The following is a 56652-nucleotide window of genomic DNA, read 5'->3' on the forward strand; positions in this document are numbered from 1 at the left end:
GGCGGCTATTTCAAGCGCGAAGGCCGTCCGACCGAGAAGGAGACGCTGGTCTCCCGCCTGATCGACCGCCCGATCCGTCCGCTGTTCGTCGACGGCTGGCGCAACGAGACCCAGGTGATCGTCACCGTCCTGTCGCACGACATGGAGAACGATCCGGACATCGTGTCGCTGGTCGCCGCCTCCGCCGCCCTGACGCTGTCGGGCGCGCCGTTCAAGGGCCCGATCGGCGCCGCGCGCGTCGGCTTCGCCAATGACGAGTTCATCCTCAACCCGACGCTCGACGAGATGGCCGAAACCCAGCTCGATCTGGTCGTCGCCGGTACCGCCGACGCCGTGCTGATGGTCGAATCGGAAGCCAAGGAGCTCAACGAAGACGTGATGCTCGGCGCGGTCATGTTCGGCCACCGCCACTTCCAGCCGGTCATCAACGCGATCATTGAGCTCGCCGAGAAGGCCGCCAAGGAGCCGCGCGAAGTCACCACGATCGACAATTCGGAGATCGAGAAGGAGATGCTCGGCATTGCCGAGCAGGAGCTGCGCAAGGCCTACGCGATCCCGGTCAAGCAGGAACGCTATGCCGCGGTCGGCGCCGTCAAGGAGAAGGTGCTGGCGCACTTCTTCCCGGAAGGCCAGGAGCCGAAATACGACAAGCTCCGCGTCGCCGGCGTGTTCAAGGAACTGGAAGCCAAGATCGTTCGCTGGAACATCCTCGACACCGGCAAGCGCATCGACGGCCGTGACGCCAAGACCGTGCGCAACATCATCGCCGAAGCCGGCGTGCTGCCGCGCGCCCACGGCTCGGCGCTGTTCACCCGCGGTGAGACCCAGGCGATGGTGGTGACCACGCTCGGCACCGGCGAGGACGAGCAGTACATCGACGCGCTGTCGGGGACGTACAAGGAAACGTTCCTGCTGCACTACAACTTCCCGCCCTACTCGGTCGGCGAAACCGGCCGCCTCGGCGGCACCAAGCGCCGCGAGATCGGCCACGGCAAGCTCGCCTGGCGCGCGATCCACCCGGTGCTGCCGCCGCACCACGAGTTCCCGTACACGATCCGCGTGGTCTCCGAGATCACCGAGTCGAACGGCTCGTCCTCGATGGCCTCGGTCTGCGGCGCCTCGCTGTCGCTGATGGATGCCGGCGTGCCGCTGAAGCGGCCGACGGCCGGTATCGCCATGGGCCTGATCCTCGAAGGTCAGCGCTTCGCGGTGCTGTCGGACATCCTCGGTGACGAGGATCATCTCGGCGACATGGACTTCAAGGTCGCCGGCACCGACCAGGGCATCACCTCGCTCCAGATGGACATCAAGATCGAGGGCATCACCGAAGAGATCATGAAGGTGGCGCTCGGCCAGGCCAAGGAAGGACGCATCCACATCCTGGGTGAGATGTCCAAGGCCCTGACCGCGGCGCGTGCCGAGCTCGGCGAATACGCGCCGCGCATCGAGACCTTCAAGATCGCCACCGACAAGATCCGCGAAGTGATCGGCACCGGCGGCAAGGTGATCCGCGAGATCGTCGAGAAGACCGGCGCCAAGGTCAACATCGAGGACGACGGCACCGTGAAGGTCGCCTCCAACGACGGCGAGGCCATGAAGGCCGCAATCAAGTGGATCAAGTCGATCGCCTCCGATCCGGAGATCGGCCAGATCTACGAGGGCACCGTCGTCAAGGTGATGGAGTTCGGTGCGTTCGTGAACTTCTTCGGCGCCAAGGACGGCCTCGTCCACATCAGCCAGCTCGCAGCGAGCCGCGTGCAGAAGACCTCCGACGTCGTCAAGGAAGGCGACAAGGTCAAGGTCAAGCTGCTCGGCTTCGACGATCGCGGCAAGACCCGGCTGTCGATGAAGGCGGTCGACCAGGAGACCGGCGAGGACCTCGAGGCCAAGCAGAAGACCGACGCACCGGCCCCGCGCGAAGCGGCCGGCGAGTAAGCCTGTTTGGAATGAAACAACGAAGGGCGGCCGAAAGGCCGCCCTTTTTGTTTGGTGCGATGCTTGAACGCGCTCGGTACCCTGCCGAGGCAATGCGGGATTGCGACGCAGCGTCACAATGACCGTGTTCGAAACGGCATAGGGTGGCTTGCACGTATCTCGCTATGCTCTGTCGAAAGCGACACCAGAGCTTCAGGTCAGGAGGAAACCGATGTCACCCATATCCCGACGCCATCTCGTGCTTGCGGCAACCACGGCTGCCGCGGTCGCGGCGGCGCCACGATTTGTGCTCGCCCAGGCCGCGGCGCAGGCCCCAGCCGGACCGTTCAAGATCGATCCGCTGACCTATCCCACCAATGCGCTGGAGCCGCATATCGACGCCAAGACGATGGAGATCCATCACGACCGGCATCACCAGGCCTATGTCACCAACCTCAACAATTTCGCCAAGGACAATCCGCAGATCGCGGAGAAGCCGGTCACCGAGGTGCTCGCCAATCTCGGCAACGTGCCGGACGCGATCCGCACCGGCGTGCGCAACAACATGGGCGGCCACGCCAACCACACGATGTTCTGGCAGATCATGGGACCGAACGGCGGCAAGCCCGATGGCGAAGTGCTCGCCGCGATCGACCGCGACCTCGGCGGCCTGGAGAAATTGCAGACCGATTTCAACGCCGCCGGCGGACGCGTGTTCGGCTCCGGCTGGGTGTTCGTCACCGTGACCAAGGACGGCAAGCTCGCGATCGAGACGCGGCCGAACCAGGACAATCCGATCATGGACGGCAAGCGCGCGCTGCTCGGCAACGACGTCTGGGAGCACGCCTATTACCTGACGTATCAGAACCGACGGCCGGACTATCTCAAGGCGTGGTGGAGTACGGTGAACTGGAAGGCCGTGGCCGAGCGTTATGCCGCCGCCAAGGCCGGTACGCTCGGCGTGTGAGCCGGGCAAGGCTCGCTGACCGGGAGCGGTTGCGCTAGATTTGAATGCCCCGCGGGACGCTCGCGGGGCTTTCTCTTGTCTGGACATCTTTGGCCGTGCGGCCGGAGCAACCATGATGACGCAGCCGACAATCCGCCCTGGCCGACCCGAAGAATATGATGCGATCGCGCACCTCTGGATGGACAGCTGGACCTCGACTGGACTCACGCCGCGGAGCGACGCCCTGTTGAGCGACCTGCGCGCGCGGCTGCGCCGCGAGATCGACAATGGTTGGCGTCTGTTCGTCGCCGACGACCACGGCACCCTCGCTGCGATGCTGGCGCTGCACCCGCCGACCCTGGTGCTCGACCAGTTGATGGTTGCGCCCAGCCATCAGGGCAAGAGCCTCGGGCGCGAGTTGCTCGCCTTCACCCGCACGCAATTGCCCGACGAGTTTCAGCTGAGATGCGTCCGCGAGAACGAGAAGGCCTGGCGCTGGTACGAGCGCGAAGGCTTTGTTTTCGAGAAGGAAGAGATCAGTCCGATGGGCTTCATGATGAAGCACTACCGGTGGACGAAACGATGAGCGCGATCATCCGCCTTGCGGAGACCGCCTGCACGTTCTAGTTATGCTGATCTGCTGCATAAATCTTTCGTTGGTCGATCATGATCCGTCGTTTCGCGGTCGCTGCCGTCCTCATGTCATGCTTGGGCGCGGCGGGATGGGCCCAGTCCCCCTCGACATCGCCGGCAACGGCCGCCCCCGTCAAGCCGGCCGCGAAGAAGACCGCGCCGAAGGCCAAGCGGGCCATGAAGCCGTCCATTGCTGCGGAGACCGGGCCGTGCCGGCTCGGCGTCATCTCGGTGCTCGGAAATCAATTCGCCGTACAGAAATTCGGCGTGACCCCGTTCGAGTACGAAGGCACCGATGTTCAGGTCGACTGGGCGCTGGACGATCTTGTCTTCGCGCGGGTTCGCGCGGCAACCGGCAATGACCCCGCGGTGCGCAGGATCGGCTATCCTAGAAACGCGTTCGAGCCATTCTACCATCCGAAGCCACATCTGCTGCCGGATCCGAGCGAGGACCTGCCCGCGATCGTTCAAGGCTTCACGTCGAATGCCACCTGCGAACGCTACCTCGTCGTGACCAAGTTCAGATTGCGCCCGCAGAATACCAACCTCGATCTGCACGGCATCGGCACCTACAATCAGGGCCTCGGCTCGATGCTCAGGCACTCACATGTGTTCGCCAACGTCGCGCTGACGCTGCTCGACGGCAGGAGCTACGCGAGGATCGACCGCACTTTGGTGGATATGCGCAACAGATTTTCCGAAAGCATGAAAATGACGGAAAATCCGCTGAAGCATCTCGACAATTCAGACTTTCCCACCCCTCCCGAGGCCGCTGCCTCCAGCGCGACGCTTCGCGAGAAGACCCGCGGGCTCGTTGCGGAACAGCTGGACCAGGCGCTGCCGGACTATCTGAAGGACCAATAGATCGGCTCGCGGACGAGGCCAACGAGCCGAACCACCCTTCGCAGGTGAGTTTGCCGCAGCCATGGTACGTTGCCACCACGATGCAGACGCGCGATGTAACAGGCGCTGTTCGCACGCCCCGAAGAAAGGGACCGCACCATGATCAAGCTGTACTGGTCGCCGCGCTCGCGCTCGTTCTCCGCCATCTGGCTGCTGGAAGAATCCGGCCTGCCCTACGAGCGGGTGCTGACCGACATCAGCACCGGCGCGCAGAAGTCGCCGGAGTTCCTCAAGATCAACCCGATGGGCAAGGTGCCGGCGTTGACCGACGGCGATGCCCGGCTCGCCGAGGCCGCCGCGATCTGCGCCTATATCGCCGACCGCTATCCCGAGAACAAGCTCGCGCCAGCCACCAACGATCCGCAGCGCGCACGCTATCTGCAATGGCTGTTCTTCTCGCCGAGCTGCATCGAGCCCGCGCTGATCCAGCTCTTCACCAAGCTCGAGGTGCCGACCAGCACCGCGGCGTGGGGTAGCGCGGCACAGGTGTTCGACGTGCTCGATGCCGAGTTGCAGAAGGGGCCGTGGATCCTCGGCGATCAGTTCTCCGCCGCCGACATCGCGATCGGCGCGGGACTTAATTTCGCAGTGCGCGTGTTCAAGATGGTGCCGCCGCGGCCGTCATTCGAGGCCTATATCGACTGCTGCGTGGCGCGGCCCGCATTCCAGCGCGCGGAGAAGATCGCGGCGGGGTAGTGCGATGTAGCCCGGATGCAGCCAACGGGTCGCGCGAACGCGCGCCCGATGACAGGCTCCGCGCAATCCGGGAAAGTCCTTCAGCGGAAGAAGACCCCGGATTTCGCTTCGCTTCATCCGGGCTACGAAGTAACGAACTTCGAACGGCCTAACCTGGGACGACGCGGGGATCGACGTCCTGCGTATAGTCGACGCCATCGATGCCGAAGCCGAACAGGCGGAGGAACTGGCTCTTGTATTCGCCGAGGTCCGCCAGCTCGCCGAGCGTCTCGGTGGTGAGTAGCGGCCAGCGCCGCGACACTTCCGTCTGCACGTCGGGCGACAGCTCCCAGTCGTCGACCCGGATGCGCTGCACATCATCGAGCGCGACATCCTTGCCGAGCTTCGTCCGGAACAGGCGGTCGATCTGCTCGATGCAGCCCTCATGGAGCCCGAGCTGCTTCATCACCTTGAACAGCACCGTGCCATAGAGCGGCACCACCGGAATGGCCGAGCTCGCCTGGGTGACCACGGCCTTCAGCGCGACGACGCGGGCGGCCTCCGTACCGAGCCGGCCGCGGATCGCTTCCGCCTTGCTGTCGAGATCGACCTTGGCGCGGCCGAGCGTGCCGTTCCAGTAGATCGGCCAGGTCAGTTCGCTGCCGATATAGGTGTAGTTGAGGGTCCGGAAGCCCGGCGCCAGCACGCCGGCGTCAGCCAACTGGTCGATCCAGCGCTTCCAGTCGTCACCACCCATCACCGCGACGGTGGCCGCGGTTTGCTCCTCGTTCGCAGGCTCGAGGGTGGTCTGGAACACCTCGCCGGTCTCGGTGTCGAGCGTCTTGATCTCGACCGGGGCGCCGAGCGGCTTGATGACCGAGCGATAGGTCTTGCCAGTGTCCGGGTCGGTGCGGACCGGCGCCGCCATGCTGTAGACCAGCAGGTCGAGCTGTCCGAATTTTTCGCGCACGCGCTCGATGAAGTCTTTCTTCATCTCGTCGGAGAAGGCGTCGCCCTCCAGCGTGAGCGGCGAGCGTCCGATCTTCTCGGCCTCGATCTCGAAGGCGCGGTTGTTGTACCAGCCGGCGCTGGCGCTTCTTTTCTCCGAAGGCTCGCGCTCCAGCGACACGCCGATCGTATCCGCGCCGCCTGCGAAGGTCGCGACGATGCGGCTCGCGAGGCCGTAGCCCGTCGAGCAGCCCAGCACGGCAACGCGTTTCGGGCAGTCGGCGACCGGGCCCTGCTTGAGAACGTAAGCGATCTGTTCGCGGACATTCGTCGCGCAGCCGACGGGATGTGCCGTCGTGCAGATGAAGCCTCGCACGCGCGGTTCAATAATCATTCCCACCCCATCCCGGATCGTTGCAATATCCCCATTCGCTGCCTGCGGACCTCCCTCAGCAAGCGAGGAGAGGCGAAATCAGGCATCAAGCCGCCTGAACACCAGCGTGGCGTTGGTACCGCCGAAGCCGAACGAGTTCGACAGCACGGTCGTGAGCTTGGCGTTGTCGATGCGCTTGCGCACGATCGGCATGTCGGCGAACACCGGATCGAGCTCGGTGATATGCGCGCTTTCGCAGATGAAGCCGTTGTTCAGCATCAGCAGCGAGTAGATCGCTTCCTGCACGCCGGTGGCGCCGAGCGAGTGGCCGGTCAGCGCCTTGGTCGCCGAGATCGGCGGGCACTTGTCGCCGGTGCCGAACACCTTGCGGATCGCCTCGATCTCCGGCGGATCACCGGCCGGCGTCGAGGTGGCGTGCGGATTGATGTAATCGACCGGCGTGTCCACCGTCGACATCGCCATGCGCATGCAGCGCTCGGCGCCCTCGCCCGACGGCGCCACCATGTCGTATCCGTCCGAGGTCGCGCCGTAGCCGACGACCTCACCGTAGATCCGCGCGCCGCGTGCCTTGGCATGCTCGAGCTCTTCGAGCACCACGACACCCGCGCCGCCGGCGATCACGAAACCGTCGCGGCTGATGTCGTACGGACGCGAGGCGGTCGACGGCGTGTCGTTATACTTCGACGACATGGCGCCCATGGCGTCGAACAGTACCGACAGCGTCCAGTCGAGTTCCTCGCAGCCGCCGGCGAAGATGATGTCCTGCTTGCCGATCTGGATCGTCTCGTAGGCATTGCCGATGCAATGGTTCGACGTCGCGCAGGCCGACGAGATCGAGTAGTTCACGCCCTTGATCTTGAACCAGGTCGCGAGTGTCGCCGATGCGGTCGAGGACATCCCCTTCGGCACAGCGAACGGACCAACGCGCTTCGGGCCCTTGGCGCGCGCGATGTCGGCGGCCTCGACCAGCGTGCGCGTCGACGGTCCGCCGGATCCCATGATGATGCCGGTGCGGACGTTGGAGACTTCGTTCTCCTCGAGGCCGGAGTCGCGGATCGCCTGCTCCATGGCGACGTGATTCCAGGCAGCACCTTCGGCAAGGAACCGCATCGCGCGGCGATCGATCACCTCGGCGGGATTGAGCGTCGGCGCGCCGTGCACCTGCGAACGGAAGCCGAGCTCAGCAGCCTTCTCCGCACGCGAAATGCCCGACTTCGCCTCGTAGAGGCTCGCAAGCACTTCCTGGGTGTTGTTACCGATGGACGAGACAATTCCCATCCCCGTGATGACAACCCGCCTCATGTTCGCCTCGCCCTGCCTTTATGTTGCCGCATGATGATCCTGCTCAAGATGGCGACGTGCCCTGCTTGAACAATCCGACCTTCAAGTCCTTGGCGCGATAAATAATCTCGTCGTCCATGGAAAGCCACCCGTCGGCAATTCCAAGCACGAGCTTTGACCGCATCACACGCTTGATATCGATGTTGTACACAACCTTGCGCGCGTGCGGCAGCACCTGTCCGGAGAACTTCAGCTCGCCGAGGCCGAGTGCGCGGCCGCGACCTTCGCCGCCACTCCAGCCAAGGTAAAAGCCGACCATTTGCCACATGGCATCGAGGCCGAGGCAGCCCGGCATCACCGGATCGTTCTTGAAATGGCAGCCGAAGAACCAGAGATCCGGCTTCACGTCGAGCTCGGCGCGCACCAGCCCCTTGCCGTACTCGCCGCCGGTTTGCGAGATCTCACTGATGCGATCGAACATCAGCATCGGTGGCAGCGGCAACTGGGCGTTGCCGGGACCGAAAAGCTCGCCCCGTCCGCAAGCCAGCAAATCCTCGTATTCGTAACCGCCGCGCCGATCCAGCATCCTCTTTCCACCTCTGATGTCCCGATGAAGCGCTTTGCTTGGTCGGACCTTAATCTACCCACGGGAACCGGAATAACCCGTCCCGCATCTTGGCGCTACCTGGGTACGCTACCGGCCTGTTATCTCTGCCGAAAGCGCATATGTGGTCCGCGCGCTCTCTAACATAGGGCTAACTGGGCGGCAAAGCGGCATTCCGATGATAAATTACCGCTTCTCCTTAGGTTTCTACCGCAGCTTGGATTCGTTCTAGTTGCGAAAAACTTGCATCTGATGGGCATCCTTTTTATATTTAAGCGGAATATTGCCTGAGTTGGGTGCATAGAGTGGATATGAACGACGAAGTACCGGCCGTGAATGATGACGCCGTGCACCCGGCTGCGCGGGGCGCGGGGCATCACCCTGCCCTGACCGGCTGCCCGTGGCATGACGTCAACGAGATGCTGCAGTCTGCGGGCCTCCGGCCGACCCGCCAGCGCATGGCGCTGGGTTGGCTGCTGTTCGGCAAGGGTGCCCGCCACCTGACCGCTGAAATGCTGTACGAGGAAGCCACGCTGGCCAAGGTTCCGGTGTCGCTGGCGACCGTCTACAACACGCTCAACCAGCTGACCGATGCCGGCCTGCTGCGCCAGGTCAGCGTCGACGGCACCAAGACCTATTTCGACACCAACGTGTCGACGCATCACCACTTCTATCTCGAGCACAATCACGAGCTGGTCGACATTCCCGACCCGAACCTCGTGCTGTCGAAGATGCCCAATGTGCCTGATGGCTACGAGATTTCCCGCGTCGACATGGTCGTGCGGCTGCGCAAGAAGCGCTGAACCGGCCTTGATGTCGATTTGAGTTGTGATGGCCGGGCTCGTCCCGGCCATTGTCGTTTTGCCTAACGTCATTCCGGGGCGATGCGTCAGCATCGAACCCGGAATCTCGAGATTCCGGGTCTGGTGCCTCACGCACCATCCCGGAATGACGCTGCGCGTCAGTCCACCTTTTCGTCGGCGTAGACGCCCCACAGGCGTTGCTGCTCGATCCAGCCGTCGAACCCGTTACCGGTGACCCGGCACCAGTTATTGGCGCATTTCTTGACCTGTGCGACGACGCCGGCCTGCAGGCGCGCGGCGATGGCGCTGGTGGCGTCGGCACGATCGTACAGCGAGGCCAGATCGTCCTTGTTCTTCATCGTGACGACCGCGGTGCGGCGGCCGGACAGCAGGGAGTGATAGACCCAGCCTTCGGCGCCCTCGGAATCGCGCACCCGGCGCCAGTTCTCGAACTCGGCGGTGATCTCGACCGGCAGCCCCGACCGCGTGTAGACCCAGGCGACGTCATTGTCCTTGGTCGGGCCGCCCCGGACGTTCACGTGATCGGATTTCAGGCTGACATAGCGCGGAATCGGCAGGCCACTGGTGGTGGGGCTCAGATCCTTGGCGGTATGTCCGGGCATGACCGACGCACTCAGCATGCTCCCGACCAGAGCCACCAATGAACCCAAACGCCAGACCATCAACTCGTCTCCTGCCGAGATGCCCAACCCGCATTCGGCGAGCTGCAACCCAAACCCAAATTCAAACCCAAGCCTAAACCCATGCCCGAAGGCCCGGGCGCCGGCGCCATTCGCTCCCGGTACGCATCGATCCGAGGGGTTCTTGTCTTGGCCCGGCCTTCTGCTAGAGAGGACGGAACGCCTGAGAGCCAGAACACCCGAATTTCCCTGACGAAAGCCGGGGCAAGTATCGGGGAACCCTAGGAAACGCGAAGGAAACGCCGGGACAGCGCGGCTATCAGCAGTGTCGAACAACCGGGTTAATGAGGCCTCAACGGCTCGGTTTTTGACGGGCCGCGCGCCTCATGAAAGCAGGACATGTCGGTGAAGAAAAAGCCTCTCGTCGTCGTCACCCGCAAGCTGCCGGACTCGATCGAGACCCGGATGCGCGAGCTGTTCGATGCCAGACTGAATCTCGACGACACGCCGATGACGCCGGAACAGATCGCCGAGGCGGCGAGGACCGCCGACGTGCTGGTGCCGACCGTGACCGACATGATCCGCGAGGACGTGATCAATCAGCCCGACTGCAAGCTGAAGCTGATCGCCAATTTCGGCAACGGCGTCGACAATATCGACGTCACCGCCGCACATGCTCGCGGCATCACGGTGACCAATACGCCGAAGGTGCTGACCGAGGACACCGCCGACATGACCATGGCGCTGATCCTTGCCGTGCCGCGCCGGCTGATCGAGGGCGCCTCGATCCTGACCGAAGGCAAGCAGCACTGGGCCGGCTGGTCGCCGACCTGGATGCTGGGCCACCGCATCGGCGGAAAAAGGCTCGGCATCATCGGCATGGGCCGCATCGGCCAGGCCGTGGCGCGCCGCGCCCGCGCCTTCGGTCTCCAGATCCACTATCACAACCGCCGGCCGGTCGCGCCCATGATCGCCGATGAATTAGGCGCGACCTATTGGGAAAGCCTCGACCAGATGCTGGCGCGGATGGACATCATCTCGGTGAACTGCCCGCACACGCCGGCGACCTATCATCTGCTCTCGGCGCGGCGGCTCAAGCTGATCCGGAAAGAGGCCTATATCGTCAACACCGCGCGCGGCGAGGTGATCGACGAGGACACCCTGATCAAGCTGATCGAAGCCGGCGATGTCGGCGGCGCCGGCCTCGACGTCTACGAGCACGAGCCCGCGGTGAACCCGAAGCTGGTGCGCCTCGCCAGGGCCGGCAAGGTGACGCTGCTGCCGCACATGGGCTCGGCCACCATCGAAGGCCGCGTCGAGATGGGCGAGAAGGTCATCATCAACATCCGGACCTTCCTCGACGCCCACAAGCCGCCGGATCGCGTGCTGCCGAGCATGTTGTAGGAATTCCGTAGCCCGGATGGAGCCAACGGGTCGCGCGAACGCGATGAACTCCCATTGCAGGGGCGAGTTGCCAAAATATCGAAAACAACCCCATGAAAAGTAGCCGATGCGGCCGGCGCCCTACCCGCTAACTTGATACGTCGGGCAAATGTAGCCCGGATGGAGCCGACGGGGCTCTGAGACCAACATTCGGTGTCGTCCCGGCGAAGGCCGGGACCCATACGCCGTGGCGGTCGTTGTTGAAGGGATTCGCCGTTCCGACATCGCGCACAAATAGACATTTGTGGTTATGGGTCCCGGCCTTCGCCGGGACGACGATGCGGTGACAAGCCGGCTTATTTCGTCTTCCGCCGCGCCTGCTTGCGCCAGTCGGCGACGAACGACACGAACGCGGCGAGCGCCGGGGGCGGCTGGCGGCGGCTCGGATAGTACAGGAACGGCCCGTCGAACGGCGGACACCAGTCGTCGAGCACGCTGACCAGCGCGCCGGATTTGATGCCGTAGCGGACATAGCCCTCGAACGTCGCCCAGTAACCGACGCCGTCATGCACCGCGCGCAGCGCGAGGCCGAGATAGGTCGCAGTCAGCTTGGCCGGCGGCGAAATCTTCACCACGCGGCCGCTCTTCTCGAACTCCCAGTCGAACATCACGCCGTTGCTGAAGCGGCTGCGGATGCAGGCATGCGCCAGCAGATCCTTCGGATGCGTCGGCCGGCCATGCTTCGCGACATAGTCGCGTGACGCCACCACCGCGTAACGCTGCGGCGCACCGAGCTGGACGGCAATCATGTCCTGCGCCAGGTGCTCGCCATAGCGCACGCCGGCGTCGAAGCCCTGCGCGACGACGTCGACGAACGCACTCTCGGCGACCACGTCGAGCTCGACTTGCGGATATCGGGCGAGGAACGGTGCGATCATCGGCGCCAGCACCAGATCGACCGCGGGCGGCGGCGCGTTGATGCGCAGGCGCCCCGACGGCTCGGCGCGCAGGCCGCGCACCTCTGTGATCGCGTCGGCGACGTTGACCATTGCCGGCGCGACGCGGGCGAGCAGCAGTTCGCCTGCTTCGGTCAGCGCGACGCTGCGGGTGGTGCGATTCATCAGGCGGACGCCGAGCCGCTCCTCCATGTCGCGCAGGCGCTGGCTGAGGCTCGATACCGAGACGCGGCTCTCCAGCGCCGCCCGCCGGAAGTTGCGCGTGCGCGCCACCGCCACGAAGGCGTCGAGGTCGCGAAGGTCGAAATCCTGCATTGTTCGATATAGTGAACAACCCATTCGGGATTGTCCAGCTTATCCCAAAAGCCAAACCGGCCCATATCAGCTGCGTCATTCGGCGGCGGATCATCCGCCGCAACATCTTGGGAATACCACCATGGACGCACGCAAACTCGGTTCCACCGGCCCGACGGTTTCGCTGATCGGCCTCGGCTGCATGGGCATGTCCGACTTCTACGGCCCGACCGACCGCAGGGAGAGCATCGCCACCATCCATGCCGCGCTCGATGCCGGCGTCACGCTGCTCGACACCGGCGACTTCTACGGCATGGGCCACAACGAGATGCTGATCGGCGAGGCCCTGAAGAGCCGCCGCCGCGACAATCTCGTGATCGGCGTCAAGTTCGGCGCGCTGCGCGATCGCAACTACGGCTTCCTCGGCTATGACTGCCGGCCCAATGCCGTGAAGAATTTCGTCGCCTATTCGCTGCAGCGGCTCGGCGTCGATCACATCGATATCTATCGCCCGGCGCGGCTCGATCCCAACGTGCCGATCGAGGATACGGTCGGCGCGATGGCCGACATGATAAAGGCCGGCTGGATCAGGCATATCGGCTTGTCGGAGGTTGGTTCCGACACCATCCGCCGCGCCCACAAGGTGCATCCGATCGCCGATCTGCAGATCGAGTATTCGCTGATCTCGCGCGGCATCGAGACCGACATCCTGAAGACCTGCCGCGAGCTCGGCATCGGCATATCAGCCTACGGCGTGCTGGCGCGCGGGCTGATCAGCGGACACTGGTCGAAGAACCAGGCAGGCGAAAAAGATTTCCGCCTGATGAGCCCGCGCTTCCAGGCCGGCAACATCGACACCAACCTTGCGCTCGCCGATCGGCTGCGCGGCATCGCCGGCGAGATCGGCGCCTCTCCGGCGCAGGTCGCGATCGCCTGGGTCGCGGCGCAAGGCAAGGACATCGTGCCGCTGGTCGGCGCGCGGCGGCGCGAACGGCTCACTGAAGCGCTCGGCGCGCGCGATGTGAAGCTGACCGCGGCGCACCTTGCCGCACTCGCCGAAGCGTTTCCGCCTGGTGCTGCCGCCGGCGGACGCTATCCGGAGGAGCACCTTCGGCACATGGACAGCGAGAAGCCCGCGACCGCGTCCTGACGAACTACCGATGCCCGCTCAAGTCGGTGATGACAGGTGCATCACCATTGAGCGGGTTCTGCGGATCGCGCGCGTAGCGCAGGGTTTCGAACCGCATCGCGCGCGCATCCACCATCAGGAGACGGCCGACCAGGCCCTCGCCGAAGCCGACGATCTCGCGGATCGCCTCCAGCGCCATCATCGACCCCATGAGGCCGGCGAGCGCGCCCATCACGCCGGCCTCGGCGCAGGCCGGCACCGTGCCCGGCGGCGGCGCTTCCGGGAACAGGCAGCGATAGGTCGGGTTGAACACGCCATCCGCATTCCTCTCGTGCGCCCGGATCGTGGTCAGCGAACCGTCGAACTGCCCGAGCGCCGCGGTGATCAGCGGCCTTTCCGCGAGGAAGCAGGCATCGGCGACGAGGTATCGGGTTTCGAAATTATCGGAGCCGTCGAGCACGAGATCGTAATTTCCGATCAGCGCCATCGCATTGTCGGCCGTGAGCCGCATCGGATGCGCCTCGAACGCCACATGCGGGTTGAGCGCTTGGATCTGCGCTGCCGCGCTGTCCACCTTGCGCTTGCCGATGTCGGACGTCGTATGGATGATCTGGCGCTGCAAATTGGAGAGCGAGACGATATCGTCATCGATCACGCCGAGCCGGCCGACGCCGGCGGCGGCCAGATACATCAGTACCGGCGCGCCAAGACCGCCGGCGCCGATCACCAGCACCGACGCCTTTTTCAGCGCATTCTGGCCGGGGCCGCCCACCTCGCGCAGCACGATGTGGCGGGCATAGCGTTCGAGTTCGTCGGCACTCAGCATCTTGATGTCCTGCGCGCTGTTCCCTGAACCGGAGCGCGGTTGTTGCCGACCAAGCAGATGTGCTTAATTGCGTGGACGTCAATGGTATCAGTCATTTGCCCCGGATTTGTCATGAGATTGATGCTTTCGGCAACATTGATGGTCGCGGCCGTGATGGTCGGCGCTGCGCAGGCCCAATTGACGCCGCCGACGACGGCCGGGGCCAAGCCGAAGACGGTGACGACGGTGCCGGTTCGCCCCGCTTTGCAGAAGCCCGAGGATACCGCGAACGCGATGGCGCAGGCCGAGCGGCTGGCGCTGCAATCGGATCTCGCCTGGGTCGGCGAATACAACGGCGCGATTACCGGCGACGTCAGCGAGCGCATGGTCAATGCGATCAAGGAATTCCAGAAGAACCGCGGCGGCAAGCCGACCGGCGTGCTGAACCCGCAAGAGCGCGGCGTGCTCGCCGACACTGCGCGGCGGAAGCAGGAGAGCGTTGGCTGGAGAGTCGTCACCGAGCCTGCCACCGGCGCGCGGCTCGGCATTCCCACCAAGCTGGTGCCGCAGCTCGCCAGCGACGCGTCCGGCGCCAAATGGACCTCGCCGACCGGCACCGTCCAGGTGCTGCTGACCCGGCGCAAGGAAGCGAGCCCGACCACCGCGAAGCTTGCCGAGCAGGAGAAGAAGGAGCCGGCCGGCCGCACCATCGACTACACCGTGGTGAAGCCGGATTTCTTCGTGCTGTCGGGCATGCAGGGGCTGAAGAAATTCTATCTGCGCGGCACCCTGAAGGGCGACGAGGTCCGCATCCTCACCATTCTCTACGATCAGGCGATGCAGACCACCGTCGAGCCGGTGGTGATCGCGATGTCGAGCGCCTTCAACGCATTTCCGTCCGGCGTGCAGGCCGGGCCGCCGCCGCGCAAGACCGTCGAATATGCCACCGGCGTCGTGGTCAGCGACGATGGCGCTGTTATCACCGACCGCGTGGCGACTGACGACTGCATCGCGCTGACGATCCCGGGCTACGGCAGTGCCGATCGGGTCGCCGCCGACAAGGAGCACGATCTCGCTCTGCTGCGCATCTATGGCGCGCGCGGGCTGAAGCCGCTCAACATCGCAGACCAGGCGACGCAGACCGCGCTCGATATCACCGGCATCGCCGATCCGCAGAACCAGGGCGGCGGCGCGGCCGTGAGCAGCGTCAAGGCCTCGGTGGCGCAACTCGGCGGCGGCGATCAGGCGCTGTCACCGCCGCCCGCGATCGGATTCTCCGGCGCGGCAGCGCTCGACAACGGCGGCAAATTTGCCGGCATCGCGGTGCTGAAGCCGGTCATCGTTGCAGCCCCGGCCAACGCGGCACCGCCGGCGCAGGCCGCGCTGGTGCCGGCCGAGACGGTGCGCAGCTTCCTGAAATCGCACGGCGTCAACGCGTCGGGTGAATCGGCGGACGCCAAGGCCGCCGTGGTCCGCGTGATCTGCGTGAGGAAGTAGGACGCTGTCATCGCCCGCGAAGGCCGGCGATTGGGCATTCCAGAGACTCCTGTGATTCAGCCACGGCTCTCCCCACGTCGTCCTGGCGAAAGCCAGGACCCATAACCACCGCATTCAGCGATGAAACCGGATCGCGGACCCGGCGTCGCACAACAATGAGATTTGGGGTAATGGGTCCCCTGAGTTCACAAACGAAGTGCAACACTTCCTTGAGGAGGTGTTGCCATGGGGCGGACTTACAAGCAGCTCTCTCTGGACGACCGATGCGAGATTGCCTGTCTATCGGCCAATGGCAGCTCGGTCCGGCAAATCGCGGCAGCTCTGGATCGCTCGCCATCAACAATCTCTCGGGAACTGAGCCGTAATCGGAGCGTTCAGGCTGGCTACAAGCCAAATTATGCCCAGCAACAGATGCGAGCGCGGCGCTGGACGGGCGGACGCCTCGAACGGGAGCCCGTCCTGCGCCGCGCGGTGTTGCAACGCCTTCGCCGAGGTTGGTCGCCGGAGCAGATCGCCGGCCGGCTGGCCCGCGAGTGCGGGCACAAGGTGATCTCCCACGAGACCATCTACCGCTTCATCTATGGCCAACTCAGGCGCACCTCGGACTTCAGCTGGCGACGCTACCTGCCGCGCGCCAAGAGCAAGCGCGGCCTCCGCGGCAAGCGAGGCGGCAGCCCCGCAAGCTTCATCGAAGGCCGTGTTTCCCTGGCAAATCGGCCCCTTGAGGTTGCCGACCGTAGCGTCGCCGGGCATTGGGAGGCCGATTTGATGATGTTCTCGAAGTACGGTCAGGCCGTGCTGACCGTGCATGAGCGCACCTCTCGCCTGCTGCTCGGCATCCGCCTTGCCAGCAAGGTTGCGCGCGGTGTCGCACGCCATCTCGTCCGCTTCTTCGCTGCCCTTCCACAAGAGCTGCGCCAGACCGTCACCTTCGACAACGGCACCGAGTTTGCCGGTCACCTGGCGCTACATCGCCTCTCGATCGAGACCTTCTTCTGCGATCCCCACGCGCCCTGGCAGAAGGGTGGTATCGAGAACGCCATCGGCAGGATGCGCCGCTTCATCCCTCGCAAAACGGATCTCGTAACCCTCTCGACCGCCAGATTCCGCCAGTTCATCGCCACCTACAACAACACCCCACGCAAATGCCTTGACTACCGCACGCCTGCGGAGTCCTTTGCCGATCAAGTGTTGCACTTCGAGTGTGAATCCACCTCCTGGCTTTCGCCAGGACGACGTTGGGGATAGTTCTCGGGTCAACCTGCCAACAGCTTTGTCGGCCTCACCTCAGCGCAAACCTCACCCCGGCGCGGGCCAGACCGCCGGCGATGCCGACCGGCGTGCCGTCGGCGCGCCAGCAGGCCGCGCCCGACATCGTGCCGCCATCGTGGAACTGAATCGCGTTCATGCCGCCGGCGACCGTCGGCACGACCTGCACCTTGTGGCCCTTCGCTGACAACGCGGCACGGATGGTCTCCGGCACCGCCTGCTCGACTTCGAGCGCATTGCCCTCGGTCCACACCCGCGGCGCCTCGACCGCCTCTTGCAGCTCCATGCCGTGATCGATCAGGTTGATCAGCGCCTGCATCGCGCTTGGGAAGATGCGCTTTCCGCCGGGCAGGCCGAGCGCGTAACGCAATTTGCCGTCGCGCAGCGCCATCATCGGCGACATCGAGGTGGTGACGCGCTTGCCTGCGGCGAGCGACAGCGCGTGCCCCGGCCGGGGATCGAACAGGTTCATGTAATTGTTCGGCACGGTGCCGAGGCCCGGGATCAGGATCTTGGCCCCGAACAGATTGTTGATGGTCTGGGTGGTCGCGACCACATTGCCCATCGCATCCGCAGCGGTCATGTGCGTGGTGTGCGCGCTTTCGATCTGGGTGACGCCGGCGCTCCAGGTCTGCGCGCGGTCGGGATCGATCGCGCGGCGGCGCTCGTCGGCATAAGCCTTCGAGGTCAGCCGCTCCACCGGCACGTTGATATAGGCGGGATCGCCGCTCGCGGCCGCGCGATCGGCAAAGGCAATCTTCAGCACCTCGGCGAGATAATGGATCGTCTCGGTCGTGCCGAAGCCAAGCCGCGCGATGTCGTAGCCTTCGAGGATGTTGAGCATCTGCGTGATGTGCACGCCTGATGCTGCCGGCGGCGGCGGCCCGAGGATTTCCCAGCCGCGGTAGTCGCAGCGGATCGGCTGCCGCTCGACGGTCTTGTAGGCCGCGAGATCCTCCTGCGCGACGAAGCCGCCATGCTTCTTCATGTAGTCGACCAGGATGTCGCCGAGCGGTCCCTGGTACAGCGCGTTGTCGCCGTGGTCCGCGATGTATTTCAGCGTCTCGGCATATTCGGCCTGCACCACGCGCTCGCCCGGCTTCAGCGGGGTGCCGCCAGGCAGATAGATCGCCGCGATCGGCTTGTCCTTCAGCATCTCCTCGGCGCCATCGGTGATGCATTCGTGCAAGTAGGGCGTCGCCGCATAGCCGCGCGCGGCGTGCTTGATCGCGGGCTGCATCACGTCGGCGAGGCTCATGGTGCCGAACCGGCGCAACGTCTCGCACCACGCCTTCAGCGAGCCAGGCACCGCGACAGCCTTCGGCCCGTTCAAGTTCTCGTTGCCGACGGTATCGAACACGTCATGCGCCGAACCGGGCCTCGAGGTGTAGGTATCCGGCCGCACCGCCTTCGGCACCGTGCTCTGGCCGTCGATGAAGCGATGGCTGTCGTCGGCGAGGCGGATATGCGCCATGCCGCCGCCGATGATGCCGACCATCATCGGCTCGACCACGGTCAGCGTGAAAAGGGTGGCGATCGCCGCATCGATCGCATTGCCGCCGGCAGCCAGCATCTCGGCGCCGGCGCTCGATGCCAGCGGATGATTGCTCACTACCATGCCGCGGCTGCTGGTGGCCGGCTGTTTCTCGCACTGAAAGCTTGTCGCGGCGCGATCGCGCCAGTTGCCGTTCATCGCCATTGTGTTCTCGTTGTTGATGGAGCGATGGGACCCATGTTCTGCGGCCTCGCATCCGCGGTCAAGCCGCCGCGAATTTCCCCACGGCGGCATTCGCAAACGGCGTCACGTCGCCGGGCGATCGCGCAGCCAGGTTTCGCGCGTAACCTTCCACTTCTCCGCACGGGACTCGCCATTGTGGTGCGGAAGTTCGACGAAGCCGACAAATTCGGCTCCGGTCTTCTGCTTGACCCGGCGCGAGGCGACGTTGGACGGCGCGTTGCAGACGTGGAAGTGATCGAGGCCGAGCGTCAGGAAGGCGAAATCATTGACCGCAGCGATCGCCTCGGTCATGAGACCGCAATTCCAATAAGGCTCGGCAAGCCAGAACCCACGATTGCCCTTGCGGCCGTCGGCGCGCGGCCGGAAATTGATGTTGCCGATCGCCTCGCCGTCACCGGCGCGCAGCACCAGCACCCATTGATAGCTCTCCTCGCCGGCCGCGATCTTGTCCAGCTCGCGCGTGATGAAGCTTTCCGCGCCGTCGTCGGGATAGGGCCACGGCACCACCGTGGCGAGAGTCTTGATCACACTCCAATTATTGAAGTGATGTTGAATCGCCGCGGCATCCGACAGCGCAAGCGGCCGCAGGATCAGGCGCCGCGTCTCGATGCGTGGCGTCTCGAACATGTTACTTCTGGCACTTCGGGCACCAGAACGTGGAGCGGCCGTTCTGGGTGAAACGCCTGACGATGCCACCGCAGCCTGACGTGCGGCAGGTCTCGCCTTCGCGGTCATAGACCTGGAACGAATGCTGGAAATAGCCGAGATCGCCGTTGGTCAGTCGATGGTCGCTGATCGAGGAGCCGCCGGCCTTGATCGCCTGGTTGAGCACCGAATGGATCGCATCGACCAGACGTTTGGAATGGTCGGTGGGCTCGGCCTTCTTGGTTGCAAGCGTCGCGGCCAATCGCCGCGGCGACAGATGCGAACGAAACAGCGCCTCGCAGACATAGATGTTGCCAAGTCCCGCCACCACGCGCTGGTCGAGCAGCGCGGCCTTCAGGCTGGTCTTCTTGTTGTGGCAGGAGCGCGCCAGCATCGCCGCGTCGAACTCATTGCCGAGCGGCTCGGGACCGAGCCCCTTCAACAGCGGTTCATCCTCGATCGCGTTGCGGGCGATGATCTTCATGTAGCCGAAGCGCCGCGGATCGTTGAACACGACCGCGGCCCCCGACGACATGTGGAACACGACGTGATCATGCGCGCGATCCTCGCTGCGCGGATAATGAAACTTCCCCGGCGCCGCCGCGCCCTCCTGCTTCAGCACGCGGAACGAGCCCGACATGCCGAGATGCATCAGCAGCACGTCGCCGGAGTTCAGGTCGGCCATCAGATATTTGGCACGGCGGCCGAGCCCGGTGACGGTCTGGCCTTCGAGCCGGGCGATAAAGTCTTTTTGAAACGGAAACCGCAAATCCTTGCGGCGGGCCTCGGCCTTGAGGATTTTGGACCCTTCCATGGCCGGTTGCAGGCCGCGGCGGACGGTCTCGACTTCGGGTAATTCCGGCATGGTAGGCATTCACCTTTTGGAAGTGACGTGATAGCGCCATTGCGGCCGCCGCGCTATGGTCCGGCTGGAGCGTTTTCGAGCGAAGCGGACACCGGTTCGCGTGAAGAAAACGCGACCAAAAAAGGTAAGAGTTCTGAGTGATGGATCGGCCGGATCAAACCACCCATTTCGGCTTCAGGGACGTGCCCCTGGGCGAGAAGCAGACGCTGGTGAACGAGGTGTTTCACAGCGTCGCGTCGCGCTATGACCTGATGAATGATCTGATGTCGGTAGGCCTGCACCGGGCCTGGAAGGACGTCATGATCACGACGCTCGACCCGCCGAAGGGCGACCGGCCGTTCGCGCTGCTCGACGTCGCCGGCGGCACCGGCGACATCTCGTTCCGGGCAGCCAAGACCGCGGGCACCGGCTTCCATGCCACGGTCTGCGACATCAATACCGACATGCTCGCCGTCGGCCGCGAACGCGCCGCCAAGCAGCACCTCGATGACCGCGTGTCGTTCGTCGAGGGCAATGCCGAGGCGTTGGGTTTCGCCGACCGTTCGTTCGACGCCTACACCATCGCGTTCGGCATCCGCAACGTGCCGCAGATCGAGCTTGCGCTGAGCGAGGCCTACCGGGTGCTCAAGCCCGGCAGCCGCTTCCTGTGCCTGGAATTCTCCACCGTCGACGTGCCCGGCCTCGATCGGATCTACGACCTGTTTTCGTTCAAGGTGATCCCGCCGCTCGGCCGCGCCGTCACCGGTGACGCCGAGTCTTATCAATATCTCGTCGAGTCGATCCGCAAATTCCCGCGGCCGAGCGCGTTCGCCGGGATGATCGGCGCCGCCGGCTTTGCGCGCGTGAAGTGGCAGAGCCTCTCCGGCGGCATCGTGGCGCTGCATTCAGGCTGGCGTTTGTGATCTCTGCACTGACCCACATTGCGCGCCTTGCCCGCGCCGGTTTCGTGTTTGCGCGCGAGGGCGTGTTCGGCGTCGTCGATCCCTCGCTGGTGCCGCCGCCCGGGCAGCTTGCGCTGAAGCTGGCGCGGCTGATCGAGCGCCGCTCCGCCAAATCCGGTCCGCGGCTGTCGCGCGCGCTGACCCGGCTCGGGCCCGCCTATCTCAAGCTCGGGCAATTCCTTGCCACCCGGCCCGACGTGGTCGGCGTCGCGATGGCGCGCGATCTCGAAGCCCTGCAGGATCGGCTGCCGCCATTCGCGCAGGAAGAGGCCGAAGCTGTCCTCACGCAATCGCTGGAACGGCCGCTGTCGCAGGCCTTTGTGCATCTGGGTCCGGCGGTTGCCGCAGCCTCGATCGCGCAGGTGCATCGCGCCGAGGTCGAGCGCGACGGCGTCCGGCATCAGGTTGCGGTCAAGGTGCTCCGGCCCAACGTCGCCGCGCGCTTCCGCCGCGACCTCGGCGACTTCTTCTTTGTCGCGCACAAGGCCGAAGCGCATTCCGCCGAGGCGCGGCGCTTGCGGCTGATCGAGGTCATCAACACGATGTCGCGCTCGGTCGCGATGGAGATGGACCTGCGCCTCGAGGCGGCCGCGCTGTCCGAGATGGCCGAGAACATCCGCGACGATCCGGATTTCCGGGTGCCCGCGGTGGATTGGGATCGCACCGCCCACAGCGTGCTGACGATGGAATGGATCGACGGCATCGCGCTGAACGATCACGCTCGGTTGGCGGAGGCCCAGGTCGACCTGCCCGATCTCGGCCGCAAGGTGATCCAGAGCTTCCTGCGCCACGCGCTGCGCGACGGCTTCTTCCATGCCGACATGCATCCGGGCAATCTGTTCCTCGACGAGGCCGGCCGCCTCGTTGCCGTGGATTTCGGCATCATGGGGCGGCTCGGGCTGAAGGAGCGGCGCTTCCTCGCCGAGATCCTGCTCGGCTTCATCACCCGCGACTATCGCCGCGTCGCCGAGGTGCATTTCGAGGCCGGCTATGTGCCGGGCCATCATTCGGTGGAGAATTTCGCGCAGGCGATCCGCGCCATCGGCGAGCCGATCCACAACCGCACCGCCGAGGAAATCTCGATGGCGAAGCTGTTGACGCTTCTGCTCGAGGTCACCGGCCTGTTCGACATGCAGACGCGGCCCGAACTGATCCTGCTGCAGAAGACCATGGTGGTGGTCGAGGGCGTGGCGCGCGGCTTCGATCCCAAGCTCGACATCTGGAAGATCGCCGATCCGGTGGTGCGCGAATGGATCACGCACAATCTCGGCCCGGCCGGACGCATCCAGGGCGCGATCTCGGGTGTGGGCGAGCTCAGCCGCGTCATCGCCAATTTGCCGTCGATCGCCAGCCGCGCCGTGACGGTGCTCGAGCAGCTCGAGACCATGACGCGGGAGGGCCACATGCTGTCGTCGGACTCGATCGACGAAATGGCCCGCGCCGAGGCCCGCAAGGCGCGGGTGCAGACCGTCGGCCTCTGGGTCATCGCCGCCGCCCTGATCGCAATCTTTTTCGCGATCCGCGCGCACTGATTGCAATGCATGCATCATGTGATAGCATCGCTATCATTCTTGAGCATGATGCTGGGGGCACGCCATGGCCAGCCTGACCATCCGCAAACTCGACGACGCCTTGAAGGCCTATCTGCGGCTTCGCTCCGCCAAAAACGGCCGCTCCGTCGAGGAGGAGATTCGGGTGATCCTCCGGGACCTCGCAGAGGGCGGTACGGAGCCCACGGAGGCGCCGGGCGCAGGTTCCGCGACAGCGATAGCCCCCGTTCCACGGGCCACCGCTACGGCCGGCGAGCCTCGCGTGACCCTGATCATCGGTGGCGGGATCGCGGCCTACAAGGCGCTGGATTTGATCCGGCGGCTCAAGGAGCGGCACATCCAGGTCCGCTGCGTGCTGACCAAGGCAGCCCAGCAATTCGTCACCCCGCTGGCGGCCAGCGCGCTGTCGCATGAGCGCGTCTACACCGACCTGTTCGACGCCGAGAGCGAGTTCGACGCCGGCCATATCCGCCTGGCGCGGGGCTGCGACCTGATCGTGGTGGCGCCGGCGACCGCCGACCTGATGGCCAAGATGGCGCAGGGCCACGCCGACGATCTCGCCACCGCCACGCTGCTCGCGGCCAACCGGCCTATCCTGCTGGCGCCGGCGATGAATCCGCTGATGTGGAACAACCCGGCCACCCGCCGCAACGTGCTGCAGCTGCGCCGCGACGGCGTCCATACCGTCGGTCCGAACGCGGGGGAAATGGCGGAAGCGGGCGAGGCCGGCGTCGGGCGGATGGCCGAGCCGACCGAGATCGCCGCCGCCGCCGACCGCATGCTGCGGCCGCCGCAGCCGCGCCCGCTGGCCGGCAAGCGCGTGCTGATCACCGCCGGCCCGACCCATGAGGCGATCGATCCGGTCCGCTACATCGCCAACCGCTCGTCCGGCAAGCAGGGCTTTGCCATTGCCACCGCGGCGCGCGCCGCCGGCGCCGAGGTCGTGCTGGTGACCGGCCCGGTCGAGCTCGGCGATCCCCAGGGCATCTCGGTCATGCGCGTGGAATCCGCGCGCGACATGCTGCATCGGGTCGAGGCGACGCTGCCGGTCGACATCGCGATCTTCGCGGCCGCGGTCGCCGACTGGCGGGTCGCCACCGAAGGCAGCCAGAAGCTGAAAAAGACTGCGGCCGGGATGCCGCCGCTGCAACTGGTCGAGAACCCCGACATCCTTGCGACGATCTCCAAGCTGAAGGAGAAGCGGCCGCCGCTGGTGATCGGCTTTGCCGCCGAGACCGAGCATCTGATCGAGAACGCCAAGGCGAAGTTCGCGCGCAAGGGCTGCGACTGGATCGTCGCCAACGACGTCTCGCCGGCGACCGGCGTGATGGGCGGCGACCGCAACACCGTTCATTTGCTGTCGCGCGAGGGCAAGGACGTCACCGTCGATTCCTGGCCGGTCATGACCAAGGAAGAAGTCGCGAGCGCGCTGGTGTCGCGCATCGCAAGAGCCGTAGGAACCGCATCGTGAGCGCCACCATCAAGGTCGAAGTCCACCAATTGCCGCATGGCGCAGATCTTCTGCTGCCGATCTATCAGACCGCCGACGCAGCGGGGCTCGACCTGCTGGCCGCGGTGCCGCGGTCGGCGCCGCTGCTGCTGCTGCCGGGCCGCTACGAAATGGTTCCGACCGGGCTGACGATCGCGCTGCCGCCGGGCTATGAGGCGCAGGTGCGGCCGCGTTCGGGCCTTGCCGCCAAATACGGCGTCACGGTGCTGAACTCGCCCGGCACGATCGACGCCGACTATCGCGGCGAGATCAACGTGCTCCTGATCAATCACGGCCAGGAGGCGTTTTCGATCCGGCGCGGCGAGCGGATCGCGCAAATGGTGATCGCGCCGGTCACAAGGGCCGAGCTGGTTCCGGTCGAGGTGCTGTCGTCGACCGATCGCGGCAGCGGCGGCTTCGGCTCGACCGGACGCTAGAACGCGACCGGAGAACTGTGCGGCCACCTCCGCCAGATCACGCTTCGGGCGCGCGCTCCGCGTGAATACGGAGTCAATTCGCGTAAAATCCACGTCAGCCGCCGCATTTTTTCACAGCGGATTCTGCGTTCACGGTCTGGACTCTTACTCGCCGAGTCCGGTTGGGACTATTCTGGATTGATTCGAGCGCGACGGGGGGTCTTCGTCGGGCTGTCGGGTCCTGCTTGGGCATGATCCCCGGACAAACGTCGTACGTTTTCCGTGAGGGAATACCGGTCTCCTGGTTTCCGGATCATGCCTTAAGGTTTGTGCGTTCTGGGGCAACATATGTCGGGCGTAGTCGCGGCAATGCGTCGAACCCTGCTGTCATGCACCTCACTGGCGCGCGACGGCATGCTTGGGCTCGCCATCACCGCATTGCTGCCGGCCCGCGCCTCGTTTGCCGCCGAAAGCCTGGTGACCCAGGCGCTGTCGGATCATTTCGGCTTCAATCATCAGGAGGTCGCGGTTCTCGCGACGTCGTTCGCGCTGGTCGGCTTCTCGGCCGTCGCCGCGATCCTGTTGATGCGCACCCGCCAGCGCGCCACAAGGAACGAGGAGCAGCTGCAGTCCGAGATCACGGACCTGCAGGCGCAATCGGACCGGCTGCGGGCGCTGCTGTTCGTCGAACCGCAGGTGCTGATCTCGTGGGCCGCGGGCGACAACCGGCCGCAGATCTCGGGCGACGTCTCGCTGGTGATGTCGCAGGAAAGCGCGCCGCAACGCATCCTGGCGTTCGGAACCTGGCTGCCGCCCGAGCCGGCGCTGCAGATGGACCACGCGGTCGACGCGTTGCGCGAGAAGGGCGAGGCGTTCCTGCTCAACCTCTCGACCTCGGCCGGCCGCGCCATCGAGGCGATGGGCCGCGCGATCGGCGGCCAGGCCATCCTGCGGATCCGCGAGCTCGGCGGCCTGCGCCGCGAGCTCGCCGAATCCAACCTGCGCTACAAGACCCTGCAGGAGGAGACCGAGCTGCTGCGCGATTTCGCCGCCGCCGCACCCTGGCCGATCTGGGCCAAGAGCCTCGAGGGCAATCTGCGCTACGCCAACGCGGCCTATGTCCGCGCCACCGAGGGCAAGAGCGTGTCGGACGCGCTCCAGCGCAACCTCGAACTGCTCGAAAGCGACCAGCGCACCGAATTGACCCGTGCGCTGAACGACAATGCCAATTATGCCGCCCGGCTGCCGATCGTCGTTAGCGGCGAGCGGCGGATCTATGACGTGCAGGCGCTCAAGCTGTCCGGCGGCAGCGCCGGCATCGCGATCGACGCCAGCGAAGCCGCGGCGCTGCGCGCGGCGATCGCGCGGATGGTCGACGCGCACCGGCGCACCCTCGATCAGCTCTCCTCGGGCGTCGCGGTGTTTGATGCCGACCGGCGGCTCACCTTCTACAACGAGTCCTATCGGCGGCTATGGGGCCTCGACCAGGCCTTCCTCGACAGCAATCCCGATGATTCCAGCGTGCTCGACCGGCTGCGCGCCAACCGCAAGCTGCCCGAGCAGCCGGACTTCCGCGCCTGGAAGGCCAAGCTGCACGAGGGCTATCGCGCGGTCGAATCCGAGACCTACACCTGGTTCCTGCCCGACGGCCGCGCCATCAGCGTCGTCACCACGCCGAACCTCGAGGGCGGCGTCACCTATCTGTTCGACAACGTCACCGAGAGCCTCGACCTCGCGCGGCGCTACGACCGCCTGACGCGGGTGCAGCGCGAGACCCTCGACAATCTCGGCGAGGCGGTCGCGGTGTTCGGCAGCAACGGCCGCGCCGAGCTGTTCAACCCGCCGTTCGCCAAGATGTGGAAGCTGCCGGCCGACGCGCTGCAGGGCGAACCGCACATCGAGGCGGTGGAGGCACTGTGCCGGCCGCTGTTCGATGACGCGCTGACCTGGCGGACGCTGCGCGAGCAGATCACCGCGATCGAGAACCGCGCCCAGGTCGCGCTCAAGCTCGAGCGCAAGGATGGTAGCGTGCTGAATTGCATGACCATCCCGCTGCCCGACGGCAAGACCTTGCTGGCCTTCCAGGACATCACCGACACCGAGAATGTCGAGCGGGCACTGCGCGAACGCAACGAGGCGCTGGAAGCCGCCGACCAGATGAAGGTGGATTTCGTCCACCACGTCTCCTACGAGCTGCGCGCGCCGCTCACCACCATCATCGGCTTCGCGCATTTCCTCAGCGATCCCTCGACCGGCCCGCTGACGCCGAAGCAGGCCGAATATCTCGACTACGTCACCAAATCGACCAACGCGCTGCTGGCGCTGACCAACAACATTCTCGATCTCGCCACCATCGACGCGGGTGCGATGAAGCTCGAGCTCGGCCCCGTCAATATCGGCCAGGCGATCGAGGCCGCCGCCGAAGGCATCCAGGACCGTCTCGCGACCGACCGCATCACGCTCAAGGTCGATATCGAGCCCAACATCGGCGCCTTCGTCGGCGACGAGCGGCGTGTGGTGCAGGTGCTCTACAATCTGCTTGCCAATGCGGTCGGCTTCTCGCCGCATGACGCCACCGTCGCGATCAGCGCGCACCGCACCGAGCACAGCGTGGTGTTTTCGGTGACCGATGCCGGACCCGGCATTCCGGCCGAGATGCGCGACAAGGTGTTCAACTGGTTCGAGAGCCATTCGCACGGCTCGCGGCATCGCGGCGCCGGGCTCGGCCTGTCGCTGGTCCGCTCCTTTGTCGAACTGCATGGCGGACGGGTGCGGGTCGATTCGACCGTAGGCCGCGGCACGACCGTGACCTGCGACTTCCCGATCGACCAGACCGCACATCGCAACGCCGCGGAATGACGGCGACCTCGACATTCTCGGTGGCGCTCGCGAACGAAACCGCGACGGCCGAGCTGATGGCCGACCTCGCGCTCCTGATCGGCGCCGGCGACGTCATCACGCTGTCGGGTGACCTCGGCGCCGGCAAGACCGCGGCCGCCCGCGCGCTGATCCGCTATCTCGCCACCGACGATACGCTGGAAGTGCCGAGCCCGACTTTCACGCTGGCGCAGACTTACGAGCTGCCGTCGTTTCCGCTGGTTCACGCCGACCTCTACCGCATCAACGATGCCAGCGAACTCGAGGAGATCGGGCTGTCGCCGCTGCCCGACGACATCGTGGCGCTGATCGAGTGGCCGGAACGCGCGCCGGACGCCATGCCTGCGGATCGCATCGACATCGCGTTCAGCCACCGCCCGGCGCTCGGATCGGCCGCACGCGCGGCCGAGATCACCGGCCATGGCAAAGGCGCGGCGAAGGTTGCGCGGCTCAACGAGCTGCGCCAGTTCCTCGAGCACGGCGGCTTCCTCAACGCCCGGCGCGAGCGCATGCCGGGCGATGCCTCGACACGCTCCTACGCGCGGCTGCGCAACGACGAGGGCAGCGTCATTCTGATGAACTCGCCGCGCCGCCCCGACGGCCCGGCGATCTACAACGGCCGGTCCTACAGCGCGGCAGTGCATCTCGCCGAGGATGTCAGGCCGTTCGTCGCCATCGGAAACGGCTTGCGCAAGCACGGCTTCTCCGCACCCGCGATCCGCCACATCGATCTCGAATCCGGCTTCCTGATCACCGAGGATCTCGGCGCCGAAGGCGTGATCGAGGGCGAACCGCCGCAGCCGATCGCCGAGCGTTACGAGGCTGCCGTCGACATGCTGGCGGCGCTGCATCGCGAGGCGCTGCCCGAGACGCTGCCGGTGACACCAGACGAGAGCTACGACATCCCCGTGTTCGATATCGACGCCTGGCTGATCGAGATCGGGCTGATGCTGGAATGGTACTTGCCCGATCGCGGCGTGCAGCCGGACGAGGAGCTCCGCAGCGACTTCCTCGGGATGTGGCGCGGCCTTCTGCAGAAGCCCGCCACGGCGCCGCAGACCTGGGTGATCCGCGACTTCCATTCGCCCAACATCATCTGGCTTGCCGAGCGCACCGGCATCCTGCGCGTCGGAATCATCGACTTCCAGGACGCGCTGCTCGGCCCTGCGGCCTATGACGTGGTGTCGTTGCTGCAGGATGCGCGGATCGACGTGCCCGAGCAGCTCGAGCTGTCGCTCTTGACCCGCTACATCAAGGCGCGGCGCGCCACCGACGAGAACTTCGATCCCGCCGGCTTCGCCGAGCTCTACGCCATCATGTCGGCGCAGCGGAACACCCGTCTGCTCGGCACCTTTGCGCGGCTCAACCGCCGCGACGGCAAGCCGCAATATCTGAAGCACCAGCCGCGGATCTGGACCTACCTCGAGCGGTCGCTGGCCCATCCGGCACTGGCCACCTTCCGCATCTGGTACACAGCGAACGTCCCTCCCCCAGTACCGTAGTTTACGGGTTATTAGCCTTGGGTCTCCTAAGGTCGCGGAGGCCGCATATCATCCAGGGCGCGGCCGATCGGGAGCGGGACCACACAATGGGGACGGAACGACGCAAGGGCGATCGTGTCACGTTTGAGCGCGGCATAGCGGCGCACATGATGGGCATCGACGGCACCTGGCGGCGCGACTGCACCATGGAAGACGTGTCGGAGACGGGCGCCAAGCTCTCCGTCGACGGCTCGGTCGAGGGCCTGAACCTGAAGGAGTTTTTTCTGCTGCTGTCGTCAACAGGATTGGCTTATCGCCGCTGCGAACTGGCGTGGGTCAATGGCGACCAGATCGGCGTCAACTTCCTTAAACAAGGCGACAAGAAGAAGAAAACTGCCAGACGCGGCGCGCAGGCTGCCGACGTCTAGGCTATCGCCGCCATTGCCGTCTTACGGCCGTCATGTCCTGTGACTATGGCGTCTGATCGATGCGCTTGCCGAATCGCCGTGATATGATCGGCGCCGAGAGATGATGACCGAGAACATCAGGAAAATGCCCGTCACTCCCCACAAGGCTATGGTGCTCGCTGCGGGCCTCGGCGTGCGCATGCGCCCCCTGACCGACACGATGCCGAAGCCGCTGGTGAGCGTCGCCGGCCAGCCGCTGCTCGACCATGTGCTCAACAAGCTCGCCAGCGCCGGCGTCAGCGAAGCGGTCGTGAACGTGCATTATCTGCCCGACCAGATCATCGAGCACGTCAAGACCCGCAGCCGCCCGCACGTGATCATCTCCGACGAGCGCGATCAGGTGCTCGGCACCGGCGGCGCGGTGGTGAAGGCGCTGCCGCTGCTCGGCGATGCACCGTTCTTCCATCTCAACGCCGACACGATGTGGATCGACGGCGTGCGTTCCAATCTGGCGCGGCTGGCGGAAACCTTCGACCCCGCGCGGATGGATATTCTGCTGCTGATGGCGCCGACCGCCTCGAGCATCGGCTATAGCGGCCGCGGCGACTATTCGATGTTGCCGGACGGCGCGCTGCGCAAGCGCCGGGAAAACCAGGTGGTGCCGTTCGTCTATGCCGGCGCCGCGATCATGTCGCCTGCGCTGTTCGCCGATGCCCCTGCCGGCGAGTTCTCGCTGACCAAGATGTTCGACCGCGCCAACGAGCAGGAGCGGCTGTTCGGCCTGCGCCTCGACGGCGTCTGGATGCACGTCGGAACCCCCGACGCGATCCTGGCCGCGGAAGAAGCTTTCCTGGAAAGTGTCGCGTAAGCGGCCGCCCCTCAGCCTTCGCTGTCGATGGCGAGCACCGCAAAACTCGCGAGCCAGTGTTCGCCCATATAGTCGCTGGCGATATGCGGCAGGCCGGCGTCGAGATGGCCTCGCGCCGCATCCAGCAGGATCGAGCGACGCGGATCGGCTTCCGGCAAGGCGCCGGCCAGCGCGCGCCAGCACCAAGCACGGCTGAGATTGAGTCCGTCGAGATGCGCGAGCTTGCCATCCGACCGATCGGTGACCGTGGCGGGCCGGAACAGGGTCGCGGGTTCGCGCTCTGCGAGCCGCGGCAGGAAGCGGTCGAACCAGGGCAGGAAGTCGCGGGGCGACAGCAGCCGGCGCATGCATTCCGCTTCGATCAGCGCCGACGACTGGAAATCATCGCCGCTCGGCTCGCCCCAGGCGGGACAATCCTGATCGGCGCCGTACCAGCGCAACGCCGTCTCACGTAACAGCGCGTCAAACGCGTCGTCCTGCGTCACTGCGGCGTAGTCGGCGGCCATGCGAAGCCCGAACGCGGTGTTGAAATGCGTGCCGACCCGCACCGGATAGGTGGCGAGCGGCAGGAAGTCGCGAAAGCGCTGCGCGAAGATTCCGGCAAGCGGCGCGATTTGCTCGCGCCACCGCGCTCGTCGAGCACCGCGAGCTCTGCCGCAAGCTTCAACAGCCAGCCCCAACCGTAAGGCCGCTTGAAGCCGCGCGCCGTCGGAGCGGCGAGATAGGCGCATTCGACGGCAACCTTCTCTGCAACGAACTGAGTGTCAAACAAGGCGCGGATCTCACTCGCCGCCTCGGACGCCGGATAGCGGCGCAGCAGCCGGGCGAGCATCCAGTAGCTGTGGACGCAGGAGTGCCAGTCGTAGCTGCCGAAGAACACCGGATGCAGCTCGCGCGGCGTGTGTGCATCCTGTGGCCCGGCCAACACGTGATCCGGCTTGTTCGGATATTCGCGCGTGACATGGCCGAGCGCGATGCGGGCGAAACGGGCGGCGAGGTCTTCGGTCAGGATCGTCGCGCTCATGACGGGGCTTTCTCCTTGCGCTCGCGCCGGACCAGCAGCTCGATCACGCGCGGCATCATATAGATCGGAAACTGCGTGGCGGCGAAGAACAGCGCCGTCATCGGCGACACCGCCGCGCCCATCGCCGACCAGACCAGTCCGACGTTGCGGTTGCTCAGAATGAGGCCGGTGGTCAATCGCTCCGCCAGCGGACCCGGCGTGAGCAGCGCGCCAAGCGCTTGCAGCGCAAGATTGCAGGCGAAGGCAAGGCCCACCAAAGTCAACGCGGTGGCCGGCTGCGCTTGGATCTGTGTGCGCACCCCCGCCATGGTCGAAATCGCGAACACGAGCAGCGAGGCGAGCACAAGCGCGTCGATGATGCGCGAATGCCGCGCCAATTGTGCAGCAGCCTGACGGCGCAGCAGCAGCGCCAGCGCGCCGGCGCCGACCACCAGCAGCGCCAGCCGCGCGGCGAGCGCCAGCGGATCGAGCGCGAGACCGGCAAATCCCGACGCGATCAGTGGAACCGTGATCGGAGCCAGCGCCATCGACAGCAGCGTCACGGCGAGCGGAATGGTCGCGTCGAAGCCGAGCATGCGTGCGACCGCCGCCGTGCCGGTCGATGGCGGCGCACACACCGACAGCACCAGCGCAACGATCAGCTCTGGCCGAAATCCGGCGCCGCGCGCTGCGAAGCCGACTGCGAGCGGGCAGGCCAGCATCGCCAGCGCCGGCAACAGCAGCGAGACCAGCGGACGTCCCAGCGCACGCCGGAACGCCGCGCCGTCGACCTGGAGAAAAGTCCCGAGGACGAGAACGAAGATCGCCGCCGCCATCAGCGGGCGCACGCCGGCCGCCAAGGCAGGGAAAGCCAGCCCGGCCAGCACGCCGATGACCAGCAAGGTCGGCCCGCGCGGCATCAGCTTCGCGAATGATCGTCCCAAGTCTGAACGTCTCAAGTCTTTTCGCCTCGTGGTCGTGTCCGGCGCGACCGTAGGCGCATGCAGATCATTGTTGAAATCGATTGTTCTTATAAGCATTATTGCTGTGATGAATTTAGCTGCCGTCGATCTCAACCTGCTGGTCGCTTTCGAAGCGCTGATGGAGGAGCGCCACGTCACGCGTGCGGCCGAGCGCATTGGCCTCGCCCAGCCGTCGATGAGCAGCGCTCTACGGAGACTGCGCGCGCTGTTTGCGGACGAACTGTTCCTGCGCGCCAGTGCCGGCATGCAGCCGACCGAAAAGGCCCTGGCGCTGGCCGGGCCGATCAGTGAGGCGTTACGACACATAAGGGGGGCGCTGGCGCCCGATCGGAGCTTCGATCCGGCCACCGCACGAAGGCGCTTCACCATCGCTGCGACCGACTACGGCGACCTCGTTCTGGTGCCGGAACTGAGCCGCCTGTTGCGCATGGAGGCACCTAGCATCGACCTTGCCGTGCGTCCGCTGACTGATGCGACGGCGGCCCTGGCCAAGCTCGAGCGCGCCGAACTCGATGCGCTGATCGGCGGCCATCTGCCGGATTCGCCACGCTGTGTCCGGCACCGGCTGTTGGAGGAACGCTTCGTCTGCATCCGCGACGGCGCGCGCGCGGGCCGATCGGAGGCGCTCAGCCTGGAAGATTATGCGAGCCTGCCGCACGCGCTGTTCTCGGCAGCCGGCGGCGACGGGCTGCCGAGCGTGATCGACGCGCTGCTGGCGCGGCATCAGCTGAAGCGGCGGGTCGCCGTGACGCTGGCGCATGTGGTGGCCGTCCCCTTCGCCGTGGCCGGCACCGATCTCATCGCCACGATGGCCGAACGCGTCGCCCGCCGCTTCACGCATCTCGCCGAAATTACCGTCGTGATGCCGCCGATCGACATCCCTGCCTTTGCGATCGATCTGATCCATACAGTCCGCGCGGCAGAAGATCCGGCGCTGCGCTGGTTCCTGGATGCCGTCGATCGCTGCGCCAGTGGGCTGCGATAATCAGCGGTGATGGCTGACCCGCAGGGGTGGCTAACGACGGCCGCCGCTCCCTATATTGGCGCCTGATTCGAACCAGGCAGCCCATGCGCGTTTTCAGCGTTCCCGTCTCCGCGCCGTTCCTGCGCACCGTGATTTCGGCGCTGGTCGATGGCCGGCTGGTCGCGGGATTCGAGGCACGCAACGATCCCGCAAAGCTCGCCGGCGCCACGCTCTACCTGCCGACCCGCCGCGCCGGACGGCTGGCGCGCGAGATCTTCCTCGATGTGCTCGATTCCGACGCCGCGGTGCTGCCGCGCATCGTCGCGCTCGGCGAGATCGATGAGGACGAGCTTGCCTTCGCCGACCAGGGCGACGATGTCGGCGGCGCTGCGCCGCTGGAGATTCCACCACGGCTCGGCGAACTCGAGCGCCGGCTGACATTGGCGCATCTGGTCGCGGCCTGGGCGAAGACGCCGGTATCGGCGCCGCTGGTGGTCGGCGGCCCGGCCTCGACCTTGCAGCTTGCCGGCGATCTGGCACGGCTGATGGACGACATGGTGACGCGCGGCGTCGACTGGCGCGCGCTCGATCGGCTGGTGCCGGACCAGCTCGACAAATACTGGCAGCACTCGCTCGACTTCCTGCGCATCGCGCGCGACGCCTGGCCGAACTACCTCAAGGAGATCGGCCGGATCGAGCCCGCGGCGCGCCGCGATCTCCTGATCGAGGCGGAAGCGGCGCGGCTCACCGCGCATCCCACGGGCCCGGTGATCGCGGCCGGTTCGACCGGCTCGATGCCGGCCACCGCAAAATTCCTCCACGCGGTGGCGAAGCTTGCGAACGGCGCCGTGGTGCTGCCCGGGCTCGACACCGATCTCGACGAGGAGTCCTGGGACACGATCGGCGGCGAGCGCGGCGACGACGGCAGGTTCACCACGGCGCCCTCGTCGAACCACCCGCAATTCGCGATGCACGCTTTGCTCGACCGCTTCGGCATCAAGCGCCGCGACGTCGAGAGCCTTGCCGAGCCTGCGCCGCTCGGCCGCGAGGTGCTGGTGTCGGAGACGATGCGCCCCTCGACCGCAACCGCACAGTGGCACGACCGGCTCGAACGGCCCGAGATCGTGGCGCGGATTTCCGCCGGGATGACCAATCTCACCGTGGTCGAAGCGCCCAATCCGGAGATGGAAGCGCTGGCGATTGCGGTCACGATGCGCGAGGCGCGGCATCTCGGCAAATCGGCTGCGCTGGTGACGCCGGATCGCGCGCTGGGCGCGCCGCGTGATGGCCTCGCTGACGCGCTGGAAGCTGGAGTTCGACGATTCCGGCGGCGATGCGCTGATCGAAACCCCGCCCGGCGTGTTCGCCCGCCTCACCGCGGAGGCCGCGGCCAAGGGGCTGGAGCCGCCGACCTTGCTCGCGCTGCTCAAGCATCCGCTGTTCCGGCTCGGCGGCGCCCATGGCGCGCTGAAGCGCGCGATCGAGGTGCTGGAGATCGCGCTGTTGCGCGGCACGCGGCCGCAAGCTGCGACCGGCGGCCTCGCGCGCGACTTCGCGCGCTTCCGCGCCGAGCTCGTCAAGCTGCATGGCGGCGAGACCTCGTCGCTGCACGCGATGGAGCCGCGTGCCCGGCTGCGCGACAACGAGCTCAACCAGGCCCAGGACCTGATCGCCAGATTGCAGACGGCGCTGGCGCCGCTGGAAGGCATGGCCTCGTCAAGACCCTATGATTTCGCCGAGCTGGCCGCGCGTCACCGCGAGGCGCTGATCGCGCTGTCGGCCGACCAGAACGGCGTCGCTATCGTGTTCGAGGAGCGCGCCGGCGCATCGCTCGCGTCGGCCTTCGACGAGCTGCTCGCCAAGCAGCAGCCGAGCGGGCTGATGACGCCGCTGTCAGATTATCCCGAGGTGTTCCAGACCGCATTCGCCGACCGCATGGTGCGACGGCCGGAATCGGCGCGTGCGCAGCTCAACATCTTCGGCCAGCTCGAGGCGCGTCTGACCGAATCCGATCGCGTCATCCTCGGCGGCCTGGTTGAAGGCGTCTGGCCGCCGGCGCCGCGGATCGATCCGTGGCTGAGCCGGCCGATGCGCCACGAGCTCGGGCTCGATCTCCCCGAACGGCGCATCGGCCTTTCCGCGCACGACTTTGCGCAGCTGCTCGGCCATCACGAGGTGATCCTCACCCATGCGGCCAAGGTCGGCGGCGCGCCGGCGGTCGCCTCGCGGTTCCTGCATCGGCTGGTGGCGGTTGCGGGCGAAGCGCGCTGGAAGGCGGCGACATCGGCCGGCGAAGCTTACGTGCAATATGCCGCCGAGCTCGACCGGCCGGACACGGTCGAGCCGATCCCGCAGCCGGAGCCGCGGCCGCCGCGCGAGGCGCGGCCGCTGAAAATGTCGGTCACCGCGATCGAGGACTGGCTGCGCGATCCCTACACGATCTATGCGCGCTACATCCTCAAGCTCGATCCGCTCGATCCCGTCGACATGCCGCTGTCGGCCGCCGATCGCGGCTCGGCGATCCACGAATCGCTCGGCGAGTTCACGCAAACTTACGCCGACGCGCTGCCTGACGACATCAAGAGCGCGCTGCGCGACATCGGGGCCAAGCATTTTGCGCCACTGATGGAGCGGCCGGAGGCGCGCGCGCTGTGGTGGCCGCGCTTCCAGCGCATCGCAGCGTGGTTTGCCGAATGGGAGCAGGCCCGGCGCGGCAATATTGCTGCGATCAAGGCCGAGATCCGCGGCGAGATCGGCATTCCGCTCGACGATGCCAGGACGTTCACGCTCTCCGCGCGCGCCGACCGCATCGAGCGGCATGCTGACGGCAGCTTCGCGATCCTCGACTACAAGACCGGCCAGCCGCCGACCGGCAAGCAGGTGCGCATGGGCCTGTCGCCGCAGCTGACGCTGGAAGCCGCGATCCTGCGCGAGGGCGGCTTTGCCGACATTCCGGCCGACTCCTCAGTCGGAGACCTCGTCTATGTCAGGCTGAGCGGCAACAACCCGCCGGGTGAGCAGCGTTCGCTGGAGCTGAAGGTCAAGACCAGCGACACGCCGCAGCCGCCCGACGAAGCCGCCGATAGCGCACGGCGCAAGCTGGAAGCCTTGGTTCGCGCCTTCGACGACGAGCAGCAGGCCTACACCTCGCTGAACCTCTCGATGTGGGCCAATCGTTATGGCGCCTATGACGACCTCGCGCGCATCAAGGAATGGTCCGCCGCCGGCGGTTTGGGGATCGAGGAATGGTGAAGGCGCCCCGTCCCATCCCGCATGCGGTGCGCGACGCGCAGGCGCGCGCGTCCGATCCGAAGGCGTCGACCTTCGTGTCGGCCAATGCCGGCTCGGGCAAGACGCATGTGCTGGTCCAGCGCGTGATCCGCCTGCTGCTGTCGGGCGTGCCGCCGGAGAAGATCCTCTGCATCACCTTCACCAAGGCCGCCGCGGCCAACATGGCCGAACGCGTGTTCACGACGCTCGGCCATTGGGTGACGCTCGATGACACAGCGCTCGATACCGCGATCCGCGAGGCCGGCATCGCGCATCCGAGCGCCACGCTGCGGCGCGAGGCGCGAAAACTGTTTGCCTGCGCGCTGGAGACGCCCGGCGGTTTGAAGGTGCAGACCATCCACGCGCTGTGCACCCGTCTGCTGCAACAGTTTCCGTTCGAGGCCAACGTGCCGGCACGCTTCGCCGTGCTCGACGACCGCGACCAGAACGAGATGATGGAGCGCGCCAATCTCGCGGTGTTCCTCGAGGCATCGCGGATTCCCGACAGTCCGATCGGCCGCGCGCTGCGGACGGCGATGGCAAACGCCGCCGACGTCACCTTCAAGGAGGTGGTCCGTGAGGCATGCCTCAGCCGCGATCATTTCATGGCCTGGACCGATGCCGCCGGCAACGCCGCGGCCGCCGCCGCGCAGATGTCGGCCGCGCTCGGCGTCTCCGCCGATATTCGCATCGAGGATGTCGAGCGCGAGATCGTCGATGGACCGAACCTGCCGCGCGCAAGCTGGAAGGAGCTGGCCACGCTGCTCGACACCAGCAGCAAGGCGGACCAGAAACAGGCCGAGCGGCTGCGGAGCGCGCTGACCTTCACCGGCGCAGCCCAGGTCGAGGAATATCTCGGCGTCTTCCTGACCGATGACCGCGCGCCGCGCGCGTCTGTCGTCACCAACAATTTCATCAAGAAGAATGCGGTCGCGGGCCACCGGTTCGAGGCGGAGGTCGATCGTCTTGGTCCCTTGATCGAGCGCCGCCGCGCCGTGGTCGCGCGCGACCGCACCGAGGCGCTGATCCACATCGCGACCGCGGCGGCCGCGCACTACCGGCGCGAGAAGCTGGAACGCGGCCTGCTCGACTACGACGACCTCATCGACAAGACGCTGGCGATGCTCGACCGCGTCTCCTCCGGCTGGGTGCATTACAAGCTCGACCGCGGCGTCGATCACGTGCTGATCGACGAGGCGCAGGATACGAGCCCCCGGCAATGGGACATCGTCGCGCACATCATCTCGGAATTCACCTCCGGCGCCGGCGCGCGCGATGGCCTCGTGCGCACGGTGTTCGCCGTCGGCGACGAGAAGCAGTCGATCTTCTCGTTCCAGGGCGCCGCGCCGCGCGAATTCGACCTCAGGCGGCGCGAGCTGAAGCGGCGGTTCGAGGAAGCCGGGCTGAAATTCGATCCGGTGTCGTTCACCTATTCGTTCCGCTCGGGGCCGGTGATCCTGCATTCGGTCGACCATGTGTTCCGCGAGCAGGAGATATTCCGCAGCATCCATGCGGTCGAGAACGGCTATCCGATCCACAATGCGATGACTGACGCCGGCCCCAGCCTGATCGAACTCTGGGATCTCGCGGTGGCCGACGACCGCCAGGACATCGAAGGCTGGCGCGCGCCGTTCGACGGCGTCTCGGTGACCAGCCCGGAGGTGAAGCTCGCGCGGCGCATCCAGGCCGAGATCAAGCGCCTCGTCTCCAGCGGCACCATGACCGGCAGCGAAGGCGGGCGGCGGCCATTGCGTTACGGCGACATGCTGATCCTGGTGCGGCGGCGCGGCAACGCGTTTGACGCGGTGATCCAGGCGCTGAAGCACGCCAACATTCCGGTCGCCGGCGCCGACCGGCTGAAGCTGACCGAGCACATCGCGATCATCGACCTGATGAACCTCGCCGACGCGCTGCTGCTGCCGCAGGACGATCTCGCACTCGCGGTGGCGCTGAAGAGCCCGCTGTTCGGCCTCGATGACGACGACCTGTTCAAGCTGGCGTATCAGCGCCGCGGCTCATTGCGCGAGGCGCTGGCCGCGCAAGCGCCGACCGATGAACGGTTCTCGGCCACGCTGCGCCGTCTCGAACAATGCGAGCGCCGCTTTACCGAGGAGACGCCGTTCGCGTTCTACGCCTGGCTGCTCGGCGGTGACGGCGGACGGGCGCGCATCCTGCGCCGGCTCGGCCACGAGGCCAATGATGCGCTCGACGAATTCCTCGAACTCGCGCTGGGCTATGAGCGCAAGGCGCCGGCCTCGCTGCAGGGTTTCATCGCCTGGCTGCGCGCCGCCGACACCGAAGTGAAGCGCGACATGGAGATTTCGCGCGACGAGGTCCGCGTGATGACCGTGCACGGCGCCAAGGGCCTCGAAGCGTCGGTGGTGTTCCTGGTCGACACCACGACCTCGCCGTCCGACACGCAGCGGCTGCGGCTGATCCATCTGCCGCAGGGCAACGCCGCGCCGAACGCGCCCGGCGTCGTGGTGTGGGCCGGCAAGAAGGCCGAGGATCCGCCCAATGTCGCCGACGCGCGCAAGGCGATGCTCGGCGATACCGAGGACGAATATCGCCGCCTGCTCTATGTCGCGATGACACGGGCGGCCGACCGGCTGATCGTCGGCGGCTGCATGCCCGGCAACATGAACACGGTGCGGAAATCCTCCTGGTACGATTTGATCACCAGGGGGCTCGCCAATGCCGGACTGAAGCTCGAAGAGTTCGAGACGCCGGCCGGCAAGGTGATGCGTTATTCGCGGCCCGACGACGTTGCCGATCTCACCGGCACTGCGGCGTCAACGGCCACGGCGCCGATCGCGCTGCCGTCCTGGCTGCGGACCGCGGCCGCACCTGAAGCCTCCGCCGCCGGCGTGCTGCGCCCGTCCGATCCGGCCGAAGGCGACAGCCATCCGATCCGAACCGGCGAATCGGTGCTGCTGCGCGCCCGCGCCCTGCAACGCGGCACGCTGGTGCATCGGCTGTTGCAATCGCTGCCCGATGTCGCGCTGGAACGACGGCTCGGCGCGGCGCTCGGCTACCTTGCGCGTAACGCCGACGGCTGGAGCGAGGAAGAGCGGGCGGCGCTGGCTCGGCAAGTGGTCGCCCTGACCGTCGATCTGCGCTTCGCACCGGTGTTTGCCCCCGGCAGCCGTGCCGAGGTCTCGATCGTGGGCCGGCTGGAGCGGCCGGGTCAGCCGAAGGTGCTGATCTCGGGCCAGATCGACCGGCTGGTGGTGACGCCGAACGAGGTCCTGATCGTCGATTTCAAGACCAACCACGCTCCGCCAAGGACCGCCGCCGAGGCCCCCAAGGGTTATATCCGGCAGCTCGCGCTGTACCGTGCGGTACTGGCAAAACTTTATCCCCAAAGGACCATCCACGCCGCCCTGCTCTGGACTGAAATCCCTGAAATGATGGAGATTTCCGCCCCCGCGCTGGACGCCGGGCTGGCATAAGGTCATGTCGGCGTGAGCGAGCTTGACCCGGCAAGGGGGCATTCATACGTTTGCCCCATGCTCCCGGGCGCGATTCTCAACCGCCCTTTTGTCTCAACTGAACGAGGTACTCACATGGCCGTTGGCAAGGTTTCTGACGCCGATTTCGAAGCTGAAGTGCTCAAGGCGACCGGGCCGGTGGTCGTCGACTTCTGGGCCGAATGGTGCGGCCCCTGCCGCATGATCGCGCCCGCTCTCGATGAGATTTCCGGCGCGATGGGCGACAAGGTCAAGATCGTGAAGCTCAACGTCGACGAGAGCCCGAAGACCGCGTCGAAGTATGGCGTGATGTCGATCCCGACCCTGATGATCTTCAAGGGCGGCGAGATGGCGTCCCGTCAGGTCGGCGCCGCGCCGAAGGCCAAGCTGCAGCAGTGGATCACCGCTGCGGTCTGATCTGTTTCGAATTAGCTGATTTGCGAAACGGCCGGCGTCATGCCGGCCGTTTTGTTTTGTGTGAGCCGATTGATTCTGGCGCGTCATGGCCGGGGATAGCCGTCCGAAGGACGGCGTCGCTTCCGCTCGCCTATGACCCGGCCATCCATCCGCTTTGGAAAGAGGTTCGTGCGAAGATTGATGGACACGCGGGTCAAGCCCGCGTGTGACGAAGGTTGCACGCAGGCAGACTACCTGATCCATCCGGTTGCCAGCGCCGAGGCGAGCTCGGCCTGACCGTTGCGCCGCGCTAGCGCCGCCATCGCTTCGTGATCGTAGGGGATGTGGCGGAAGGTGACGTCCCAGTCGCCATCGACACGTTCAAGGATCGCGTAGCGCGCGTCGGGCGAACCGGCCTCCACCACATGCGGATGCGGCTTGCCCGCGCGATAGCCGGGCGAGCCGACGCTGCCGGGATTGACGATCAGCCGCCCATCGCGAAGCCGCACGGCGCGCGCAGTGTGCGTATGGGCACAGAGAATCAGCGATTGCGTCACGCCGGCTGCCCTCGCCTCGATCGATTCCAGCGTCGACATGCAGACTTCGCCGGCCGGCAGCACCGTGTCGAGCCAGTAGGTCTCATCGTCCTGCGGCGTGGCGTGACAGAGGAAAACCTCGTCGCGATAGACCGCGTTCGCCGGCAGCGTGCGCAGCCAGTCGAGATGCCGCGGCTCGAGCTGGGTGTAGGTCAGCGGCTCCCAGGAGCCCATTTTCTCGTGCGGGCGGTCGATCAGATAGCGGTCGTGATTGCCGAGCAGATGGACCGCATCGATCTCCATCAGCATGTCGATGGTCGGCCGCGCGTCGAGCGGCCCGCTCACCATGTCGCCGAGATCGACGATGTCGGAAACGCCCTGCGCGCGAATGTCCGACAGCACCGCTTCAAGTGCGAGATGGTTGCCGTGGATGTCGGCGATCGCAGCAAAACGCATGGTGTCTCGTCCTCCCACATGCGCACCGCATCCGGGCCGCCGGACCACTTATGCAGGAGGCGTGCCGTTGGCGGCAAGCACCGGGCCGGCAAGGTACAGCGAACCGGTGATCAGGATGCGCGGCGGCACCTCGTAGGCCAGCGTGGCGAGCCGTTGCAACGCGGCGTCGACGCCGGATGCGATCTCGACGCGCATGCCGAGCGCACGCGCGGCATCGGCAAGTTTGTCCGGCGCCATGCCGTTGTCACGGCCGGGCACCGGGACCGCGATGATGTGGCGCGTCAGTCCGGCGAAATTGGCGAGGAAGGCGTTGGCATCCTTGTTGGCCATCATGCCTGCGATAACGACCAGCGGTCGCGACACCCGCTCCTCGAGATCGCCGAGCGCCGCCGCCGCAACGCGGCCGCCCTCGGCATTGTGCCCGCCATCGAGCCAGACCTCAGAGCCCTGCGGCCCCTGGCAAACCAGGTTACCTGCGACCAGCCGCTGCATCCGCGCCGGCCATTCCGCGTTGACGATGCCGGCCTCATAGGCCGCGATGTTGAGCTTGAAGGTGTCGATCGCGCGCAAGGTCGCGATCGCGAGGCCCGCATTGTCGAACTGGTGCCGGCCGAACAGTCTTGGCGCGGCGAGATCCATCAAGCCGCGCTCGTCCTGATAGACCAGCCGGCCGCGCTCGACGCCGACATGCCATTGCTGGCCGGCCGCATGCAGCGGCGCGCGCATGCGGTTCGCCTCCGCCTCGATCACGGCCATCGCGTCCGGCGCCTGCTCGCCGCAGACCACCGGCACCTTGCGCTTGATGATCGCGGCCTTCTCGCCGGCGATCAAAGTCAGCGTATCGCCGAGGAATTCCATGTGATCCATGCTGACCGGCGTAATCACCGAAGCCAGCGGCGTCTCGACCACATTGGTGGAATCCAGCCGGCCGCCGAGGCCGACCTCGAGCAGCGCGACGTCGGCCGGATGCTTTGCGAACAGGCAGAACGCGACTGCCGTTTCCATCTCGAAGATGGTGATGGGATGGCCGGCGTTGATGCGCTCGCAATGCTCGAATGTCGTGCGCAGCTCGTCGTCAGCGACGAGCTTGCCGCCCCCCGTCGCACCCAGCCGGTAGCATTCGTTGAGCCGCACCAGATAGGGCGAGGTGAAGACGTGCACGCGCAGGCCGGCGGCTTCGAGGATCGCGCGCAGATAGGCGATCGTCGAGCCCTTGCCATTGGTGCCGGCGACATGGATCACCGGCGGCAGCTTGCGCTCGGGATGATCGAGCCGCTCCATCAGGCCGCGCATGCGATCAAGGCTGAGATCGATGCGCTTCGGATGCAGCGCCGATATCCGCGCGATCAACGCCTCGAACGAGGGTTGCGATGGGGCGCCGCTTGCGGTCACGCGTGCGGCGCGGCCGGCACCGTCTCCGGGGCCGTGACGATCTGGGCCGGCTCGGTGACGGCGACCGTGGGCTTGGACGCGGTTTCAGGCGCCGGTGCCTTGGTCAGCAGGCGGCACAGCCGCGCCAGCGTGGCCTTCATCTCATGGCGGTGCACGACCATGTCGACCATGCCGTGCTCGCGCAGGTATTCGGCGCGCTGAAAACCTTCCGGCAGCTTCTCGCGAATGGTCTGCTCGATCACGCGCGCGCCGGCAAAGCCGATCAGCGCACCGGGTTCGGCAATCTGGACGTCGCCGAGCATCGCATAGGAGGCGGTGACGCCGCCGGTGGTCGGATTGGTCAGCACCACGATATAGGGCTGCTTCGCCTCGCGCAGCATCTGCACGCCGACCGTGGTGCGCGGCATCTGCATCAGCGACAGGATGCCTTCCTGCATCCGCGCGCCGCCGGATGCGGCGAACACGATGAAGGGCGACTTCTTCTCGACCGCGAGCTCGAGCCCGCGCACGATCGCTTCACCGGCGGCCATGCCGAGCGAGCCGCCCATGAAATCGAAATCCTGCACCGCGACCACGACGCCGGTGCCCTCTAACTTGCCGTAGCCGACCTTGACCGCGTCGTGCAGGCCGGTCTTGGCCCGCGCATCCCTGATCTTGTCGACATATTTGCGCTCGTCGCGGAATTTCAGCGGATCCGCCGTCACCTCGGGCAGCGCGACGTCGAACCAGGTCTCGTTGTCGAAGATCGACTTCAGCCGCGCCACCGCGCCCATGCGCATGTGGTAGTTCGAGCCGGGGATGACGAACTGGTTGGCCTCGACGTCCTTGTAGAACACCAGCTGCCCGGAATCCGGGCACTTGATCCAGAGGTTTTCCGGCGTCTCGCGCCGCAGGATGTTGCGGATCTTCGGCCGGACGACGTTGGTGAGCCAGTTCATGGTTCGCTCCGAAATGCGGGTCGGTCCCAGCACCAGCTGGATATATGGCAGGCCGGGCGAACCCGGCAAGCCGCCGTTGGCGGCCTTGTTGCCGCAAAATGTGGCTTATTCAGCGGCCTGCTTGGCGCCCCGGACCCCCTGCGCCAGCGCGGACACCAGGTCAGCGACCGCGCTCACGGTCTTCGGCGTCACGCGGCCCTCGGCATCGAGGTTGGCGCGCACCACATCGACGATCGCGGTGCCGACCACGGCGCCGTTGGCGTTCTCAGCAATCGCCCGCGCCGTTTCCGGGGTGCGGATGCCGAAGCCGACGCAGACCGGCAGCTTGGTGTGCCGCTTGATCCGGGCGACCGCTTCCGCAACCGCGTTCGAATCGGCCGTCGCAGCGCCGGTGATGCCGGTGATCGAGACGTAATAGACAAAGCCCGAGGTGTTCGCGAGCACCGCCGGCAGCCGCTTGTCGTCGGTGGTCGGGGTCGCGAGGCGAATGAAATTCAAACCGGCCTTCAGCGCGGGGATGCAGAGCTCGGTGTCTTCCTCCGGCGGCAAATCGACGATGATCAGGCCATCGACGCCGGCGGTCTTGGCATCGGCGAGGAAGCTCTCGACGCCGTAGATGTAGATCGGATTGTAGTAGCCCATCAGCACGATCGGCGTCGTATTGTCGTCCTTGCGGAAGTCGCGGACCATCGCCAGGGTCTTGCGCAGCGTCATGCCGCCCTTGAGCGCGCGCAGGCCGGCGGCCTGGATCGACGGACCATCGGCCATCGGATCGGTGAAGGGCATGCCGATCTCGATGACGTCGGCGCCGGCCTTCGGCAGCGCCTTGAGGATGTCGAGCGAGGTTTTTGCGTCGGGGTCACCGGCCATCACGAAGGTGACGAAAGCGGAGCGGCCCTGCTGCTTCAGCTCGGCGAAACGTGCGTCGATACGGGTGGTCACTTCTGCCTCGCCTTCAAGATGTCGCCGACCTGCGGCACGTCCTTGTCGCCACGACCCGAGAGGTTGACCACCATCAGGTGATCCTTCGGCCGCTGCGGCGCGAGTTCGGACAGTTTCGCGATGGCGTGCGCGGATTCCAGCGCGGGGATGATGCCCTCTAACCGCGACAGCAGCTGGAATGCAGCCAGCGCTTCCTCGTCGGTGGCCGAGAGATATTTGACGCGGCCGGTTTCGTGCAGCCAGGCGTGCTCGGGGCCGATGCCAGGATAATCGAGACCAGCCGAGATCGAATGCGCTTCCTCGATCTGGCCGTCGGCGTCCATCAAAAGATAGGTGCGGTTACCGTGCAGCACGCCGGGACGCCCGCCGGCGAGCGAGGCCGCATGGAGCTGCGTCAGCCCGTGACCGGCCGCCTCGACGCCAAAAATCTCGACCGAGGGATCGTCGAGGAACGGATGGAACAGGCCCATCGCATTGGAGCCGCCGCCGATGCAGGCGATCAGCGAGTCCGGCAGGCGGCCCTCGGCCTCCTGCATCTGCGTGCGCGTCTCGTGGCCGATGATCGACTGGAAATCGCGCACCATCATCGGATAGGGGTGCGGACCTGCAACCGTGCCGATGCAATAGAAGGTGTTGTGCACGTTGGTGACCCAGTCGCGCAGCGCGTCGTTCATCGCGTCCTTCAGCGTCCGCGCACCCGACTGCACCGGGACGACCTTGGCGCCCAGCATCTCCATGCGGATCACGTTGGGCTGCTGCCGCTCGACGTCGACGGCGCCCATATAGACCACGCATTCGAGCCCGAAGCGCGCGCACAGCGTCGCCGTCGCCACGCCATGCTGGCCCGCGCCGGTCTCGGCGATGATGCGCTTCTTGCCCATGCGGCGCGCGACCATGATCTGGCCGAGCACGTTGTTGACCTTGTGCGAACCGGTGTGGTTGAGCTCCTCGCGCTTCAGATAGATCTTCGCGCCGCCGAGATGCTCGGTGAGCCGTTCGGCGAAATACAGCGGCGAGGGCCGGCCGACATAATCCTTCAGATAGACATTCATCTCGGCCTGGAACGCCGGATCGGCCTTGGCGTCGGCATAGGCCTTTTCGAGATCGAGGATCAGCGGCATCAGCGTTTCCGCGACGAAGCGTCCGCCGAAGATGCCGAAATGCCCGCGCTCGTCGGGGCCGCTGCGGAAGGAATTGGGCAGGTTTTGATTCATCGAACCATCAGTTCTTGGGTCGTTCTTTGGGTTGCGCGTGCGGCGCGGATGAAGGCGCGGATCAGCTCGGGATCCTTGACGCCCGGCGTGCGCTCGACGCCCGACGACACGTCGACCCCGCCGGCGCGGGTGACGCGGACAGCTTCGGCGACGTTGTCGGCGTTGAGCCCGCCGGAGACCATGTAGGGCAGCGCGAGATCGAGATTTTCCAGCAGGTGCCAATCGAACGGCGCGCCGAGACCGCCCGGTCGCGTGGCATCCTTCGGCGCGCGGGCATCGAACAGGATGCGGTCGGCGACGCCGGCATAGCCCGGCAGCGGGGCGAGGTCGGCCGCGGTCTCGACCGGCAGCGCCTTCATCAGCGGCAGGCCGAACTTCTGCTTGATGTCGCGCAGCCGCGCGGTGGTTTCCTTGCCGTGCAATTGCAGGATATCCGGCCGCAGCGTCTCGACGATGTTTTCCAGGGTGGCGTCGTCGGCATCGACGGTCAGCGCGACCTTGACGGCGCGGCCCTTGGCGCGGCTGCCGAGCTCGCGCGCGGTCTCGAGGCTGATATGGCGCGGCGACGGGGGAAAGAACACGAACCCCACCATGTCGGCGCCGCCATCGAGCGCGACGTCGAGCGTCTCGCGCGTGGACAGGCCGCAGATTTTGACGAGCAGGGGCATGGTCTCGAAACGGGTCTCAGAACGGGTTTTCGGGCGTCCGGAACAGGGCTGAACCCGGTCCGACGGGGCGGGTTCTACAACGTCGCGCCCTGCTTGTCTCGCCCATTGGGCCCGTAAAACCCAAGCTGGGCCGGGGCCGAACGACGCTGCGCGTCGTCCCGGGAGGCAACGGCCCTGAGGTCGGCGAGCTCGGCGCGGACGTGGCGGGCGTCGGCCTCATGCTGCCGGGCGGCACGGCGCCAGCGCCCCTGCTTGAACCAGGTTCCGATGCCACCGGCGATCACGCCAAGAATGGCGGACGCGATGATGACGACGAACAGCGGCAGTGTGACCGCAACCGTCGGCGTCACAGAGTTGAAGGGATCGAACGACACCGTCACCCAGTGGCGGTTGGCGACGGCAAAGATGATGAAGATCAGTCCGAGCGGAACGACGACGACTGCCGTAAAGAACTTTCGCATGACCATCTCTCGCAGCGATGGAGAAAGTGCGGGCGCATCGCCCGCCGCACGGCAACGCCGGACGTCGCGCGCCAACCGTCCGCCTTGTTAGGCGTCAGCCTTGGGCGCGTCGATCTTGGAGGCTCCCGCCTCGGCCTCGTCGCGATTGAGGCGCTCGCGCATTTCCTTGCCGGTCTTAAAGAACGGCACGCTCTTCTGGTCGACCGGCACATGCTCGCCGGTACGCGGGTTGCGGCCGGCACGGGCCGGGCGATGCTTCACCGAGAACGCGCCAAAACCGCGCAGCTCGACGCGGTCGCCACGCGCCAGCGCCGCGACGATTTCATCGAGAATCGCATTCACAATGTTCTCGACGTCCCGCTGGTAGAGGTGCGGGTTGTGCTCGGCGATACGCTGAACAAGTTCGGATTTGATCATCGAAAATGGGATCCGGGCTCTTGCGGAAACCCATTTCCGTGAAAATGCCGTGCACTGTCAAGACGCTAAATCGATTTAGGGCGCCGCGAAATCGCGTGACAAATAGCCCAATTAGGGCATGCGGCGATTCCCGCTGAGCGGGAATACCCTGATCAGTACGCCTTTCGCTCTCGACTACTCGGTTCCTCCGGGAGTCCACAGCGCCAGCATGCCGTCGAGCCCGAATCGGTCGACCGCCTGGACCACGCCACCCTGCTCGATCCGCCGCGCGATGCCACCAAGACCGAACGCATCGAGCGTCATCGACGCGGCGGTGCGCAGGAAGGTCAGGTCGCTGAATCGCGGATTAAGCTTGTAATTGCGCACCGGCAGGTCGCTTTTGACCTTCTTCTCCGCGACCAGCCAGGCGATCGCGGTCTTTTCATCCCCGAGCTGATCGATCAGCTTGAGATCGACCGCCTGCCGGCCGGTGAAGACGCGGCCGTCCGCGACCTTCTCCAGCAGGGCGTCATCCATGCCGCGCCGTTCCTTCACCAATCCACGGAACCAGGCATAGGAATCCTTGACCAGGCCGTCGATCGCGGCGCGAGCCTCCGGGCTGGTCGGCTCGAAGCCGTTGGGCGCCGCCTTCAGCGGGGAAGATTTGATCTCTTCCATCTTCACGCCGACGGTCTTGAGCAATTCGGACACGTTGGGAAACTGGAAGAGCACGCCGATCGAGCCGACCAGCGAGGTCTGCTGGGCGACGATATGGTCGGACGCGATCGCCGTGATGTAGCCGCCCGAGGCCGCCAATCCCTCGACCACGACGACAAGCGGCTTCTTCGCCTTCAGCTGCACCAGCGAATCGTAGAGCTGCTCGGATCCCGCAGTGGTGCCGCCGGGCGAATTGATGTGCACGACAACGGCCGCATAGCTCGACTTGCCGAGCCGCTCCAGCGCCTCGACGCGCTCCTGGTCGCTGCGGATCAGTCCGTCGATATTGATCCGCGCGATCGCGTTCGACGTCGAGAAGGCGCCGCGTCCGCCGGCGGCGATCACGCCCACGCCGACGATGGCCGCGATCGCGATGACCGCAGCGGCGACGCGCCAGAATGTCAGCTTGCGCCTGATCCGGCGGCGGTCGACGATCACGTCTGAATCCAGCGACATCCGATCTCTCCAGAAATAGTCAGCGCGCAATCCGCGCGTTTTGCCGTCGCAGCGTCACTATCAGCTTAGCCAAATACATCAATTGCGACGCAATATGAAGAAAACAAGGCCCGCCATTCGGCAAACAAAAGGGCCCCGGCTTGCGCCGGGGCCCCGATTGTTCGCCTCAACGAGACGGAGGCTTACTTGTCGGTGCCGCGGTTCTTCAGCGCGGTGCCGAGGATGTCGCCGAGCGTCGCTCCCGAATCGGAGGAGCCGTACTGCGCGATGGCTTCCTTCTCTTCGGCAACTTCCAGCGCCTTGATCGAGACCTGCACCTTGCGGGCCTTCTTGTCGAACTGGATGACGCGGGCATCGACCTTCTCGCCGACGGCAAAGCGTTCGGCGCGCTGGTCGTTGCGATCGCGGGCCAGCTCGGACCGCTTGATGAAGGTGGTGAACTCGGTGCCCGAAATCCGGACCTCGATGCCGCTTTCCTTCACTTCGAGCACTTCGCAGGTCACGACCGCGCCCTTCTTGACGTCGCCCGGCTCGGCGAAGGGATCGCCTTCGAGCTGCTTGACGCCGAGCGAGATACGCTCCTTCTCGACATCGACATCGAGCACCACGGCCTTGACCATGTCGCCCTTCTTGAAGTTGTCGATGACCTGCTCGCCCGGAAGCTTCCAGTCGAGGTCGGAGAGATGGACCATGCCGTCGACGTCGCCCTCGAGACCGAGGAACAGACCGAATTCGGTCTTGTTCTTGACCTCGCCCTCGACCACCGAACCGACCGGGAACTTCTCGACGAAGACTTCCCAGGGATTGCGCATGGTCTGCTTGAGGCCGAGCGAGATGCGGCGCTTGACCGAATCCACTTCGAGCACCTGCACTTCGACTTCCTGCGAGGTCGAAACGATCTTGCCGGGGTGCATGTTCTTCTTGGTCCACGACATCTCGGAGACGTGGATCAGGCCCTCGATGCCCGGCTCGAGCTCGACGAACGCGCCGTAGTCGGTGATGTTGGTGACGCGGCCGGTGAAGCGGGCACCCAGCGGGTACTTGGCTTCGATGCCCTGCCACGGATCATCCAGCAGCTGCTTCATGCCGAGCGAGATGCGGTGCGTCTCGTGGTTGATCTTGATGATCTTGACCTTCACGGTCTGGCCGATGGTCAGCACCTCGGTCGGGTGGTTGACGCGGCGCCAGGCGATATCGGTCACGTGGAGCAGGCCGTCGATGCCGCCGAGATCAACGAACGCACCGTAATCGGTGATGTTCTTGACCACGCCATCGATCACCTGACCCTCTTCGAGGTTCTGCACCAGCTCCTGGCGCTGCTCGGCGCGGGTCTCTTCAAGAACCGTGCGGCGCGACACCACGATGTTGCCGCGGCGGCGGTCCATCTTGAGGATCTGGAACGGCTGCGAGTTGTTCATCAGCGGCGCAACGTCGCGGATCGGACGAATGTCGACCTGCGAGCGCGGCAGGAAGGCCACCGCACCGTCGAGGTCGACCGTGAAGCCGCCCTTGACCTGGTTGAAGATGACGCCGTTGACCTTTTCGTTGTTCTGGAACGCCTTCTCGAGCTTGCCCCAGCTTTCCTCGCGGCGCGCCTTGTCGCGCGACAGCACGGCTTCACCGAGCGCATTCTCGATCCGGTCGAGGAACACCTCGACTTCGTCGCCGACTTTCAGATCGCTTTCACGGCCGGGGCCGGCGAATTCGCGCAGCGCCACGCGGCCTTCGGTCTTCAGGCCGACGTCGATGACGGCCATGTCCTTCTCAATTGCAACCACCTTGCCCTTGATGACCGAGCTTTCCTGCAAATTGCCGCCGGCAAAGGATTCATCAAGCATCGCCGCGAAGTCGTCGCGGGTGGGGGTATAGGAAGACACAGTATTCGAAGCCATTTGTTCTCCAAATGCGGGATCTTGCCGGCCGTTCGGGTTGATGGGCGCACCGCGCGTGAAGTGTCAGGGTTCCGCAAACCCTGACGACCGCTCATTGCAGGAGGTGCAACAGCGGGCCGGCAGTAAAACTGCACGTTCGGTACGTTTGAATTGTCCGGAGCCTGAAACGAAAATATCGACTTCAAGACCTGGGAGCGGGCGTTCCTCCAGATGCGGCGAGGGTTCAAACCCGGCGCCGGCCCGCTCAGACACGGCCTCGACACGGTCGATGGCGCTCCGAACGGCGCTGATATAGCTCCGGGGCCCATTTTGGGCAAGCCGGAAATGCCCGATTTACGGGCGCTTAAGGCTAATCTCGCCCCGACGGCGCTCCAGATCCGGGCCTCGCAACGCAATGTTGACCGAGTCGCTTGAAATGCCTCCGCAGGAGAACGCCGCGGAACCCGCCCTTAAGCAGCACCCCATACGATAGCACCGTTCAAAACAGGGGGATTACCAATGAAAAGCTTTGTGGTGCTGGCGGCGATCGCCGTCCTGACGATCGGAAATGCGATTGCCGGGATGCCCGGCGCCGCTCCGGCCGCGCACGGCGCGTCTGCAACGGCGGCGCAGCCGCTGCTCAGCTTGGCCGAGCAGGAATTGCCGTTCGACCGCTACTGGTCGAAGAACTGATCCAACGGGTCCAAAAGCAGACGGTCCAAAGCGGGCCGGTCTAAAAGCGAGCTTGGCGCGATGACCTCGTCGTCGCGCTTTTTCTTGTCCGGAGTCTGACCGGTCAACGCCGGGCGCGCGCCGCCTCGACAATGGCGATGGCGGCGCGGACGCCGGCCTCGATGTCGAGATTGGAATTATCCAGCGTGTGGGCGTCCGCCGCCGGCCGCAGGGGCGCAATCGCGCGGTTCTTGTCCCGATCGTCACGCTTGAGGATGTCGGCCAGCACCGCCTCCTCGTCGGCATCCTCGCCGCGGGCGCGGGCCTCCAGGGTGCGCCGCCGCGCCCGCACGCGGGGATCGGCGACCACGAAGATCTTCACGTCGGCGTCCGGGCAGATCACGGTGCCGATATCGCGGCCATCCAGCACCGCACCGGGCGGATCGCCGGCGAACTGGCGCTGGAAGCTGACCAGCGCCTCGCGCACCCTCGGAAAGGCCGAGACGACGGATGCGCCCTCGCCGACCTTCTGGGTCTTCAGGATCGGATTGCCGAATTTCTCGGGATCGAGCTCGAGCGCGACGGCCACCGCCAGCGCCTCGTCGTTGAGGTCGGCGCCCTGCGCCATCATCGCGTAGGCCACCGCGCGGTAGATCACGCCGGTGTCGAGATGGCGGTAGCCGTAGTGGTGGGCGAGCCGCTTGCCGAGCGTGCCTTTGCCGGAGGCGGCGGGTCCGTCGATGGCGATGATCATGCGAAGTCAGCTCCGAGCGCGCGCATCATCGGAATGAAATCCGGGAAACTGGTGGCGATGAAGGCGGTGTCATCGATCTTCACCGGCCGATCCGAAGCACAGCCCATCACCAGCGCCGACATCGCGATGCGATGATCCATGTGGGTGGCAACAAGGCCGCCGCCTGGAACGTGGCCGCGGCCCTCGACGATCAGGTCATCGCCGGAAACCTCGACCTTGACGCCGTTGACGCGCAGCATGTCGGCGGTGGCTTCGAGACGGTCGGACTCCTTGACGCGCAGCTCCTGCAGGCCGCGCATGATCGTGGTGCCCTCGGCAAACGCCGCCGCAACCGCCAGCACCAGATATTCGTCGATCATCGACGGCGCACGCTCCGGCGGCACCTCGACGCCCTTCAACTTCGAGGCGCGCACGCGCAATTGCGCCATCGGCTCGCCGGCATCGCCGCGCAGATCGCTCTCCTCGATCGAGGCGCCCATTTCACGCAACGTGGTGAACAGGCCGGTGCGCAGCGGATTGGTCATCACGTCGGAGAACACGACGTCGGATCCTTCGACGATCAGCGCCGCCACGATCGGGAACGAGGCCGAGGACGGATCGGCGGGCACCACGACCTCGGCGCCGTGCAGCTCGGGCTCGCCGTTCAGCGAGATCCTGCGGCCGTGGCTGCCTTCCTTCTCCGTCGAGATCTCGGCGCCGAAATGCTTCAACATCAGCTCGGTGTGGTCGCGGCTCGCCTCCTGCTCGATGACCGTGGTGATGCCGGGCGCGGACAGGCCCGCCAGCAGCACCGCGGACTTGATCTGGGCCGAGGCGACCGGGGTCTTGTAGACGATCGGCACCGGATAGCGGGCGCCATGCAGAGTGAGTGGCAGCCGGCCGCCCTCCCTGATGTCGCTGGTCCGGGCCCCCATCAGCTCCAAGGGATCGAGAATCCGGCGCATCGGCCGCGTACGCAGCGAGGCGTCGCCGTCGAAAATGGCCGCGATCGGGCAGCCGGCCACCGCGCCCATCACCAGCCGGCAGCCGGTGCCGGAATTGCCGAAATCGAGCGGGGCTGCGGGCTGGGCGAAGCCGCCGACCCCGACGCCCGAGACCGACCAGGCAAACGGCGCCGTCCGCTCCACCTTTGCGCCCAGCGCGCGCATGGATTTGGCGGTATTGAGGACGTCCTCGCCCTCCAGAAGGCCGGAAATGCGGGTTTCGCCGACCGAAAGCGCCCCGAGGATCAGGGCACGGTGGGAAATCGATTTGTCGCCGGGAACGCGGACCTTGCCGGCCAGGGGGCCGCAAACGCGCGATTCCAGCGGGGTCGGGGTGTCGGAATGGGCCAAGATTGTGTCCTCTCGCGCCGCGGCAGGTATCACATAGGCAACACCGCGTCACGCGCCCGTCACTTGCGCGCAAACCGCTATTGACAGCGGCTCCTCAACTAGCCAAGTGAAGCACCGTTTTTCAGCAAAATTCTGGGATGACCACGTTGGCTAAGTCCGAGCTCGGAACCAAGCGCATTTGCCCGACCACGGGCAAGAAGTTCTACGACCTCAACAAGAATCCGGTGATTTCGCCCTACACCGGTGAGGTCGTGCCGATCGCGCCTGTCGCCCCGCCGCGGGGCGGCCGTGGCGCCACCGTCAGTTCGCCTGCGACCGCCGCCGAGATGCCCGAGGCGGCCGAGACCGAAGAATTGGTCTCGCTCGAGGAGGCCGATGCCGAGGAGAACACCGGCAAGGTCAAGGCCGTGGTTCCCGAATCCGAGGACGATATCGAGGTCGATGAGACCATCGACGACGATGACGATGACGATTCGACCTTCATCGCCGACGAGGAAGAGGGCGATGAGGACGTGACCGATATTATTGGTGACGTCGGCGGCGACGAAGAGACTTGAGATCGGCGCCGATCTATGATCAACGGTGCTGCCGCGCGAGTCATCTAGGCCGCGCGGGCCGGGATTGATCCCCCAGGATCATCCCAACTGGATAAGGGGCCATAGCTCAGCTGGGAGAGCGCTTGCATGGCATGCAAGAGGTCGGCGGTTCGATCCCGCCTGGCTCCACCACGCTTCGCCCTTCGGGCTACGCGTGGCGCAGCCACGGGTTGCCTGAAGGGCGAAGCGTGGTGTCCGGCGTAGCCCGAAGGGCGAAGACGGACGGGTCAACACACCCCTTTATCGATATCACGAACGGTTCGGTACTCCGGCCAACTGTGGATGCGCATGTGGTACGTCTACATCATCCGCAGCATCGACTTCCCTGATCAGGAATACGTTGGCGCCACCGAGGATCTGAAACGACGGATTCCCGAGCACAATGCCGGCAAGTCCGCGCACACTTCAAAATTCAAGCCGTGGCAGCTCGTCTGGTACTGCGCGTTTCCCGACAAGTACAAAGCGCTGGCGTTCGAGAAATACCTCAAGTCCCACAGTGGCCGCGCCTTCGCCAAGAAGCGCCTCTAGCAACCTCCGCCCCACATCTTTGATCCAGAACAAAGCTCGAGCGTCCATTGGTTGCTATCTTGTCCGACGCCAACGGACGCCAAGCCATGCGCGATTCCAGCTGGACGGAATTCTTGCGGTGCCCGAGGTGCCAACGCACGGGCCATGCCCGGCTTTCGGAAATCGCTCCCTTTAGAAATCGGATCGATCGGGTCCCGGAGGGCTTTGAGATTCGTCACGACGAGCGCGGCAGCGATTTCCAGTGCGCGACTTGTCGCGTGCCGGTGCTGCCCTAACGGGCGCGGCTCGTTGCACGCCGCCTACTCCCCCAGCACCGCATTGAGCCGGTCGCGTAACGCGACGATCTCGTTCTTCATCGTCATCAACTCGCCAACCGTGCAGTCCGAGGCTGCGAGGATCGACTGAGGAACGGCTTTGGCCTTTTCGCGCAGCGCGTGGCCCTGCGGCGTCAGCGCGATCAGCACGACCCGCTCGTCTTCGGTGCTGCGGGTCCGCTTGATCAGCTCCGCCGCCTCCAGCCGCTTCAAGAGCGGCGTCAGCGTGCCGGAATCCAGGAACAGCCGCTCGCCGAGGTCCTTCACCGGCACGTCGTCGCGCTCCCACAGCGCCAGCATCACGAGATACTGGGGGTAGGTCAGCCCGAGCCGGTCGAGCAGCGGTTTGTAGACGCGGTTGAAGGCGTGCGCGGTCGAATAGACCGCAAAGCAGATCTGGTTATCGAGCCGCAGCGCCTGATCCGGCGCCGTCTGTTTCCTGACCATGATTCCCATCGAATCCATCTCGTTTCCGGGTCATTCTGGCCTCTCGGGACCACAGATTCAATTGCGAACAATTAAATGTGAGGCCGCATAAATTATATTGCGCACAATCTAACTGCGTGCAATACATCTGACGTCGAATTCAAGCCTAAGTCGAAACTACCCAAGTGCAAAACCCAAGGGAGACCACGATGTCTGTGAACGTGCTCTACAAGACCAGCGCCAAGGCAACCGGCGGCCGCGACGGCCATGCGGCAACGCTCGACGGCGCACTCGACGTCAAGCTCACGACCCCGAAGGAGCTCGGTGGCGGCGGTGGCGCCGGCAACAATCCGGAGCAGCTGTTCGCAGCCGGCTATGCCGCCTGCTTCATCGGCGCCATGAAGTTCGTGGCCTCCCAGGGCGGCCCCAAGGTTCCGGCCGACGCCTCGGTGACCTCGACGGTCGGCATCGGCCCGCGCTCGGAAGGCGGCTTCGGCCTTGCCGTTGACCTCGCCGTCTCGCTGCCCGGCCTGTCCCGCGCCGACGCCGAAGCGCTGGTCGAGAAGGCCCACCATGTGTGCCCGTATTCCAACGCGACCCGCGGCAATGTCGACGTCAAGCTGAGCGTCGTCTAATTCACCGACGCCAATAGTCCGCCACGTCCCGCGTGGCGGACTATTGCATTTCAGGAGCGCATTGCATTGCGGATGCCAGTTCGCTCTTTTCAGTTCGCTTGGCGAACGCACGCGCCGCCTGCTGCATGGGCCTGCGCCGACGGAAGCATTGCTGCCTCGCCTGAAGACCGTTAGCTCTGGGACCCTCGTTATCCGATCCCAACTGAGCGAAGGTTGTTTCCATGAATACCCCAGCGGCTACGGGCGCGATGACCGGACTGCGCGTGATCGATCTGACGCGCGTGCTCGGCGGCCCGTATTGCACCCAGATCCTTGCCGACCACGGCGCCGACGTGATCAAGGTCGAGCCGCCTGCCGGCGACGAGGTGCGCGATTGGGGCCCTCCCTTCCATGAGGAGGACGCGGCCTATTTCGTCGGCATCAACCGCAACAAGCGCTCGATCGGCCTCGACCTCGCCTCCGAGGGCGGCCGCGCGGTGCTGATGAAGATGCTCGAGACCGCCGACGTGCTGATCGAGAACTTCAAGCCGGGCACGCTCGACAAATGGGGCATCGGCAACGACGTGCTGCGCGCGAAATTTCCGCGCCTCGTGCATTGCCGGATCTCCGGCTTCGGCGCCGACGGCCCGCGCGGCGGCAATCCCGGCTATGACGCGATCATCCAGGCGATGACCGGCATGATCGCGGCGACCGGCTCGCCGGAGAGCGGCCCGATGCGCATCGGCGTGCCGCTGGTCGACATCACGACCGGGCTCTATGCGGCGATCGGCATTCTGATGGCGCTGTCGGAGCGGCAGCGCTCCGGGCTCGGCCAGTTCATCGAAACCACGCTGTATGAAACCGGGCTTGCGATCATGCATCCGCACACCGCGAACTATTTCATGCATGGCAAGCCACCATCGCTCACC

The 56652-nt window shown here is 65.7% G+C and carries 50 protein-coding genes, 1 tRNA gene and 2 pseudogenes (2 of these 53 only partly in view); 28 read left to right on the forward strand and 25 right to left on the reverse strand.

The window, feature by feature from the left end; genetic code table 11:
* From pnp to ACVIGA_RS20740, 3 genes are all read left to right on the forward strand, one after another.
* Nucleotides 1-1935, forward strand: the 3' portion of a protein-coding gene (pnp, locus tag ACVIGA_RS20730; protein ID WP_223971593.1) for a polyribonucleotide nucleotidyltransferase. 222 nt of this gene lie to the left of the window's left edge; the window shows 1935 of its 2157 coding nt (coding positions 223-2157); its start codon lies off the left edge, out of view; its stop codon occupies nt 1933-1935.
* 211 nt (nt 1936-2146) lie between these two features.
* Entirely contained in the window at nt 2147-2881 is a 735-nt protein-coding gene (locus tag ACVIGA_RS20735; RefSeq protein ID WP_456667791.1) for a superoxide dismutase, read from the forward strand.
* A gap of 115 nt (nt 2882-2996) precedes the next feature.
* Nucleotides 2997-3446 (forward strand): N-acetyltransferase family protein, encoded by a 450-nt coding sequence (locus ACVIGA_RS20740; protein ID WP_456667792.1) that lies wholly within the window; start codon nt 2997-2999, stop codon nt 3444-3446.
* 37 nt (nt 3447-3483) lie between these two features.
* Here ACVIGA_RS20740 and ACVIGA_RS20745 read toward each other — a convergent pair whose 3' ends face one another.
* Nucleotides 3484-3672, reverse strand: coding sequence for a hypothetical protein (locus tag ACVIGA_RS20745; RefSeq protein ID WP_456667793.1), 189 nt, complete (start codon nt 3670-3672; stop codon nt 3484-3486).
* Between ACVIGA_RS20745 and ACVIGA_RS20750 the strand changes: the two genes are divergently transcribed.
* Both ACVIGA_RS20750 and ACVIGA_RS20755 read left to right on the forward strand, forming a co-directional pair.
* Nucleotides 3671-4357 carry a hypothetical protein gene (locus ACVIGA_RS20750; protein WP_456667794.1) on the forward strand — a complete coding sequence of 229 codons (687 nt, stop codon included), beginning with the start codon at nt 3671-3673 and terminating at the stop codon, nt 4355-4357. The genes ACVIGA_RS20745 and ACVIGA_RS20750 overlap by 2 nt on opposite strands.
* Before the next feature lie 138 nt (nt 4358-4495).
* On the forward strand, nt 4496-5092 hold the full coding sequence (locus tag ACVIGA_RS20755; RefSeq protein WP_456667795.1) for a glutathione S-transferase family protein: 597 nt from the start codon (nt 4496-4498) through the stop codon (nt 5090-5092).
* 148 nt (nt 5093-5240) lie between these two features.
* On the opposite strand, the gene fabV is transcribed toward ACVIGA_RS20755, so the two are convergent.
* The 3 genes from fabV to fabA form a co-directional block, all read right to left on the reverse strand.
* Nucleotides 5241-6413 carry an enoyl-ACP reductase FabV gene (gene fabV / locus ACVIGA_RS20760; RefSeq protein WP_456667796.1) on the reverse strand — a complete coding sequence of 391 codons (1173 nt, stop codon included), beginning with the start codon at nt 6411-6413 and terminating at the stop codon, nt 5241-5243.
* A 78-nt stretch (nt 6414-6491) separates the two neighbouring features.
* Complete coding sequence (fabB, locus tag ACVIGA_RS20765; protein WP_456667797.1) at nt 6492-7715, reverse strand: beta-ketoacyl-ACP synthase I; 1224 nt, start codon at nt 7713-7715, stop codon at nt 6492-6494.
* 43 nt (nt 7716-7758) lie between these two features.
* Nucleotides 7759-8280, reverse strand: coding sequence for a 3-hydroxyacyl-[acyl-carrier-protein] dehydratase FabA (gene fabA / locus ACVIGA_RS20770; protein ID WP_223971579.1), 522 nt, complete (start codon nt 8278-8280; stop codon nt 7759-7761).
* A gap of 329 nt (nt 8281-8609) precedes the next feature.
* Between fabA and irrA the strand changes: the two genes are divergently transcribed.
* A complete protein-coding gene (irrA, locus tag ACVIGA_RS20775; protein ID WP_163156898.1) occupies nt 8610-9101 on the forward strand; it encodes an iron response transcriptional regulator IrrA in 492 nt (163 codons plus the stop codon).
* Nucleotides 9102-9259: 158 nt separating this feature from the next.
* On the opposite strand, the gene ACVIGA_RS20780 is transcribed toward irrA, so the two are convergent.
* Nucleotides 9260-9784 carry an SH3 domain-containing protein gene (locus tag ACVIGA_RS20780; protein ID WP_456667798.1) on the reverse strand — a complete coding sequence of 175 codons (525 nt, stop codon included), beginning with the start codon at nt 9782-9784 and terminating at the stop codon, nt 9260-9262.
* A gap of 357 nt (nt 9785-10141) precedes the next feature.
* On the opposite strand from ACVIGA_RS20780, the gene ACVIGA_RS20785 reads away from it, so the two are divergent.
* Complete coding sequence (locus ACVIGA_RS20785) at nt 10142-11146, forward strand: 2-hydroxyacid dehydrogenase (protein WP_223971578.1); 1005 nt, start codon at nt 10142-10144, stop codon at nt 11144-11146.
* A gap of 335 nt (nt 11147-11481) precedes the next feature.
* Here ACVIGA_RS20785 and ACVIGA_RS20790 read toward each other — a convergent pair whose 3' ends face one another.
* Nucleotides 11482-12396: a LysR family transcriptional regulator gene (locus ACVIGA_RS20790; RefSeq protein WP_456667799.1), complete on the reverse strand. Its 915-nt coding sequence runs from the start codon at nt 12394-12396 to the stop codon at nt 11482-11484.
* Nucleotides 12397-12517: 121 nt separating this feature from the next.
* On the opposite strand from ACVIGA_RS20790, the gene ACVIGA_RS20795 reads away from it, so the two are divergent.
* Nucleotides 12518-13525, forward strand: coding sequence for an aldo/keto reductase (locus ACVIGA_RS20795; protein ID WP_456667800.1), 1008 nt, complete (start codon nt 12518-12520; stop codon nt 13523-13525).
* A 4-nt stretch (nt 13526-13529) separates the two neighbouring features.
* Here the strand turns inward: ACVIGA_RS20795 and ACVIGA_RS20800 are convergent, their stop codons facing one another.
* Nucleotides 13530-14330, reverse strand: a complete 801-nt coding sequence (locus ACVIGA_RS20800) for a HesA/MoeB/ThiF family protein (protein WP_456667801.1) — start codon at nt 14328-14330, stop codon at nt 13530-13532.
* Between the two features lie 111 nt (nt 14331-14441).
* Here ACVIGA_RS20800 and ACVIGA_RS20805 point away from each other — a divergent pair, with 111 nt between their 5' ends.
* Together ACVIGA_RS20805 and ACVIGA_RS20810 are read left to right on the forward strand one after the other, a co-directional pair.
* Complete coding sequence (locus ACVIGA_RS20805) at nt 14442-15806, forward strand: serine protease (protein WP_456667802.1); 1365 nt, start codon at nt 14442-14444, stop codon at nt 15804-15806.
* A 225-nt stretch (nt 15807-16031) separates the two neighbouring features.
* Entirely contained in the window at nt 16032-17054 is a 1023-nt protein-coding gene (locus tag ACVIGA_RS20810; RefSeq protein ID WP_456667803.1) for an IS30 family transposase, read from the forward strand.
* A 34-nt stretch (nt 17055-17088) separates the two neighbouring features.
* Here the strand turns inward: ACVIGA_RS20810 and ggt are convergent, their stop codons facing one another.
* The 3 genes from ggt to mutM form a co-directional block, all read right to left on the reverse strand.
* Entirely contained in the window at nt 17089-18768 is a 1680-nt protein-coding gene (gene ggt / locus ACVIGA_RS20815; protein ID WP_456670847.1) for a gamma-glutamyltransferase, read from the reverse strand.
* Nucleotides 18769-18876: 108 nt separating this feature from the next.
* A complete protein-coding gene (locus tag ACVIGA_RS20820) occupies nt 18877-19440 on the reverse strand; it encodes a GNAT family N-acetyltransferase (RefSeq protein ID WP_456667804.1) in 564 nt (187 codons plus the stop codon).
* Nucleotide 19441: 1 nt separating this feature from the next.
* The gene (gene mutM, locus ACVIGA_RS20825) at nt 19442-20323 is read right to left on the reverse strand and encodes a bifunctional DNA-formamidopyrimidine glycosylase/DNA-(apurinic or apyrimidinic site) lyase (RefSeq protein ID WP_456667805.1); all 882 of its coding nucleotides are present in this window, start codon (nt 20321-20323) and stop codon (nt 19442-19444) included.
* A gap of 140 nt (nt 20324-20463) precedes the next feature.
* Between mutM and ubiE the strand changes: the two genes are divergently transcribed.
* The 8 genes from ubiE (at nt 20464) to ACVIGA_RS20865 (ending at nt 30352) form a co-directional block, all read left to right on the forward strand.
* Entirely contained in the window at nt 20464-21225 is a 762-nt protein-coding gene (gene ubiE, locus ACVIGA_RS20830; protein ID WP_456667806.1) for a bifunctional demethylmenaquinone methyltransferase/2-methoxy-6-polyprenyl-1,4-benzoquinol methylase UbiE, read from the forward strand.
* Complete coding sequence (gene ubiB, locus ACVIGA_RS20835; RefSeq protein WP_456667807.1) at nt 21222-22796, forward strand: 2-polyprenylphenol 6-hydroxylase; 1575 nt, start codon at nt 21222-21224, stop codon at nt 22794-22796. Before ubiE ends, ubiB begins: the two co-directional genes overlap by 4 nt.
* 64 nt (nt 22797-22860) lie before the next feature.
* Nucleotides 22861-24285 carry a bifunctional phosphopantothenoylcysteine decarboxylase/phosphopantothenate--cysteine ligase CoaBC gene (gene coaBC / locus ACVIGA_RS20840; RefSeq protein WP_456667808.1) on the forward strand — a complete coding sequence of 475 codons (1425 nt, stop codon included), beginning with the start codon at nt 22861-22863 and terminating at the stop codon, nt 24283-24285.
* Nucleotides 24282-24740, forward strand: coding sequence for a dUTP diphosphatase (gene dut / locus ACVIGA_RS20845; protein ID WP_456667809.1), 459 nt, complete (start codon nt 24282-24284; stop codon nt 24738-24740). Before coaBC ends, dut begins: the two co-directional genes overlap by 4 nt.
* A 327-nt stretch (nt 24741-25067) precedes the next feature.
* Nucleotides 25068-27578, forward strand: coding sequence for an ATP-binding protein (locus ACVIGA_RS20850; protein WP_456667810.1), 2511 nt, complete (start codon nt 25068-25070; stop codon nt 27576-27578).
* Nucleotides 27575-29098 (forward strand): tRNA (adenosine(37)-N6)-threonylcarbamoyltransferase complex ATPase subunit type 1 TsaE, encoded by a 1524-nt coding sequence (tsaE, locus tag ACVIGA_RS20855; protein WP_456667811.1) that lies wholly within the window; start codon nt 27575-27577, stop codon nt 29096-29098. Before ACVIGA_RS20850 ends, tsaE begins: the two co-directional genes overlap by 4 nt.
* 86 nt (nt 29099-29184) lie before the next feature.
* On the forward strand, nt 29185-29505 hold the full coding sequence (locus ACVIGA_RS20860) for a PilZ domain-containing protein (RefSeq protein WP_092120760.1): 321 nt from the start codon (nt 29185-29187) through the stop codon (nt 29503-29505).
* A gap of 124 nt (nt 29506-29629) precedes the next feature.
* A complete protein-coding gene (locus tag ACVIGA_RS20865; protein WP_456670848.1) occupies nt 29630-30352 on the forward strand; it encodes a nucleotidyltransferase family protein in 723 nt (240 codons plus the stop codon).
* 11 nt (nt 30353-30363) lie between these two features.
* Here ACVIGA_RS20865 and ACVIGA_RS20870 read toward each other — a convergent pair.
* Nucleotides 30364-31376: pseudogene (locus ACVIGA_RS20870) on the reverse strand (DUF2891 domain-containing protein).
* On the reverse strand, nt 31373-32275 hold the full coding sequence (locus ACVIGA_RS20875) for a hypothetical protein (protein WP_456667812.1): 903 nt from the start codon (nt 32273-32275) through the stop codon (nt 31373-31375). The pseudogene ACVIGA_RS20870 and the gene ACVIGA_RS20875 overlap by 4 nt, the downstream one beginning before the upstream one ends.
* Here ACVIGA_RS20875 and ACVIGA_RS20880 point away from each other — a divergent pair.
* The 4 genes and pseudogenes from ACVIGA_RS20880 to trxA all read left to right on the forward strand — a co-directional run bounded on the left by ACVIGA_RS20880 (nt 32247) and on the right by trxA (nt 40459).
* A complete protein-coding gene (locus ACVIGA_RS20880) occupies nt 32247-33323 on the forward strand; it encodes a LysR family transcriptional regulator (protein ID WP_456667813.1) in 1077 nt (358 codons plus the stop codon). The two genes, ACVIGA_RS20875 and ACVIGA_RS20880, sit on opposite strands and share 29 nt — an antisense overlap.
* A gap of 83 nt (nt 33324-33406) precedes the next feature.
* Nucleotides 33407-36554: pseudogene (addB, locus tag ACVIGA_RS20885) on the forward strand (double-strand break repair protein AddB).
* A complete protein-coding gene (gene addA / locus ACVIGA_RS20890) occupies nt 36548-40024 on the forward strand; it encodes a double-strand break repair helicase AddA (protein ID WP_456667814.1) in 3477 nt (1158 codons plus the stop codon). Before addB ends, addA begins: the two are co-directional and overlap by 7 nt.
* A gap of 114 nt (nt 40025-40138) precedes the next feature.
* Nucleotides 40139-40459, forward strand: coding sequence for a thioredoxin (gene trxA / locus ACVIGA_RS20895; protein ID WP_016847387.1), 321 nt, complete (start codon nt 40139-40141; stop codon nt 40457-40459).
* A gap of 230 nt (nt 40460-40689) precedes the next feature.
* On the opposite strand, the gene ACVIGA_RS20900 is transcribed toward trxA, so the two are convergent.
* The 10 genes from ACVIGA_RS20900 to rpsA form a co-directional block, all read right to left on the reverse strand.
* Nucleotides 40690-41430 carry a metallophosphoesterase family protein gene (locus tag ACVIGA_RS20900; RefSeq protein ID WP_456667815.1) on the reverse strand — a complete coding sequence of 247 codons (741 nt, stop codon included), beginning with the start codon at nt 41428-41430 and terminating at the stop codon, nt 40690-40692.
* A gap of 48 nt (nt 41431-41478) precedes the next feature.
* Nucleotides 41479-42723: a bifunctional folylpolyglutamate synthase/dihydrofolate synthase gene (locus ACVIGA_RS20905; protein ID WP_456670849.1), complete on the reverse strand. Its 1245-nt coding sequence runs from the start codon at nt 42721-42723 to the stop codon at nt 41479-41481.
* A 95-nt stretch (nt 42724-42818) separates the two neighbouring features.
* Nucleotides 42819-43760, reverse strand: coding sequence for an acetyl-CoA carboxylase, carboxyltransferase subunit beta (gene accD, locus ACVIGA_RS20910; protein WP_456667816.1), 942 nt, complete (start codon nt 43758-43760; stop codon nt 42819-42821).
* A 105-nt stretch (nt 43761-43865) separates the two neighbouring features.
* On the reverse strand, nt 43866-44702 hold the full coding sequence (gene trpA / locus ACVIGA_RS20915) for a tryptophan synthase subunit alpha (RefSeq protein WP_456667817.1): 837 nt from the start codon (nt 44700-44702) through the stop codon (nt 43866-43868).
* Nucleotides 44699-45916: a tryptophan synthase subunit beta gene (gene trpB / locus ACVIGA_RS20920; protein WP_092120781.1), complete on the reverse strand. Its 1218-nt coding sequence runs from the start codon at nt 45914-45916 to the stop codon at nt 44699-44701. The genes trpA and trpB overlap by 4 nt, the downstream gene beginning before the upstream one ends.
* On the reverse strand, nt 45913-46584 hold the full coding sequence (locus ACVIGA_RS20925; RefSeq protein ID WP_456667818.1) for a phosphoribosylanthranilate isomerase: 672 nt from the start codon (nt 46582-46584) through the stop codon (nt 45913-45915). The genes trpB and ACVIGA_RS20925 overlap by 4 nt, the downstream gene beginning before the upstream one ends.
* Before the next feature lie 74 nt (nt 46585-46658).
* The gene (locus tag ACVIGA_RS20930; RefSeq protein WP_223971532.1) at nt 46659-47045 is read right to left on the reverse strand and encodes a LapA family protein; all 387 of its coding nucleotides are present in this window, start codon (nt 47043-47045) and stop codon (nt 46659-46661) included.
* Nucleotides 47046-47132: 87 nt separating this feature from the next.
* A complete protein-coding gene (locus ACVIGA_RS20935; protein WP_050426527.1) occupies nt 47133-47462 on the reverse strand; it encodes an integration host factor subunit beta in 330 nt (109 codons plus the stop codon).
* A gap of 174 nt (nt 47463-47636) precedes the next feature.
* Nucleotides 47637-48614, reverse strand: coding sequence for a signal peptide peptidase SppA (gene sppA, locus ACVIGA_RS20940; RefSeq protein ID WP_456667819.1), 978 nt, complete (start codon nt 48612-48614; stop codon nt 47637-47639).
* Between the two features lie 182 nt (nt 48615-48796).
* A complete protein-coding gene (gene rpsA, locus ACVIGA_RS20945) occupies nt 48797-50506 on the reverse strand; it encodes a 30S ribosomal protein S1 (protein WP_050404279.1) in 1710 nt (569 codons plus the stop codon).
* 498 nt (nt 50507-51004) lie between these two features.
* On the opposite strand from rpsA, the gene ACVIGA_RS20950 reads away from it, so the two are divergent.
* The gene (locus ACVIGA_RS20950) at nt 51005-51178 is read left to right on the forward strand and encodes a hypothetical protein (RefSeq protein ID WP_456667820.1); all 174 of its coding nucleotides are present in this window, start codon (nt 51005-51007) and stop codon (nt 51176-51178) included.
* A 103-nt stretch (nt 51179-51281) separates the two neighbouring features.
* On the opposite strand, the gene cmk is transcribed toward ACVIGA_RS20950, so the two are convergent.
* Both cmk and aroA read right to left on the reverse strand, forming a co-directional pair.
* Nucleotides 51282-51911 carry a (d)CMP kinase gene (gene cmk, locus ACVIGA_RS20955; RefSeq protein ID WP_456667821.1) on the reverse strand — a complete coding sequence of 210 codons (630 nt, stop codon included), beginning with the start codon at nt 51909-51911 and terminating at the stop codon, nt 51282-51284.
* Nucleotides 51908-53245 carry a 3-phosphoshikimate 1-carboxyvinyltransferase gene (gene aroA, locus ACVIGA_RS20960; RefSeq protein ID WP_456667822.1) on the reverse strand — a complete coding sequence of 446 codons (1338 nt, stop codon included), beginning with the start codon at nt 53243-53245 and terminating at the stop codon, nt 51908-51910. The genes cmk and aroA overlap by 4 nt, the downstream gene beginning before the upstream one ends.
* A gap of 146 nt (nt 53246-53391) precedes the next feature.
* Here aroA and ACVIGA_RS20965 point away from each other — a divergent pair, with 146 nt between their 5' ends.
* From ACVIGA_RS20965 to ACVIGA_RS20975, 3 genes are all read left to right on the forward strand, one after another.
* The gene (locus tag ACVIGA_RS20965; RefSeq protein WP_092126373.1) at nt 53392-53802 is read left to right on the forward strand and encodes a TIGR02300 family protein; all 411 of its coding nucleotides are present in this window, start codon (nt 53392-53394) and stop codon (nt 53800-53802) included.
* Between the two features lie 95 nt (nt 53803-53897).
* A tRNA-Ala gene (locus tag ACVIGA_RS20970) sits at nt 53898-53973 on the forward strand.
* Between the two features lie 156 nt (nt 53974-54129).
* A complete protein-coding gene (locus tag ACVIGA_RS20975; protein WP_050426575.1) occupies nt 54130-54369 on the forward strand; it encodes a GIY-YIG nuclease family protein in 240 nt (79 codons plus the stop codon).
* A 299-nt stretch (nt 54370-54668) separates the two neighbouring features.
* On the opposite strand, the gene ACVIGA_RS20980 is transcribed toward ACVIGA_RS20975, so the two are convergent.
* Complete coding sequence (locus ACVIGA_RS20980; RefSeq protein ID WP_456670850.1) at nt 54669-55130, reverse strand: MarR family winged helix-turn-helix transcriptional regulator; 462 nt, start codon at nt 55128-55130, stop codon at nt 54669-54671.
* 188 nt (nt 55131-55318) lie between these two features.
* Here ACVIGA_RS20980 and ACVIGA_RS20985 point away from each other — a divergent pair, with 188 nt between their 5' ends.
* Together ACVIGA_RS20985 and ACVIGA_RS20990 are read left to right on the forward strand one after the other, a co-directional pair.
* Nucleotides 55319-55744, forward strand: coding sequence for an organic hydroperoxide resistance protein (locus tag ACVIGA_RS20985; RefSeq protein WP_076863571.1), 426 nt, complete (start codon nt 55319-55321; stop codon nt 55742-55744).
* A 221-nt stretch (nt 55745-55965) separates the two neighbouring features.
* Nucleotides 55966-56652, forward strand: partial view of a CaiB/BaiF CoA transferase family protein gene (locus tag ACVIGA_RS20990; RefSeq protein WP_223971519.1) — the 5' portion only. 519 nt of this gene lie beyond the right edge of the window; the window shows 687 of its 1206 coding nt (coding positions 1-687); its start codon is at nt 55966-55968; the stop codon falls past the right edge of the window.

This window comes from Bradyrhizobium sp. USDA 3240, assembly GCF_054063295.1.

Excerpts from the sequence above, each read along its gene's own strand:
- ACVIGA_RS20975 (WP_050426575.1), top strand. The coding sequence starts at position 54,130 with ATGTGGTACGTCTACATCATCCGCAGCATCGACTTCCCTGATCAGGAA.
- ACVIGA_RS20875 (WP_456667812.1), bottom strand. The coding sequence starts at position 32,275 with ATGCCGCGCGGGCCGACCTTGCTGGTCATCGGCGTGCTGGCCGGGCTG.
- trxA (WP_016847387.1), top strand. The coding sequence starts at position 40,139 with ATGGCCGTTGGCAAGGTTTCTGACGCCGATTTCGAAGCTGAAGTGCTC.
- sppA (WP_456667819.1), bottom strand. The coding sequence starts at position 48,614 with ATGTCGCTGGATTCAGACGTGATCGTCGACCGCCGCCGGATCAGGCGC.
- ACVIGA_RS20935 (WP_050426527.1), bottom strand. The coding sequence starts at position 47,462 with ATGATCAAATCCGAACTTGTTCAGCGTATCGCCGAGCACAACCCGCAC.
- ACVIGA_RS20905 (WP_456670849.1), bottom strand. The coding sequence starts at position 42,723 with ATGCGCGGCCTGATGGAGCGGCTCGATCATCCCGAGCGCAAGCTGCCG.
- ACVIGA_RS20880 (WP_456667813.1), top strand. The coding sequence starts at position 32,247 with ATGACCAGCAAGGTCGGCCCGCGCGGCATCAGCTTCGCGAATGATCGT.
- ACVIGA_RS20805 (WP_456667802.1), top strand. The coding sequence starts at position 14,442 with ATGAGATTGATGCTTTCGGCAACATTGATGGTCGCGGCCGTGATGGTC.
- ggt (WP_456670847.1), bottom strand. The coding sequence starts at position 18,768 with ATGAACGGCAACTGGCGCGATCGCGCCGCGACAAGCTTTCAGTGCGAG.
- ACVIGA_RS20795 (WP_456667800.1), top strand. The coding sequence starts at position 12,518 with ATGGACGCACGCAAACTCGGTTCCACCGGCCCGACGGTTTCGCTGATC.
- ACVIGA_RS20860 (WP_092120760.1), top strand. The coding sequence starts at position 29,185 with ATGGGGACGGAACGACGCAAGGGCGATCGTGTCACGTTTGAGCGCGGC.
- trpB (WP_092120781.1), bottom strand. The coding sequence starts at position 45,916 with ATGAATCAAAACCTGCCCAATTCCTTCCGCAGCGGCCCCGACGAGCGC.
- fabB (WP_456667797.1), bottom strand. The coding sequence starts at position 7,715 with ATGAGGCGGGTTGTCATCACGGGGATGGGAATTGTCTCGTCCATCGGT.
- ACVIGA_RS20785 (WP_223971578.1), top strand. The coding sequence starts at position 10,142 with ATGTCGGTGAAGAAAAAGCCTCTCGTCGTCGTCACCCGCAAGCTGCCG.
- ubiE (WP_456667806.1), top strand. The coding sequence starts at position 20,464 with ATGGATCGGCCGGATCAAACCACCCATTTCGGCTTCAGGGACGTGCCC.
- ACVIGA_RS20865 (WP_456670848.1), top strand. The coding sequence starts at position 29,630 with ATGCCCGTCACTCCCCACAAGGCTATGGTGCTCGCTGCGGGCCTCGGC.
- fabV (WP_456667796.1), bottom strand. The coding sequence starts at position 6,413 with ATGATTATTGAACCGCGCGTGCGAGGCTTCATCTGCACGACGGCACAT.
- mutM (WP_456667805.1), bottom strand. The coding sequence starts at position 20,323 with ATGCCGGAATTACCCGAAGTCGAGACCGTCCGCCGCGGCCTGCAACCG.
- ACVIGA_RS20925 (WP_456667818.1), bottom strand. The coding sequence starts at position 46,584 with ATGCCCCTGCTCGTCAAAATCTGCGGCCTGTCCACGCGCGAGACGCTC.
- cmk (WP_456667821.1), bottom strand. The coding sequence starts at position 51,911 with ATGATCATCGCCATCGACGGACCCGCCGCCTCCGGCAAAGGCACGCTC.
- ACVIGA_RS20950 (WP_456667820.1), top strand. The coding sequence starts at position 51,005 with ATGAAAAGCTTTGTGGTGCTGGCGGCGATCGCCGTCCTGACGATCGGA.
- ACVIGA_RS20820 (WP_456667804.1), bottom strand. The coding sequence starts at position 19,440 with ATGTTCGAGACGCCACGCATCGAGACGCGGCGCCTGATCCTGCGGCCG.
- fabA (WP_223971579.1), bottom strand. The coding sequence starts at position 8,280 with ATGCTGGATCGGCGCGGCGGTTACGAATACGAGGATTTGCTGGCTTGC.
- ACVIGA_RS20980 (WP_456670850.1), bottom strand. The coding sequence starts at position 55,130 with ATGGTCAGGAAACAGACGGCGCCGGATCAGGCGCTGCGGCTCGATAAC.
- ACVIGA_RS20780 (WP_456667798.1), bottom strand. The coding sequence starts at position 9,784 with ATGGTCTGGCGTTTGGGTTCATTGGTGGCTCTGGTCGGGAGCATGCTG.
- tsaE (WP_456667811.1), top strand. The coding sequence starts at position 27,575 with ATGACGGCGACCTCGACATTCTCGGTGGCGCTCGCGAACGAAACCGCG.
- ACVIGA_RS20800 (WP_456667801.1), bottom strand. The coding sequence starts at position 14,330 with ATGCTGAGTGCCGACGAACTCGAACGCTATGCCCGCCACATCGTGCTG.
- ACVIGA_RS20850 (WP_456667810.1), top strand. The coding sequence starts at position 25,068 with ATGTCGGGCGTAGTCGCGGCAATGCGTCGAACCCTGCTGTCATGCACC.
- ACVIGA_RS20930 (WP_223971532.1), bottom strand. The coding sequence starts at position 47,045 with ATGCGAAAGTTCTTTACGGCAGTCGTCGTCGTTCCGCTCGGACTGATC.
- accD (WP_456667816.1), bottom strand. The coding sequence starts at position 43,760 with ATGAACTGGCTCACCAACGTCGTCCGGCCGAAGATCCGCAACATCCTG.
- ACVIGA_RS20900 (WP_456667815.1), bottom strand. The coding sequence starts at position 41,430 with ATGCGTTTTGCTGCGATCGCCGACATCCACGGCAACCATCTCGCACTT.
- ACVIGA_RS20740 (WP_456667792.1), top strand. The coding sequence starts at position 2,997 with ATGACGCAGCCGACAATCCGCCCTGGCCGACCCGAAGAATATGATGCG.
- ACVIGA_RS20810 (WP_456667803.1), top strand. The coding sequence starts at position 16,032 with ATGGGGCGGACTTACAAGCAGCTCTCTCTGGACGACCGATGCGAGATT.
- rpsA (WP_050404279.1), bottom strand. The coding sequence starts at position 50,506 with ATGGCTTCGAATACTGTGTCTTCCTATACCCCCACCCGCGACGACTTC.
- irrA (WP_163156898.1), top strand. The coding sequence starts at position 8,610 with ATGAACGACGAAGTACCGGCCGTGAATGATGACGCCGTGCACCCGGCT.
- coaBC (WP_456667808.1), top strand. The coding sequence starts at position 22,861 with ATGGCCAGCCTGACCATCCGCAAACTCGACGACGCCTTGAAGGCCTAT.
- ACVIGA_RS20755 (WP_456667795.1), top strand. The coding sequence starts at position 4,496 with ATGATCAAGCTGTACTGGTCGCCGCGCTCGCGCTCGTTCTCCGCCATC.
- ACVIGA_RS20750 (WP_456667794.1), top strand. The coding sequence starts at position 3,671 with ATGAAGCCGTCCATTGCTGCGGAGACCGGGCCGTGCCGGCTCGGCGTC.
- ACVIGA_RS20735 (WP_456667791.1), top strand. The coding sequence starts at position 2,147 with ATGTCACCCATATCCCGACGCCATCTCGTGCTTGCGGCAACCACGGCT.
- ACVIGA_RS20745 (WP_456667793.1), bottom strand. The coding sequence starts at position 3,672 with ATGGCCCGCTTGGCCTTCGGCGCGGTCTTCTTCGCGGCCGGCTTGACG.
- ACVIGA_RS20985 (WP_076863571.1), top strand. The coding sequence starts at position 55,319 with ATGTCTGTGAACGTGCTCTACAAGACCAGCGCCAAGGCAACCGGCGGC.
- ACVIGA_RS20790 (WP_456667799.1), bottom strand. The coding sequence starts at position 12,396 with ATGCAGGATTTCGACCTTCGCGACCTCGACGCCTTCGTGGCGGTGGCG.
- addA (WP_456667814.1), top strand. The coding sequence starts at position 36,548 with ATGGTGAAGGCGCCCCGTCCCATCCCGCATGCGGTGCGCGACGCGCAG.